The 44,234-nt window shown below is 57.6% G+C and carries 37 protein-coding genes and 1 tRNA gene (1 of these 38 only partly in view); 19 read left to right on the top strand and 19 right to left on the bottom strand.

The window, feature by feature from the left end; all coding sequences use genetic code 11:
- Nucleotides 1-75, top strand: a tRNA-Asn gene (locus AC2FJW_RS07600).
- A gap of 317 nt (nt 76-392) precedes the next feature.
- A complete protein-coding gene (locus tag AC2FJW_RS07595) occupies nt 393-1,856 on the top strand; it encodes a flavin-containing monooxygenase (RefSeq protein WP_496749687.1) in 1,464 nt (487 codons plus the stop codon).
- Between the two features lie 83 nt (nt 1,857-1,939).
- On the opposite strand, the gene AC2FJW_RS07590 is transcribed toward AC2FJW_RS07595, so the two are convergent.
- The 4 genes from AC2FJW_RS07590 to zwf form a co-directional block, all read right to left on the bottom strand.
- On the bottom strand, nt 1,940-3,559 hold the full coding sequence (locus tag AC2FJW_RS07590) for a long-chain-fatty-acid--CoA ligase (RefSeq protein ID WP_496749686.1): 1,620 nt from the start codon (nt 3,557-3,559) through the stop codon (nt 1,940-1,942).
- Between the two features lie 151 nt (nt 3,560-3,710).
- Nucleotides 3,711-5,324 (bottom strand): glucose-6-phosphate isomerase, encoded by a 1,614-nt coding sequence (gene pgi, locus AC2FJW_RS07585; RefSeq protein WP_496749685.1) that lies wholly within the window; start codon nt 5,322-5,324, stop codon nt 3,711-3,713.
- A 4-nt stretch (nt 5,325-5,328) separates the two neighbouring features.
- Nucleotides 5,329-6,000, bottom strand: coding sequence for a 6-phosphogluconolactonase (pgl, locus tag AC2FJW_RS07580; protein WP_496749683.1), 672 nt, complete (start codon nt 5,998-6,000; stop codon nt 5,329-5,331).
- Complete coding sequence (gene zwf, locus AC2FJW_RS07575) at nt 5,997-7,445, bottom strand: glucose-6-phosphate dehydrogenase (protein WP_496749682.1); 1,449 nt, start codon at nt 7,443-7,445, stop codon at nt 5,997-5,999. The genes pgl and zwf overlap by 4 nt, the downstream gene beginning before the upstream one ends.
- A 163-nt stretch (nt 7,446-7,608) precedes the next feature.
- On the opposite strand from zwf, the gene AC2FJW_RS07570 reads away from it, so the two are divergent.
- The gene (locus AC2FJW_RS07570) at nt 7,609-8,562 is read left to right on the top strand and encodes a radical SAM protein (protein WP_496749680.1); all 954 of its coding nucleotides are present in this window, start codon (nt 7,609-7,611) and stop codon (nt 8,560-8,562) included.
- On the opposite strand, the gene AC2FJW_RS07565 is transcribed toward AC2FJW_RS07570, so the two are convergent.
- Nucleotides 8,563-9,258 (bottom strand): lipid-binding SYLF domain-containing protein, encoded by a 696-nt coding sequence (locus AC2FJW_RS07565; RefSeq protein ID WP_496749679.1) that lies wholly within the window; start codon nt 9,256-9,258, stop codon nt 8,563-8,565.
- 103 nt (nt 9,259-9,361) lie between these two features.
- Nucleotides 9,362-9,631, bottom strand: coding sequence for an usg protein (locus AC2FJW_RS07560; protein WP_142633572.1), 270 nt, complete (start codon nt 9,629-9,631; stop codon nt 9,362-9,364).
- Nucleotides 9,632-9,855: 224 nt separating this feature from the next.
- Between AC2FJW_RS07560 and gyrA the strand changes: the two genes are divergently transcribed.
- Nucleotides 9,856-12,552 (top strand): DNA gyrase subunit A, encoded by a 2,697-nt coding sequence (gyrA, locus tag AC2FJW_RS07555; RefSeq protein WP_496749696.1) that lies wholly within the window; start codon nt 9,856-9,858, stop codon nt 12,550-12,552.
- A gap of 51 nt (nt 12,553-12,603) precedes the next feature.
- Here gyrA and AC2FJW_RS07550 read toward each other — a convergent pair whose 3' ends face one another.
- From AC2FJW_RS07550 to AC2FJW_RS07535, 4 genes are all read right to left on the bottom strand, one after another.
- A complete protein-coding gene (locus AC2FJW_RS07550; protein WP_496695588.1) occupies nt 12,604-13,851 on the bottom strand; it encodes a DsbA family protein in 1,248 nt (415 codons plus the stop codon).
- An 89-nt stretch (nt 13,852-13,940) separates the two neighbouring features.
- Nucleotides 13,941-15,410 (bottom strand): carboxypeptidase M32, encoded by a 1,470-nt coding sequence (locus AC2FJW_RS07545; protein WP_496691171.1) that lies wholly within the window; start codon nt 15,408-15,410, stop codon nt 13,941-13,943.
- A gap of 5 nt (nt 15,411-15,415) precedes the next feature.
- The gene (gene ctaA / locus AC2FJW_RS07540; protein WP_496691170.1) at nt 15,416-16,561 is read right to left on the bottom strand and encodes a heme A synthase; all 1,146 of its coding nucleotides are present in this window, start codon (nt 16,559-16,561) and stop codon (nt 15,416-15,418) included.
- Between the two features lie 62 nt (nt 16,562-16,623).
- Nucleotides 16,624-17,367 carry an RNA methyltransferase gene (locus tag AC2FJW_RS07535; RefSeq protein ID WP_281972025.1) on the bottom strand — a complete coding sequence of 248 codons (744 nt, stop codon included), beginning with the start codon at nt 17,365-17,367 and terminating at the stop codon, nt 16,624-16,626.
- 153 nt (nt 17,368-17,520) lie between these two features.
- Between AC2FJW_RS07535 and AC2FJW_RS07530 the strand changes: the two genes are divergently transcribed.
- The 4 genes from AC2FJW_RS07530 to AC2FJW_RS07515 all read left to right on the top strand — a co-directional run bounded on the left by AC2FJW_RS07530 (nt 17,521) and on the right by AC2FJW_RS07515 (nt 20,744).
- Nucleotides 17,521-18,141 (top strand): thiamine phosphate synthase, encoded by a 621-nt coding sequence (locus AC2FJW_RS07530; protein WP_496749678.1) that lies wholly within the window; start codon nt 17,521-17,523, stop codon nt 18,139-18,141.
- 56 nt (nt 18,142-18,197) lie between these two features.
- The gene (locus tag AC2FJW_RS07525) at nt 18,198-19,091 is read left to right on the top strand and encodes a PfkB family carbohydrate kinase (protein WP_281972023.1); all 894 of its coding nucleotides are present in this window, start codon (nt 18,198-18,200) and stop codon (nt 19,089-19,091) included.
- On the top strand, nt 19,088-20,002 hold the full coding sequence (locus tag AC2FJW_RS07520) for a pseudouridine-5'-phosphate glycosidase (RefSeq protein WP_496749677.1): 915 nt from the start codon (nt 19,088-19,090) through the stop codon (nt 20,000-20,002). The genes AC2FJW_RS07525 and AC2FJW_RS07520 overlap by 4 nt, the downstream gene beginning before the upstream one ends.
- 64 nt (nt 20,003-20,066) lie before the next feature.
- On the top strand, nt 20,067-20,744 hold the full coding sequence (locus AC2FJW_RS07515; RefSeq protein ID WP_142633557.1) for a DUF502 domain-containing protein: 678 nt from the start codon (nt 20,067-20,069) through the stop codon (nt 20,742-20,744).
- Here AC2FJW_RS07515 and AC2FJW_RS07510 read toward each other — a convergent pair whose 3' ends face one another.
- On the bottom strand, nt 20,745-21,770 hold the full coding sequence (locus AC2FJW_RS07510) for a patatin-like phospholipase family protein (RefSeq protein ID WP_496749676.1): 1,026 nt from the start codon (nt 21,768-21,770) through the stop codon (nt 20,745-20,747).
- Between the two features lie 18 nt (nt 21,771-21,788).
- Nucleotides 21,789-22,562 (bottom strand): 3-hydroxybutyrate dehydrogenase, encoded by a 774-nt coding sequence (locus AC2FJW_RS07505; RefSeq protein WP_142633555.1) that lies wholly within the window; start codon nt 22,560-22,562, stop codon nt 21,789-21,791.
- 291 nt (nt 22,563-22,853) lie between these two features.
- On the opposite strand from AC2FJW_RS07505, the gene AC2FJW_RS07500 reads away from it, so the two are divergent.
- On the top strand, nt 22,854-24,680 hold the full coding sequence (locus AC2FJW_RS07500; RefSeq protein WP_496749675.1) for an extracellular solute-binding protein: 1,827 nt from the start codon (nt 22,854-22,856) through the stop codon (nt 24,678-24,680).
- A gap of 561 nt (nt 24,681-25,241) precedes the next feature.
- Nucleotides 25,242-25,478 carry a hypothetical protein gene (locus tag AC2FJW_RS07495; protein ID WP_142633552.1) on the top strand — a complete coding sequence of 79 codons (237 nt, stop codon included), beginning with the start codon at nt 25,242-25,244 and terminating at the stop codon, nt 25,476-25,478.
- On the opposite strand, the gene AC2FJW_RS07490 is transcribed toward AC2FJW_RS07495, so the two are convergent.
- Nucleotides 25,467-26,090: a helix-turn-helix domain-containing protein gene (locus AC2FJW_RS07490; RefSeq protein ID WP_496695598.1), complete on the bottom strand. Its 624-nt coding sequence runs from the start codon at nt 26,088-26,090 to the stop codon at nt 25,467-25,469. The genes AC2FJW_RS07495 and AC2FJW_RS07490 overlap by 12 nt on opposite strands.
- Before the next feature lie 65 nt (nt 26,091-26,155).
- Here AC2FJW_RS07490 and AC2FJW_RS07485 point away from each other — a divergent pair, with 65 nt between their 5' ends.
- From AC2FJW_RS07485 to AC2FJW_RS07465, 5 genes are all read left to right on the top strand, one after another.
- Nucleotides 26,156-27,673: a class I adenylate-forming enzyme family protein gene (locus tag AC2FJW_RS07485; protein ID WP_496749674.1), complete on the top strand. Its 1,518-nt coding sequence runs from the start codon at nt 26,156-26,158 to the stop codon at nt 27,671-27,673.
- Entirely contained in the window at nt 27,670-28,329 is a 660-nt protein-coding gene (locus AC2FJW_RS07480) for a DsbA family oxidoreductase (RefSeq protein ID WP_142633547.1), read from the top strand. The genes AC2FJW_RS07485 and AC2FJW_RS07480 overlap by 4 nt, the downstream gene beginning before the upstream one ends.
- Nucleotides 28,330-28,404: 75 nt before the next feature.
- On the top strand, nt 28,405-29,613 hold the full coding sequence (locus AC2FJW_RS07475; protein WP_496749673.1) for a multidrug effflux MFS transporter: 1,209 nt from the start codon (nt 28,405-28,407) through the stop codon (nt 29,611-29,613).
- Between the two features lie 57 nt (nt 29,614-29,670).
- Nucleotides 29,671-31,335, top strand: a complete 1,665-nt coding sequence (locus AC2FJW_RS07470; protein WP_496749672.1) for a tetratricopeptide repeat protein — start codon at nt 29,671-29,673, stop codon at nt 31,333-31,335.
- Nucleotides 31,332-32,000 carry an SH3 domain-containing protein gene (locus tag AC2FJW_RS07465; RefSeq protein ID WP_496749671.1) on the top strand — a complete coding sequence of 223 codons (669 nt, stop codon included), beginning with the start codon at nt 31,332-31,334 and terminating at the stop codon, nt 31,998-32,000. Before AC2FJW_RS07470 ends, AC2FJW_RS07465 begins: the two co-directional genes overlap by 4 nt.
- Here the strand turns inward: AC2FJW_RS07465 and mfd are convergent.
- Both mfd and AC2FJW_RS07455 read right to left on the bottom strand, forming a co-directional pair.
- Nucleotides 31,997-35,452, bottom strand: a complete 3,456-nt coding sequence (gene mfd / locus AC2FJW_RS07460; RefSeq protein WP_496749670.1) for a transcription-repair coupling factor — start codon at nt 35,450-35,452, stop codon at nt 31,997-31,999. The genes AC2FJW_RS07465 and mfd overlap by 4 nt on opposite strands.
- Nucleotides 35,453-35,470: 18 nt before the next feature.
- Nucleotides 35,471-35,998, bottom strand: coding sequence for a component of SufBCD complex (locus tag AC2FJW_RS07455; protein WP_496695607.1), 528 nt, complete (start codon nt 35,996-35,998; stop codon nt 35,471-35,473).
- Nucleotides 35,999-36,117: 119 nt separating this feature from the next.
- On the opposite strand from AC2FJW_RS07455, the gene hemB reads away from it, so the two are divergent.
- The 4 genes from hemB (at nt 36,118) to AC2FJW_RS07435 (ending at nt 40,968) form a co-directional block, all read left to right on the top strand.
- The gene (hemB, locus tag AC2FJW_RS07450; protein WP_496749669.1) at nt 36,118-37,116 is read left to right on the top strand and encodes a porphobilinogen synthase; all 999 of its coding nucleotides are present in this window, start codon (nt 36,118-36,120) and stop codon (nt 37,114-37,116) included.
- A gap of 141 nt (nt 37,117-37,257) precedes the next feature.
- Nucleotides 37,258-37,833 (top strand): lipid-binding SYLF domain-containing protein, encoded by a 576-nt coding sequence (locus AC2FJW_RS07445; protein WP_142633534.1) that lies wholly within the window; start codon nt 37,258-37,260, stop codon nt 37,831-37,833.
- Nucleotides 37,834-38,006: 173 nt separating this feature from the next.
- Nucleotides 38,007-40,469 carry a penicillin acylase family protein gene (locus AC2FJW_RS07440; RefSeq protein ID WP_496749668.1) on the top strand — a complete coding sequence of 821 codons (2,463 nt, stop codon included), beginning with the start codon at nt 38,007-38,009 and terminating at the stop codon, nt 40,467-40,469.
- A gap of 106 nt (nt 40,470-40,575) precedes the next feature.
- Entirely contained in the window at nt 40,576-40,968 is a 393-nt protein-coding gene (locus tag AC2FJW_RS07435; protein ID WP_496695612.1) for a nuclear transport factor 2 family protein, read from the top strand.
- A 52-nt stretch (nt 40,969-41,020) separates the two neighbouring features.
- On the opposite strand, the gene hflX is transcribed toward AC2FJW_RS07435, so the two are convergent.
- The 4 genes from hflX to trkA form a co-directional block, all read right to left on the bottom strand.
- Complete coding sequence (gene hflX / locus AC2FJW_RS07430; protein WP_142633528.1) at nt 41,021-42,292, bottom strand: GTPase HflX; 1,272 nt, start codon at nt 42,290-42,292, stop codon at nt 41,021-41,023.
- Nucleotides 42,292-42,531 (bottom strand): RNA chaperone Hfq, encoded by a 240-nt coding sequence (gene hfq, locus AC2FJW_RS07425; RefSeq protein WP_010440340.1) that lies wholly within the window; start codon nt 42,529-42,531, stop codon nt 42,292-42,294. The genes hflX and hfq overlap by 1 nt, the downstream gene beginning before the upstream one ends.
- Nucleotides 42,532-42,657: 126 nt before the next feature.
- Complete coding sequence (locus AC2FJW_RS07420; RefSeq protein ID WP_142633526.1) at nt 42,658-44,196, bottom strand: TrkH family potassium uptake protein; 1,539 nt, start codon at nt 44,194-44,196, stop codon at nt 42,658-42,660.
- Nucleotides 44,196-44,234, bottom strand: the 3' end of a protein-coding gene (gene trkA / locus AC2FJW_RS07415) for a Trk system potassium transporter TrkA (protein WP_496695617.1). The gene runs 1,338 nt beyond the window's last position; the window shows 39 of its 1,377 coding nt (coding positions 1,339-1,377); the start codon falls outside the window, past its right edge; its stop codon occupies nt 44,196-44,198. Before trkA ends, AC2FJW_RS07420 begins: the two co-directional genes overlap by 1 nt.

Raw genomic sequence — 44,234 nt, 5'->3', positions numbered from 1 at the left:
TCCGGCGTAGCTCAGCGGTAGAGCAGTTGACTGTTAATCAATTGGTCGTAGGTTCGATCCCTACCGCCGGAGCCAATCTTCCAAAATCTTTACGACTATAGAAACACCCTGCCTCAGGCCGTGCGCCATAACTCAGGGCAGATGATAAACAGTTTCAAAGGTTCATCTTCTAATTTTCCCATTCCCTTCAACTCAAAGTTGAGGGATAAGTTCCCAATTACATTTGCATTGAAGGACTTAGTCTGGGCCCAAGTTATTAGCAGGCTCAGGTGAACTTGAGATAAATTGAAAGAAGATTTTATGCCGGTCACGCTTGTCCCAAAGCCAAACCAGGCAGATCAGAAACGCCACTGGCAAGTCGCGAAACGGACATACGAGCATAAGGAAGTATCATGAAGCAGGTGAACTGTTTGATCATAGGTGCTGGCTTTGGCGGCATTGGTATGGGCCACCAGCTCAGACAAGCGGAAATCGACAGCTTCGCAATACTCGACAAGGCCACTGAATTTGGGGGCACTTGGCAGCATAACACCTATCCCGGTGCGGAATGCGATGTGCCCTCGCATTTGTATTCTTACTCTTTCAGCAAAACGCCGAACTGGAGCCGAAAATGGTCGGGACAGAAAGAGATTCTGGATTACATCCGGGATTGTGCGGAAACATTCGGAGTGATAGCGCATTTACGCCTTGGCTGCGCCGTCACTTCAGCAAGCTTCGATCCGACAAGTGAAATGTGGACTGTAACGACCAAGGGCAATGGAGATGAAACCTATCTCTGCCGCCACGTGGTTTGCTCGGTTGGTCAGTTGCACTTTCCCAACCGTATTGGGATACCGGGGATGAAACTCTTCGGGGGAACCATATTCCATTCTGCCGAATGGCGCCATGATATCGACCTGAAGGACAAATCGGTTGCCGTGATTGGAAATGCAGCCAGCGCGCTGCAGTTCATCCCAGAGATCGCCAAACAGGCACGCAGTCTGACAGTTTATCAACGCACGGCAAATTGGGTCATGCCCAAAGGCAACAAGACCTATGGCGAGAGCTTCAAGTCGCTGATGCGTTCGATGCCTTTCCTTCAAAAACTTTATCGTTTCCGCCTTTGGGCCGAGAATGAATTCAAGATCTTTCCAGTCATGAAAGGATCGAAACTGCACGAGATGCTGATGCAGAACATACTGAACCGGCATCTGGAAAAGACGATATCGGACCCAAAACTCCGCGAGGCGCTTCGGCCCAAATACCCGCCCGGCGCGCGTCGTCTTTTGGTCTCGGACAGCTACTATCAGACTTTAAACCAGGACAAGGTTGAGTTGGTGACGGACGGAATCGACTGTTTCACCAAAGACGGGATCAAGACCACAGACGGTACCGAACGCAACCATGATGTGGTCATTCTTGGCACTGGGTTCCAATCCAACCCCTTCCTGCAAGCTATTGATATCAAGGGACGTGATGGTATATTGTTGCGCGATGTTTGGGATGAAGGTGGTGCGCGGGCCTATCTTGGCATCTCGGTTCCCAAATTCCCTAATCTGCACATTATTTACGGACCAAACACAAACCTTGGCCACACGACGGTACTGGCCATGATCGAAGCGCAAATCGGTTTTGTCATCCAACTTATCAAGGCTGCCGATCACGGCACGATCGAAGTAAAACCTGAGGCGGCATTGCGTTTCGATGACGAGATGCAACAGCGTCTTGCCAAAAGTCAGTGGGCGCGGATCAAGCGCAGCTATTACAAAGATGGCGAGCGGATAACCACCAACTGGCCCGGCAGTTCATTCGAGTATTTCAGGCGCACGAGGAAACCCAAACTGGCAGATTTCAGGCGTGGAACTTCAGAAGGCTGAGGGGCTATAGATCTACGTTCGCCGCGAAGTCAGAAAACCCGGCAAACCATCGCGCTTGTGTCTGCCAGACCAGTGATCTTGCGCTAGGTACTCAGCACATCTTTGAAGTCTTCCCGCAGGTTGCGTTTCAGGATCTTGCCAGTCGCGTTCAGTGGCAGCGCGTCCACAAAGACTACCCTGTCCGGGATCTGCCACTTGGCGATCTTACCACCAAAAAACGCCAGCAATTCTTCTTCGCTTGGGTTTGCCCCCTCGGCTTTCACCGCCACAAGAACGGGCCGTTCGTCCCATTTCGGATGCGGCACACCCACAACGGCTGCGCCTGCCAGCTTTGGATGTGCCACCGCGATATTTTCGAGCTCGACCGAACTGATCCATTCACCGCCGGATTTGATGATGTCCTTTGAGCGATCTCGGATCGTCATATACCCGTCCGGGTCGAGTGTCGCAACGTCGCCAGTGGCAAACCAACCGTCTTGCAGCAGACCCTGATCCTGCATCATGAAATAGCTGTCCAATACCCAGTATCCGCGCACCATCAGGTCTCCCTGTGTTTCACCGTCGCGCGGAAGCTCATTGCCGAGATCATCAACGATTTTCAATTCGACCCCATAACAAGGACGGCCCTGACTTTCCCGAAGCCCATACTGCTCTTCTTTGGGCAGTTTTCCATGTTTCGCCAAGGGCTGGTTCGCGGTTCCCAGCGGGCTCATCTCGCTCATCCCCCAGGCGTGGACTGTATCGACACCATAGGTTTCGCGGAACGTCTCGATCATCGACGGCGGACATGCGGCCCCACCAATAACCGTGCGCTCAAGGCTGGACAGTTGACTGCCCGACTTCTTGGCAGAGGCCAGCAGACCCTGCCAGATCGTCGGCACGCCCATGGCCAGTGTCACCCCATAGCTGTCAATCAAATTGACCAATGCCTCACCATGCAAATCTGGTCCCGGTAATACCATCCGAGACCCCGACATCGCGCAAGCGTACGGCGATCCCCAAGCGTTCACATGGAACATCGGCACAACTGGCAGTACCACATCCATCGCCGAAAACCCGATCACGTCACGCGTGTTGGATCCAAAACTGTGCAAAACTGTCGAGCGATGGGAATAGAGCACCCCCTTGGGGTTTCCGGTTGTGCCCGAGGTGTAACAAAGGCTTGAGGCTGTGTTTTCGTCCAGTCTGGGCCATTGAAAGCCGGAATCACCGGTTTCGATCAGCTCATCATAGAACTGCACCCCTGGAACCTGCGCGATTGCGTCATCATTCCGCGGACCCATTAACACGAAATGCTGCACCTCTGTCAGTTGGTCCTTCAAAGCGGCGACAAGCGGGATGAATGTGGCGTCGAAAAACAGAACCCGGTCCTGCGCATGATTGATGATATAGGTCAGCTGCTCTGGAAACAGCCTGGGGTTTACGGTGTGGCAGACGAATCCAGCACCCGAAGTGCCATAGTAGATTTCCAGATGGCGGCGGTTGTTCCATGCCAATGTCGCTAGCCGAGCGTGCGGTTCCAGCCCAAGACCTAACAGTGCAGAGCCCAATTTTCGCGCGTTCTCGGCGACTTGCGACCAGTTTGTTTCAGTCAAACTGCCGTCAGTTTCGACAGAATATATCTCGGTTTGGCCATGATAGCGATCGGCATGCTCGATCAGTGACGAGATCAGCAACGGTTGCGTCATCATTTGTCCCAGCATGGACATCCTCCCTGTGTCGGGGCCGCTTTTTGCAGCACCTTCTTGTTTGCCACGCATCTTTGGCTGTTGGCGCGGTCAAAAGAAATCCTGCCAAGCATTTAATTGTCTGACAATAGAAGAATGCGTCATGCAAGGGCTGCAAAGCTGGCTTTTATTCGGTTTCCCGGTGCAACATGGCATAGGCAACAAGGGCGGCGGTTGACCCGTCTTTGGTCTCGGTACCTTCTGCACCGTCCACGATTGGCCCCAGTGAAGTCGCCAGTTCCTTGCCCAGTTCAACGCCCCACTGGTCAAAAGAGTTGATCCCCAACAGGACCCCTTCGACGAATACGCGATGCTCGTACAGGGCGATGATCTGCCCCAGAACAAAAGGCGTTAACTTGGGGTACATCAGCGTGGTCGAGGGACGATTGCCAGCAAACACCCGATGTCGGGCCTGACGTTCGCATTCTTCACCCGTCAACCCTTTGTCGGCCATGCGCTGCCGCGCCTCGTCCAGCGATCGGCCGCGCATCAGCGCCTCGGACTGGGCCAGACAGTTGGCCAGCAGCAGACGGTGATGGTGGGTCAGCTCGGGCTCATGTCCCTCGGCAGCGACCATGAATTCGCAAGGGATAACGTCTGTGCCCTGATGGATCAGCTGATAAAACGCATGCTGACCATTGGTACCAGGCTCACCCCAGACCACCGGACCCGAAGGAATGGTCAGCGCGCAGCCGTCCATGGCAACGGATTTGCCATTCGACTCCATCTCGAGCTGCTGAAAATATGCGGGCAAGCGCAGGAGACGCTGATCGTATGGCAGTACGGCCCGGCTGGCATATCCCAGAACCTGCCGATGCCAGACACCGGTCAAAGCCAACATCACCGGCATATTCTCGGACCAATCGGCGGCGCGAAAATGCACGTCCATTGCCTGTCCACCGCGCAAAAACGCGTCAAAGGCCGTCGAGCCTACGGCAATCATCACCGGCAGGCCCACAGGCCCCCAAACCGAATAACGCCCGCCGACCCAATCGGCGAAACCAAACACGCGCTGTTCGGGAATGCCAAAGGCCTGAGTCTTGTCCAAAGCACTGGAAACCGCAGCAAACTGTCGGGCCGGCTCCCCGCCGCCATCGACCATCCAGGCGCGCGCGGTGCGGGCATTGGTCATGGTTTCAATGGTCGTGAACGTCTTGGACGCGACAATCACAAGTGTCCGCGTCGGATCCAGCTGCCGTAGAACATCGGCAATATGTGCCCCGTCTACATTCGAGACATAGTGCAGCCGCGGCCCGTCGTGATACGGAGCCAGCGCATGCGTAGCCATAACCGGTCCCAGATCAGACCCACCAATTCCGATATTCACCACATCGGTAAAGCTGCCCCCTGCCCCGGACACGGCCCCCCCACGGACCTCTTCGGCAAAGACACGCATCCGCTGCAGCGTATCCAGAACGCCAGGCATGACATCCAGACCATCCACGTCGACCGGACCGCCATCCAGATTCCGCAATGCCGAATGCAGAACCGAGCGTTCTTCGGTTTCATTGATCTTGGCACCCGCAAACATCGCGTCGCGCCTGTCGGCAAGCCCCGCCTCGTCGCATAGGCGGATCAGGGCTGCGCGAATATCTGCGTCAATCTGCGTCTTTGAATAGTCAAACAGCATATCGCCCGTTGAGGTCGAGAAAACCTGTGCCCGATCCACGTCTTGTTCAAACAAGTCCAAAATGGAATGACCGCCATCTGACGCAAATGCCTTGAGAGTATCCAGGTTCATAACTCTACTCCGCCCAATGGACCGTCATGCCGCCCAACACAGCAGCAATCGGCGCCTCTTTGGGATGCAGGGACATGGCCCGGTCCAGCGCCTTGCGTTTGGTTTCCCCAAAAATCACCAGATGCTTAGACAATGCGCCGTCCAAGACCGGAGCCGTTAATGTAATCCGCGCCTCGGGCTGAACTTCGGGTCGGGCCACGGCCAAAGGTGGCGCATGCCCGTCCAATGCGGCCGCCAACCCGTCCATCCCCGGAAACAGCGAGGCGGTGTGCATATCTTCGCCCATACCCAGCATGAGAACCGAAAGAGGCAGCACAGGCGCAATCAAGCTTTCAATTTCGGGCAGCACCGATTCCGGATCTTTGCCATCCAGATACAGCGGCACATATTGCGCGACCGAGGCGCGATTGGTCAGCAAACGCTCTTGGATCAGCCGCGCATTTGCGCGATCGCTGTCGCTGGGCACGCACCGTTCATCCGTTGGCAGAATTCGGACCCGGTCCCAATCCAAATCAGCGGCACACAATCCGTCAAAGACCGGCCCGGGTGTGGTACCGCCCGGCACAGCAAAAGAGACCAGATCGTGATGCAGCAGCGCCGCCTTAAGATCTCCGGCGATAGCATTGGCCACGTCGATGGCTAGCATATCCCGGTCGGCGTATTCCTGAATTTTCATGGGTTTATCCCTTGCCAACGGCGACCGTCCCGTTTCATCAGCAGCTCGGCGTCGCCCGGCCCAGTGCTGCCGCTCTCATAAGGTTTCGGCACATCGCCACGCGCCTGCCATCCTGCGATGATCGGGTCTGTCCAGGCCCAGGCGGCCTCGACCTCATCACCGCGCATGAACAGCGTCTGATTGCCTCGGATCACATCCATCACCAGACGTTCATAGGCGTCTGGCGGGTCCTGGTTCTCGGCGCCCAATGCCTCGGCAAAGCTCATGTCCAAGGGCACGTCGACCAAACGCATGCCGCCTTGCCCGGGCTCTTTGATCGTCACTTTCAGCGTGATGCCCTCATTTGGCTGCAGGCGGATCGACAGCGCATTCGCATGACGCCCGGCATCCGCTCCAAAGATCGAGTGCGGCGCGTCTTTGAACATCACATTGATCACCGAAGACCGGGCCACAAGGCGCTTGCCCGTGCGCAAGTAGAACGGTGTTCCTGCCCATCGCCAGTTGCTGATATGCGCCCGCAGCGCCACATAGCTTTCCGTGGTCGAGCGCGGATTTCCAACCGCTTTGCGGTAACTTGAACTTTCGCTCTCAAACTGCCCCCGCACGATATGATGTGGCTTTACCGGGTCCAGAGCGCGAATGACCTTGAGCTTTTCATCACGCACCGCGTCCGGGTCAAACTTGGCCGGAGGCTCCATCGCGATCAGACACAAAAGCTGCATCAGGTGGTTCTGCATCATGTCGCGCATCGCACCGGCGCGCTCGTAATACTCTTCACGGCCGTTAATTCCGACGGATTCGGCTACGGTGATCTGGATATGGTCGACATACTGGCTGTTCCAAAGTGGTTCGAACAACATGTTGCCGAACCGTACAGCCATCAGGTTTTGGACGGTTTCCTTGCCCAGATAGTGGTCGATTCGATAGATTTGACTTTCCCTGAAATGCGCGGCCAGCGTGGCATTCAAAGCCCGCGCACTTTCCAGATCATGGCCAAAGGGTTTTTCAACCACGATCCTCGTCTGCGGCGTTGTCAGATCATACGCCTCGATCCGTTCCGCGAGAGGACCAAACAACCGCGGCCCCACCGAAAAATAGAACGCCCGAACCCGATCCGGCTGAAGTTTCTGCGCAAGCTCGGCCCAGCCATGATCCGCAACAGCATCCAATGTCACATAATCAACCCGCTGCAAAAACGCGTTCAGTGCAGCGGTGTCCTGACTGTGTCGTCCGGCATGTGCCTCAAGCGAGTTGCGGACCAAATTGCGGAACTTGTCACGGTCGTAATCCGTTCTGGCCGCCCCGATTACTTGCGCGCCTTCAGCCCACTGGCCAGCACAAAACCGGCGAAACAGAGCGGGCAGGATTTTACCCTGCGCCAGATCGCCGGTTCCGCCAAAAATGACCAGATCAAAGGGGTCTACAGGTATGACGCGAGAAACCATGTGTTTTCCTTACCTTGCCCTATGCTCAATGTCCAATGTTAGCGCAACCATTTTTGCGGATTTCCGCGACATCAATTCTCTGTCAGTTCACCCATGTCTCACTTTGCGAAACGGTCTGAAACCTCTAATTCAAGGTGACAACAGAAAAGAACCGGAAACCGGAATGAAAGACAACGCCCCTCAGATCGTCAATATCGGCAAGTTTCAAAACAAATTGGTGACAGCGGATGGCCAGACTCGTGCCTCGGTGGCGTTGACCAACCCCGAGACGCTCTGGTTCAATACCGGGACTCTGTGCAACATCGAATGTGAGAACTGCTATATCGAAAGCAGCCCGACCAATGATGCGTTGGTCTATATCTCGGCGGGTGAAGTGCGGGACTATCTGGACCAGATCGAAGACAGAAACTGGCCCGTGCGTGAGATTGGCTTTACCGGTGGTGAGCCGTTCATGAACCCCGACATGATCGAGATGGCGCGCGCGGCTCTGGAACGCGGCTATGAGGTGTTGATCCTGACCAACGCCATGCGGCCAATGATGCGCCAAAAGATGCGCGAGGGATTGACTGAACTTCAGCGCGACTACGCTGGGAAACTGACGCTGCGGGTATCGCTCGACCATTATCGTGCCGACCTGCACGATAAGGAACGTGGCAAAGGCAGTTTTGACAAAACCGTGGAAGGTATGAAGTGGCTACGCGATGGCGGATTCCGGATGGCTGTTGCCGGCAGAACCGTATGGGGCGAGGACGATGAAAAAAGCCGTCAGGGATATGCTACGTTATTCAACCACCACGGGTTTGGCATCGACGCGCATGACCCTGCGCGAACGGTCCTTTTCCCTGAAATGGACGAAACCGTCGAAGTGCCGGAAATTACAACCGCCTGCTGGGGTATCCTGGACAAATCACCCGCGACTGTGATGTGCGCAAGTGCCCGGATGGTGGTCAAACGCAAGGGCGCTGAAAAACCGGCCGTTCTGGCCTGCACGTTGCTGCCTTATGAGCCGGAGTTCGAGATGGGGCATACGCTGGCTGAGGCGGAAGCGGACGTGCACCTTAACCATCCACATTGTGCCAAATTCTGCGTCCTGGGCGGGGCCAGCTGCTCGGGTTGATCAGTTCAGTTCCGGCGATTTCCAGAATTTTGTACCCGACGCGCCCGCTGCCACGCGCCACCCTGTCTTGGACAGTTCAAAAAAGGATCGACCGTCGGTGAATCGCACGGATTCCGTCGTGTTTTCGTCGCCGTACATGGCACCGGTTTCGGCGGTCGCGTCATAGCCTTGAGTGATGAACTTATCCAGATCAGCAGCTGTTTCGAACATGATCACAAACTTGGATTCAAAGCCGCCGATGCCGATCGCGCCACCCACGCCGCCTGTTCCCATGTTCATATATGTGTGCTGGCCGGTATCCTTTGAAACCGCCACACCCCGCCCATACCCAGCCGAGACTGGAAACACCGTAACCTTGCGCGAGTCGAACACGGCATAGCCGGCACAGACCTCGTACAGTGATTGCGCTTCGGGATTTTCGGCCAGCAACTGATCCAGAATCTGCGTGGCCAATGTGTCCAGCTTGGCGCGCGTCTCTTCCGGAGTGGCCTCATTGCTTAGCAATTCGGTGGTCGAGTCGACCGTACCCTCAACAGCTTTCGCGCCTTTATCGATTGTCTCGCCAACGGTTTCGGCCCCTTGCCCTACAACGTCAGCCGCGTTTGACGCGCCTTTTTTGATCTTGTCCAAAACTCCCTCAGCGGCGACTGACCCACCAAGCAAAACGGCGGCGACAAACAGCAACATTCTGGGCATGGGACATTTCCTTAGCTGATCAATGGTTTGGACACGACCCTAGCCTAAGAAAATCAAATGGAACACGCCCTTTCGTTACACAGCCAATAATCTGTCAGGGCGGCTAATTCACCCGAAACTCGCCAACTTGATTGCGCCACTCTCCGGGCGCGATCATCTTACGGTGGGTGAATTTTACGGAATGTAAGGGGCCTTCGATCTCTCGCTGCCAGAAATCAATGAACTCGAACAGTTTCGGATGATCCGGCGCCAGATCGTATTCCTGCCAGATGAAGGTGTTCAGAACATGGATATAGTCGGGCATGTGGTAGAATAATTCCGCCGTTGTCAGCCCATATCCTTTAAGCATCAATTCCGTTTCGCTGCGCTCCATTTCGACCTCAATATTAATTGCAAGGTCCCCCTATTGTATCACGAAAACACCCTAATCCTTAGTTAACAATATGTTACCGTGATGTTACCGGAGTTTCTCACTTGCAAAATGGTTGCTTGCTTGCACCTTATGTGCCGGGTCTGATAAGGTGTATCCACAAGATATAGAGTCTGCATACAGAACGGGCAGTTTACGTGAGCGATACGCCAGAAGTTCCTGAAAATATGGATGAAAACCCACCAGAACGCCCCGTTTACGGTGGCCCGACGGTCTCCATCGAATCCGAAATGCGCACGTCCTATCTGGACTATGCGATGTCGGTCATTGTTAGCCGTGCGATTCCTGATCTGCGCGATGGGTTGAAACCGGTACATCGGCGCATCCTTTACGCGATGCACGAGACCGGAAACACCCATGACAAATCCTATCGCAAATCGGCCCGTCCGGTCGGCGACGTAATGGGTAAATACCACCCACACGGCGACAGCGCGATCTATGACGCGTTGGTGCGGATGGCTCAGGATTTCTCGATGTCGCTGCCGCTGCTGGACGGTCAGGGCAACTTTGGCTCGATGGACGGCGATAACCCGGCGGCCATGCGCTATACCGAAGTGCGGATGGACAAGCCCGCCGCCTCTCTGCTGGCGGATATCGAGAAAGACACCGTCGATTTTCAGGACAACTATGACGGTAAAGACAGAGAGCCGACAGTTCTGCCCGCACGGTTCCCGAACATGCTGGTCAACGGCGCTGGCGGCATTGCCGTGGGCATGGCGACCAATATCCCGCCGCACAATCTTGGTGAGGTGGTCGACGCCACCCTCGCCCTGATCGACGATCCCGATCTGACGTCCGAGCAGCTGATCGAATATGTTCCAGGCCCCGACTTCCCGACCGGCGGCGTAATGCTGGGCCGGTCTGGCGCGCGCAAAGCCTATCTGGAAGGTCGCGGCAGCGTCATAATCCGCTCGAAGACCCGCGTCGAAGAGATCCGTAAAGACCGCTATGCCATCGTGGTTGATGAGATTCCCTATCAGGTGAACAAGGCTTCGATGATCGAAAAGATCGCCGAGGCCGTGCGTGAGAAGAGGATTGAAGGCGTCAGCCACGTTCAGGACGAATCCGACCGTAACGGCGTACGCGTGGTGGTCGAACTCAAACGTGATGCCACGCCCGAAGTTGTTTTGAACCAGCTTTTCCGTTTCTCGCCGATGCAGACCTCGTTTGGCTGCAACATGCTGGCGCTGAATGGTGGCCGGCCCGAGCAGTTGACCCTGCGCCGGTTCCTGACCTCCTTCATTGACTTCCGCGAGGACGTCGTCGCCCGTCGCACCGCCTACGACCTGCGCAAGGCCCGCGAACGCAGTCACATCCTGTGCGGTCTGGCCGTGGCTGTGTCGAACGTGGATGAGGTTGTCGCCACAATCCGGTCATCCGCTGACGCGGCGCAAGCGCGAGAAAAGCTGATGACCCGTCGCTGGCCCGCGGCTGAGATCGAAAGCTATCTGCGCCTGATCGACGACCCTCTGTCCAAGATGAACGACGACGGCACCTATAACCTGACCGAAGTTCAGGCCCGCGCGATCCTCGACCTGCGTCTGCAGAGATTGACCCAGATCGGTGTCAAAGAGGTTACAGACGAACTGGAAGAACTGGCGGGTAAGATCCAGGAATACCTGGATATTCTGTCCTCGCGAGAGCGCATCATGTCGATTATCGGGGATGAGCTGCGCAGCGTGCGTGAACAGTTTGCCGTGCCCCGTCGCACCGAGATCGTCGATTGGTCCGGCGACATGGAAGACGAGGACTTGATCGAGCGTGAGGATATGGTCGTGACCGTCACGTCGGGCGGCTACATCAAGCGTACTCCGCTGGCCGATTTCCGGGCGCAAAAACGTGGTGGCAAGGGCCTGTCGGGAATGCAGACCAAGGAAGAGGACGTCGTTACCAACCTCTTCGTGGCGAACACGCATACACAGTTGTTGTTCTTCACCACTGACGGGATGGTCTACAAGCTCAAAACCTGGCGTCTGCCGCAATCCGGGCGCACTGGCAAGGGCAAGGCCATTGTCAACATCCTGCCGATTCCGACCGGGGTTTCGATCGCGGCGATCATGCCCGTGGATGTGCCGGACGAAGAATGGGAAAACCTGCAGATCATCTTTGCCACTAGCGCAGGCGATGTGCGCCGGAACCGACTGTCGGATTTCACCAATGTCCGCCGCAACGGCAAGATTGCGATGAAATTGCCCGAAGGCATCGAACTGGTGAATGCACGCATCTGCTCTGAAGACGAAGATGTGATGCTGGTCACCAATTCGGGCCGCGCAATCCGGTTCCGCACCACTGATGTGCGCGTGTTCAACTCACGCGAATCCACCGGTGTTCGGGGTATAAGGCTGAGCGGTGGCGACCGTGTCGTCTCGATGTCGGTGATCCGCCACTTTGAAGCTGATCCGGATGAACGCGCCGCCTATCTCAAGATGCGCCGCGCAGTGGCAGGCATCGCCGATGACGGTGAGACGGATGAGGATGAAGCAACCCCCGACACCATCACGCAGGAACGCTATGCCGAAATGTCCGCTGCCGAAAACATGATCCTGACGATCACCACGGGCGGTGCAGGCAAGCTGAGCTCCAGCCACGACTACCCGGTCCGCGGACGCGGCGGCATGGGTGTTGCGGCGATGGACAAGGCAATGCGCGGCGGAGCACTTGTGGCCTCGTTCCCGGTCGATATCGAAGATCAGATCATGCTGGCCACGTCCAAAGGTCAGTCGATCCGGGTCCCGATCGAAGGCATCTCGTTCCGCTCGCGGTCAGCAGGTGGCGTGAAGGTGTTCAACACCGGCAAAGGCGAAGAGGTTGTCAGCGTCGCCTGGATCGCCGATCAGGGTGACGAGGAAACCGAAGAAGAGTAAACACCATACTGGTGGGAACAGGGCGCCGCTCCATCGGGGTGGCGCCCTTTTTTATGCGCGCACCAGATCATCCACGAGCCAAAGACGGTCCTGCCCCCAAATGCTTTGTCCTGCAATGTGGAAACTGGGAACACCCCACAGGCCGGTCTCTTGCAGTCTTGCCTGATTGGCTTCAACCCGGTCGCTCCAGCCATGTGTGCCCAGGCAAGCGCGTGCCTCGTCCCAGTTCAACCCGGCTGCTGCAACGATACGCGCCAGGCCGTGATCCGTCTCTGGATCAACTCCTTCCGACCACACAGATCGCATGAAGACCGAGCAGAATGCAGCCATCTTCCCCTGGGATTCGGCATGATCCAGCAGGGAATATCCACGCTCCACACCCGCGCCCAACGGATCACAGATACGCCCGAACGGAATGCCCAACCTACGCGCCTCACGCGCGCAATCGCGTAGGATATAGCCCGATTTGACCGTGGGAACTGGCAGTCCACGCATCAGCATCGGCAGGACTGGCCGCAGGATCAGACGGGCGCTGTGACGGTTGGCAAGGGACTGAACACGGTCAAAGGCCAAGTAGGAATACGGGCTGCGGAACGAGAAAAAGAACTCCAGCTCTTTGCCGGCTGCGTTGCTGATTTCCGGTGAGGGATTTGGCGGAGCTATGATCGGTGGCGCGCTTTTGCCAAGCCCGGCCCCCTGCAATCTTTCTTCTAGGTAATGCAGCCGATCCAGACCCCAATACCATTCCCCGCCATAGTAGAACGTTCCGCCAAGATAGTGCCCCAAGGCTGCCAACGCACTGTCACCGGCATGCAGAGCCTTTGATGGGTCGATGGCCGTGCCCAATGGCAGATCACTGCCAGACAACAGAGCCCTGTTGACCCTATCCAGTTGGGCGGCAAAGTCCGACGCATCAAGGCAGGCCGCCAACAGACCATTGGCTTGCGCCTGCGCTTCAGCGCTGCACTTCAGTGGCACCTCCAACCCAAGTTTTGTCGCCAGCCGCGACGCGTCAGCAATCGCATTCTGCCGATGGGCGTCTGCGTCGGGAATTGCTTCCGATGGCGGCCCCGAGATCAGATGCGGGCGCAGCTTGACCCGGTAGCGGTCCTGAAACAGCGAAAGTATCTGCGCGGTCAGATGAGAAAAAGGATCAGCAACATCGTGGAAATAGTGCACCTCATGACCGGTGCCACGCACCCTGCGGCGAACCTCATGCGCCTGCCGTCGTGCAGTCAGAACCGCTTGGCTTGTGATGATCTGAGCAAGCCGGGATTTTACTTTGCGGTCAAGGGACAAAGGGCTCTCCGAGTGAGTGCTTTGCCTGCCACTTTAGCCGTGACCGCGTAAAAGACCACGCGCTTACACGGCAATGTGAGCAGGCATATCTAGACCCCGTAAAGCGCCCCGAATTTTGCCTCGAGATAGGCCAGCAGAGGTTCCGGCCCCGGCTCCATACCGCTGGCGCGTTGGATGATGTCGCGGGGGGCGAACAGGCCACCATGGCGCTGCACGTTGTCGCGCAACCAACCAGTGGCACCCGACGTATCGCCTATGGCCAGCTGGGCGTCCAGATCAGGCAGTGCGGACCTCAGGGCCTGGTTCAGGCATCCGGCATAGACATTGCCCAGCGAGTAGGTCGGGAAATACCCGAACAGACCGACGGACCAATGGACATCCTGCAGACACCCGTTCGAGGGCTTATCAACCGCATAGCCGAAATCCGCCTTGAACCGGTCATTCCATGCGCCCTCAAGGTCGCTGACCTGCAGATCACCGCTCATCAACTCGCGCTCAAGGTCAAAGCGCAGCATGATGTGCAGGTTGTACTGCACCTCATCCGCCTCGGTGCGGATATATCCATTATGGACCCGGTTGACCGTGGCATAGAACGCATCGGCATCGGCGACGCCGAAATTGCCAAAAGCCTCGACCATCTGGCCAAACAGCCAGCCAGTATAGGCGCGTGATCGACCCAGTTGGTTTTCGTAAATCCGGCTCTGGCTTTCATGCACGCCCATCGACACGCCCTGCCCCAGCGGGGTCAAAAGGTAGGCTGGGTCGATGCCCTGTTCATAGGCGGCGTGGCCGACCTCGTGAATGGTTGAATAGAAACAGTTGAACGGATCGGTCTCGCTGGTGCGCGTGGTGATCCGCACGTCCAATCCGCTGCCCGAGCTGAACGGGTGAACGGCCTTGTCGACCCGGCCAGTGTTCAGGTCGTAACCGAATCCGGTGGCCAGCTTCTGTGACAGGCGCATCTGGGTCGCTGAGTCAAACGTCCCAGTCAGGGCGGCCGGTCCGGGCTGATCCAGTACGGCTGCTCGCAATGCCACCAGACGCGGACGCATCTGGTCAAAGATCGCAGCGATCTGAGTGCCGGTCGTATAGGGCTCGTAATCTTCGACCATGGCGTCATAGACATCGCCGCCCTGTGCCAGGGCCTGACCTTCCTGACGTTTGAGCGCCACAACCTCTTCCAGTACGGGCAAAAAGGCCGCCACATCCTCATCGGCGCGCGCCTGTGCCCATGTGCCCTGCGCGGCTGAGGTAACGCGTGCGATGGTCTTGGCCAAATCGGCGGGCACTTTCACGGTCCGCTCATAGGACCGGCGTATCTCGCGCAGTTGCGCGCGGGCGACATCGTCCTGCGGGTCGGCCTGCTCCAGCCACTCTGCCACACGCGGATCAGACCGTCGGGCATGCAAAACAGCTTCGATCGCGGCCATTTCTTCTGCGCGCTGCGGTGCTGCGCCGCGGGGCATCACTGTTTCCTGATCCCATCCCAGACGCCCGGCAATCTGACCAAGTGCCGAGGTTTCACGTTGGAAGGCCATCAGTTCATCATAGGCAGTCATCTGGGTCAGGCTCCGCGGATCGAAGTTGCGATGGGATAGGCTGTCAGGAAGCGCGCACGCAGGGTCAGAGTCCACACGATCACGGCCATGAACTGGTGGAAAATGGCGATCTGCCAGGGGGCCGCGTAGATCACGGTCATGATCCCAACAACCACCTGCAGCGACAAGGCTGCGAACATCGTGTTGAAGGCAAAGCGCGTTTGCGGATGCGCACTGGAATTGCCACGACGCCAGACAACGATGGCAAAGATGAACAGCAGATAACCCGCGCAACGATGGATGAACTGCACAAGCCCGGGGCTTTCGAAAAAGTTCCGCCACATCGGTTCCAGTATCGCCGCGTCCGGCGGGAAAATCTGCCCGCCGATCAATGGCCAGTCGGTATAAGACCGCCCAGCGTCGATACCTGCGACAAGTGCACCGATGAGGATCTGCAGGAATGCGAAATGCATCAGGCCGGTAGACAGGGAAAACAGTTTGGCCTCTTTCGCGCGGCGGGCTTGCATCAGGTCACGCTCATCCCGGCCAAGTTCGAACATATACCAGGCGAGGAAACCCAAGATCACAAAGGCCAGACCCAGATGGATCGCCAGGCGATAGCTGGCAACGGCGATCATCCCCTCGCCCTGCGTCACGCCTGACGCAACCATCCACCAGCCAACCGCTCCCTGAATCCCACCCAAAGCACCGGGGATCATCAGCTTGCCGGTCCAGCCCGTTGGTATCTTGCGGGCAATAAGGAACCCGAAAAATCCAAGTGCCCATACCAGCCCGATCACACGGCCCAACTGCCGGTGGCCCCATTCCCACCAATAGATGGACTTGAAATCCGCAAGCTCCATCCACTGGTTCTGGATGCGCCACTGGTCGATTTGCTTGTACTTGTCGAACTCGGCCTGCCAGTCGGTTTCGGTCATCGGCGGGACAGCCCCGGTGAGCGGGCGCCATTCGGTGATCGACAGCCCGCTATCGGTCAGGCGGGTCAGCCCACCCACCGCAATCATCACAACCACAAGCGCAAACAGGATCATCAGCCAGGCCCGGATAGCCTTACGCGCACCACCGCGGCCCCGGTCAATCATACCAGGTTGAACCGCTTGTTGTTTTTCAGAGTCTGAGACCTCTTCGAAGATGCTGCGCTTGCCGCTCATGCGTTCCTCATGTGTCTTGAATTTCGTTGCAAGCTAGGACCACCATGGGACGAGGTCCAGCCTTACCCTTTGTCTTTCCAACGGACCATCTGACGCATGACCCCGTGCAACATCTGCACATCCGCCCGCGTCATCCGCATCCGTGACCACAGATTGCGCAGATTGGTCTTCATGCTTTCGGCTTTTTCAGGCGGGTAAAAGAACCCCGCCTCTTCCAGCCGGTCTTCATAATGTTCGACCAGCTTTTCGACCTCGATGCCTGTGGCCCAGTCGCCTTTGCCCAGATCGGTTGCCTCATGCACGACGTCGCCTGTCTGGCGCATCCACTCATAGGCGGTCAGCAACACGCATTGTCCAAGGTTCAATGAGGCATATTCCGGATTCACCGGGACCGAGATGATGGCATTGGCCTTGGCGATATCCTCATTCTCAAGCCCTGCCCGTTCCGGGCCGAACAGCACGGCGACTTTTTCGCCCGCAGCGACCTTTTCGGCCGCGATCTGCATAGCGCGTTCGGGGCTGAAGACCGGCTTGGTCAACCCGCGCTGGCGGGCCGTAGTAGCAAAGACATAGGTACTGTCAGACAGCGCGCCAGCCAGATCGTCAAACAGCTGCGCCTCATCCAGCAGACGGCCCGCCCCACTGGACATGGCCACCGCCTTGGGGTTTGGCCAGCCATCACGTGGGGCCACGATCCGCATCCGGTCCAGCCCGAAATTCCACATCGCCCGCGCGGCGGCACCGATGTTTTCACCCATCTGCGGGCGTACGAGCACAAAAGAGGGCTGGGATTTGTCGCTGGGCATGGTTGTCTCCGAAAACTGCGCCTGCTGTAATCGCCGCGCCAACGCAGGGCAAGCCATTGGCGGCGCCAATTCTGCCTGAAACAGGCATAAAAGTTTGCTTCCGACCCGCAATCCGCTAAACCGCGCAAAAGACTTAAAGCTAAGGACGCGCCGATGGACACCCCCGAGCAGCCGCAGATTTACCTGATCACCCCGCCGACCATCACGTTGAGCACGTTCCCCGACCAACTGGCCCGCGTTCTGGACAGCACCGAAATCGCCTGTATCCGACTGGCCCTTGCGGGAAATGACGAGGATACGATTGCCCGTGCCGCTGATGCCTGTCGCGAGGTGGCACATACGCGGGACGTGGCGCTGGTGATTTCCAACCACGTCCTGTTGGCGCAGCGTCTGGGTCTGGATGGGGTGCATCTGGATGATGGCGCGCGCTCGGTCCGGTATGTGCGTAAGGAATTGGGTGCCGATGCCATTGTCGGCTGCTTCTGCGGCACCTCCAGCCATGATGGCATGTCGGCTGGTGAGGCCGGGGCCGATTATGTGACCTTTGGCCCGGTTGGCACGTCCTCCTTGGGTGACGGAACCGTGGCCGAGCACGATCTGTTCCAGTGGTGGTCCGAGATGATCGAAGTGCCGGTTGTGGCAGAAGGTGGCCTGACCCCCGAATTGATCCGCGACCTCAGCCCCTTCACCGATTTCTTTGGCATCGGGGATGAGATCTGGTCACAGGATGACCCGGCCGCTGGACTGAACGACCTGATCACCGCCATGGGCTGAGCAGGATGTGAGCGTTAACCCTTGCACCCACGCCGGGGCTGCGGCATGACGTCGACATGACTCAGAACAGCGAAATTCTTTGTATCGGTTCTGTCCTGTGGGACGTGATCGGACGTTCTGCTAGCGCCATGCGGCAGGGGTCGGATGTTCCCGGCAGGATCACCCGCCTGCCCGGAGGCGTGGCAATGAACATTGCCATGACGCTGGTGCGGTTTGGCATGACGCCCACCCTGTTGACCGCCATTGGCCGCGATCCCGAAGGGGATGAGCTGGTCAATGCCTGCGCCCGGCTGGGGATGGTAACGGATCACATCTATCGCTCGCAGGACCTGCCGACCGACCGATATATGGCTGTCGAGGGCGCCAATGGATTGATTGCCGCGATTGCGGACGCCCATTCACTTGAGGCTGCAGGGGCAAAAATTCTGAAACCCCTGATGCAAGGCCCATTAGGCACAGAGACCATGCCATTTGATGGTCCTGTTGCTTTGGATGGCAACCTGACGCTGTCGCTTTTGGAAGAAATCGCGCAAAGCCCAGCCTTCGCCGGAGCCGACCTGCGCGTGGCACCGGCCTCACCCGGCAAGGCCGATCGCCTGCTGCCTTTCCTCAAACATGCCCGCGCGACGCTTTATGTGAACCTCGAAGAGGCTGGCATCCTGTGCCAGCGCGAATTCGCGGATTCGGCAAGCGCCGCCAAGGGGCTACTGGATCGCGGCGCGCTGCGCGTGCTTGTGACCGATGGCGGCAGTTCAGCAACTGTTGCCAGCGCTGAGGAAATCTTGACCCAAAAACCCCCATCCGTTCTGGTCACCCGTGTGACCGGCGCAGGTGATACATTCATGGCGGCGCATATCGCATCCGAGGCCACCGGTGCCCCAAGCGATGAGGCCCTTTCACGTGCCCTGCATGCCGCCGCAACTTACGTTTCCGGAGAAACCCCACTGTGATCAACATTCAATATTCTGCCGAGGTTCGCGCCGCCAAAGACGCAGGCCAACCCATCGTTGCGCTGGAAAGCACGATCATCACCCACGGTATGCCCTACCCGCAGAACATCGAGGTTGCGGCACAGGTTGAACAAGACATCCGAGAGGCGGGCGCTGTGCCAGCCACCATGGCGGTGATCAATGGTACGCTTCACGTCGGTCTGGAAGCCGAAGAGTTGAGAGCGCTGGGCCAAGCGCATGGGGTCGCCAAACTGTCCCGTGCCGATATGGCCGCCTGCATGGCAACCGGTGGGACCGGTGCAACAACGGTCGCCGCAACCATGATCGCCGCCCATCACGCCGGGATCGACGTTTTCGCCACCGGCGGTATTGGAGGCGTCCACCAAGGGGCTGAGACCTCGTTCGATATCTCTGCTGACCTGCACGAATTGGCCCATACCCCGGTCACGGTTGTTGCCGCAGGCGCCAAAGCCATCCTCGATCTGGCCAAGACGCTTGAGGTTCTGGAAACACTGGGCGTTCCGGTCATTGCCTATGGCCAGGACGAATTTCCGGCCTTCTGGTCGGCAAAATCCCCGCTGGCAGCCCCTCTGCGCATGGACAGTGCGGAAGACATCGCGCACGCACATGCGACCAGACGCGCGCTTGGCCTGCCCGGCGGCCAACTTGTCGCCAATCCGATCCCGGAGGCCGATCAGATCCCATCCGAGGAACTGGCCCCGATCATCGCCTCGGCACAGGCGGATGCAGATGTGCATCGGATCAGCGGTAAAGGGGTTACGCCCTACCTGTTGCAACGGATTTATGAGCAGACCGAAGGTCGTTCTCTGACCGCTAATATCGCATTGGTCCGCAACAATGCCCGTCTGGCAGCCGGGATCGCCCGCGCCCTGTCCGCCAAGGCGGATTAACATATAGCTATTGTACCAAGGCCAAGGACTGCTTAACTAAATTCGCAAGCCACTCAGGACCGTAATGAACACTCCTTTTGACGAAGAACCCAACCGACAGCCCGGCCTGTTCTCAAGGCTGCGCGCGTCCTTTCTGACGGGCATCGTCGTTATTGCTCCGGTGTGGTTGACGATCTGGCTGATCTGGTCTGTTGTCGGCTGGATCGACAGTGCGGTTCTGCCGCTGGTTCCCCACCAATTCCAGCCTGAACAATATGTTGGCATCAACCTGCGCGGTGTAGGTGTCATCTTTTTTCTGGTGTTCACCGTCGTGGTTGGCTGGGTTGCCAAGGGCATCCTGGGCCGATCCTTTATCTCGTTCACCGAAAGCCTGGTGAACAGGATGCCAGTCATCCGGTCCATCTATTCAGGCATCAAGCAGATTTCCGAGACCGTCTTTGCCCAGACTGAACGGTCATTTGAAAAAGCCTGTCTGGTTCAATATCCGCGCCGTGGCATCTGGGCCATCGGGTTCGTCTCGACCACCGCTAAGGGAGAAGTCAACGAACGCGCAGAAGCGGGTGGCGATCTGTACAGCGTGTTCATTCCGACGACACCCAACCCGACATCGGGGTTCCTGCTGTTCTTTCCGATAGAGGACGTCATCCTTTTGGACATGTCGATCGAAGATGCCGCCAAACTGGTGATTTCGGCCGGTCTTGTTTACCCGAACGACAAAGACCCGACCCAGCCACCAGAATGACTATCCAAACATTTCCGGCAGATTGACCGTGCTGCGTGCACCCAAATCGGCCTTGTGATCTGTCAAAAACTGATCAGCTGCATTGCGGCCAGCTTCTTTGAGCTTATGCAGGACCACAGGGTTGGGCACTGTCTTGGTCGCGACCGAGAGGTCATTCATCAACGCGTCATCGGCAATCATGTGAACCAGAACGCGGCTCATTTCGCCCGCTTTCAGCTTGCCATCCTCCAGCAAGCGCTGAACGAAGCTTATGGCCCTCAGTTCCCGAAACAGCGATGAGTTAAAGCCGATCTCATTGATCCGGTTCTGGATTTGCTGCGGCGTCTTGGGGATTTCTTCCCGTTCCAGGGGGTTGATGTTCACGATCACCACGTCCTCGGGCAGATCGGAATTGAACAAGGGATACAGAGCTGGATTACCGGTATATCCGCCATCCCAGTAAGCCTCGGTCCGGCCCGATTTTGGATCGAATATCTCGACCGCCTGAAACAAGGTTGGCAAACAGGCGGACGCAAGGATGGCCTCAGTCGACAGCTCATCCCCTGTGAACACCCGAATCTTTCCGCTGCGCACGCATGTCGCGCAGACATACAGACGCGGACCTTCGGCAGCGCATATTTCATCGAAATCAAAGCGCTTAACCACGGGCTCCAAGGGGTTACGGTAGAACGGCCCATAGGCATAAGGCGATACCAACCGCGACCAGGCGTCGCCTACAGCAAACGGCAGCGAATTTTCGATGGACTGTGCGATATGTGAGGGCTCAAACGCACGCATCCAGTTGGTCAGGTTCGTATCATCGACGGCCCCCATACGGGCCCAGAGCGCATCCAGATTGGTGCGCGCGCCCTCCCGGCCGCCCCGTACCATGCCAGACTTATAGGCCGCACCGTTCAGTGCGCCTGCCGATGTTCCCGTGATCGCCGCGACTTCGATATCATCTTCGTCCAGCAGACGATCCAGCACACCCCAAGTGAACGCTCCGTGCGCGCCGCCGCCCTGCAAAGCCAGATTGATACGTATCACTGCCCTACTCCCCAAGGCTCAGAGCGCGGTCCACCCGCCATCAACTGAAATCGTAGTGCCGGTGATCTGCGCCGCCGCATCCGAGCACAGAAAGATCGTCGTACCGCCCAGTTGTTCGACCGTAGCGAATTCTTTCGAAGGTTGCCGCTTTAGCAGGACATTCTTCACGACATCCTCACGGCTCATATCGTATTCTTTCATCGTATTGGGTATCTGCTCTTCGACCAGCGGCGTCAGCACATATCCCGGGCAAATCGCATTACAGGTAATCGGCTCTTGTGCGGTCTCGAGGGCTACGGTTTTGGTCATCCCGACAACACCGTGCTTGGCCGCGATATAGGCGGCTTTGAAAGGCGATGCCGTCAACCCATGGGCCGATGCAATATTCACCACCCGTCCCCAGCCCGCCTTGCGCATCATCGGCAACGCGGCGGCAGTGGTGTGAAAGGCCGAGTTCATGTTGATCGCAATGATCGCGTCCCATTTGTCGGTTGGAAACTGATCAATCGGCGCCACATGCTGAATGCCGGCATTGTTGACCAGGATATCGCAGGCTCCAGCCTTTTCGATCAGCGCCCGACACTCGTCACCCTTGGACATGTCCGCTTTGATATAGCGCGCGTTGGTTCCGGTTTCCTGCCCGATCTCTGCGGCCAGAGCATGATCTTCGTCGCGGTCAGTAAACGAATTCAGCACCACATCCGCCCCGGCCTTGGCCAGCTCGCGGGCGATGCCCAGCCCAATGCCCGAATTCGATCCTGTGATGATTGCTGTTTTGCCTGAAAGACTCATGGGTGCTCTCCGTCAGATTCCGTGTTGACGGCACAGTGCCATGCTGCACCTGCAAAGAAAACGGGGAAAGATTGGCCGCGCTGTATCAGTGAAAATCGCACAAAAAAAACGCCCGCACGAAGCGGGCGTTAAGTTATTGAGGCAGGTTTCATACAGGCAAGAAACCTATCGAGCAGTACGCCCTTTATAAGCAATTCCACGCCTTCGTCCAAGCTAAAAGTTTGATAATATGAAAAATCATGGCTACGGTGAATCCCAACAAAATAAGGCCAGAGCAGGATTGTTTCCAAAATGAGCCCCGATTTTCTTCGCCCCGTTCGCCCTATGATCGCGGGAATCGTTAGTGTTTTTGCCGTTGCAGCAGCCCATGCAGAATCGACCCATGGCATAGCTATGTATGGCGACCCTGCCCTACCACCGGATTTTGTGTCGCTACCCTATGTCAACGCTGATGCACCCAGAGGCGGCAAAGTCGTATTTGGAAATACCGGCGGCTATAACAGTCTTAACCCGTTTGTGCAAAAAGGCACGTCACCCTGGCAGTTGCGATTTTGGACCCATGAAAGCCTGATGGGGCGTTCCTGGGACGAACCTTTCACTCTTTACGGGTTGTTAGCCGAATCAGTTGAGACGGCTCCAGACCGATCCTGGGTCGAATTTACCCTGCGAGAGAATGCCCGATTCTCGGATGGATCACCGGTCACTGTCGAGGATGTCATCTGGTCATATGAGACTTTGGGAACCGAAGGGCACCTGAGATATCGCGGCCTTTGGGGAAAGATCGACAGTATCGAACAAACCGGACCGCGTTCCGTCCGCATCACGTTTAACGACCCCGACCGCGAGCTTGCGCTGATCGCCGGGATGCGCCCAATCCTTCAGAAGGCACAGTGGGAGGGTAAAGACTTTGCCGACGCGCCGCTGCAAGACATCCCCCTGGGGTCTGGACCGTATGTCATCGACGGGTACGAAGCCGGACGGTATGTGAACCTGCGTCGCAATCCGGATTACTGGGGCGCTGACATTCCGTTTCGGCGCGGCACCATGAATCTGGATGAGATGCGGATCGAGTTCTACGGGGATGGCACAGTCGCATTCGAGGCCTTCAAAGCAGGCGAGCTCTCAGCCGTGCGCGAGTTTAACGCCGATAAGTGGAACAACCAGTATAACTTCCCCGCGGTACAGCGCGGCGATGTGGTGAAAACCGAAATCCCGCATCGCAAGCCTTCGGGCATGACCGGATTTGTCATGAATACGCGCAAGCCACCCTTCGATGATTGGCGCGTGCGCGAGGCTCTGACTCTGGCTTTCAATTTCGAATTCATCAACGACACCGTCACCGGAAGCGCGCAACCGCGGATAACCTCGTATTTCTCGGGCTCGGATCTGGCGATGCAGCCCGGTACTGCCACCGGTCAGGTGGCTGAACTGCTGCAGCCGTACGCCGATACACTGTTGCCCGGTACGCTGGAAGGTTACGAGCTGCCGGTAGGTGACGGTTCGGAACGCAACAGGGCCAATTTGCGCAAGGCAACCAAGCTTCTGCAAAAGGCTGGCTGGACAGTTCAGGATGGCGTATTGCGAAACGCAGATGGCGAAGCGTTCATCGTTGACATGGTCATCAGCCAGGGCAGCCTCAACGTTGTCCAGAATGTTGGAACCATCGCAGAAATCTATGCGCGTACGCTCGAACGGCTTGGCATCGAGCTTACAGTCGAAAAAATCGACGACGCACAATACACCTCTCGGATGGATGCGCATGATTTTGACATGACCCCATTTCGCCGGGCTCTTTCCCTGTCGCCGGGCAACGAACAACGCCTGTATTGGGGCAGTGAAAATGCCGACACGGCAGGAACACGTAACCTGATGGGGGTTCAGTCGCCAGCAGTGGACGGTTTGATCGATACGATGCTGGCCTCTGAAAGCCACGAAGATTTCGTGTCTGCGACCCGCGCGCTGGATCGCGTTCTAACCGCTGGCCGGTATGTCATCCCGATCTGGAGCTTTGACGTCGGCCGGATTGCACATGCGCGTGAGCTGAAACAGCCGGAAACCCTGCCCATTTACGGCGACGGGCCGGAATACATGCCGCAGGTCTGGTGGTACGAGGAATAGCGCCTTAAAAGAGGCGGCCCTGTCCTTTCCTAATTGCTAACTGTCCGTGCCAATCTCGTTCCAGAGGATCGCAACCACTGCAGATGTGATGCAATAAGACCGGTTCGGCGTTTGCTGTGTGGGTCTCATACCCTTCGGCGGATTCTGGCACAGACCCGCAGTACCACGACATGCAGGTAAATGCCGTGGGCATTCCGCTATAAATTGATGCGATCCCTAGTTTCAGACAAATTTGAAAAATTTCAACAAGGGGCTTTACGTAACGGGTTCGAAAGATATAGCCTGCGACTAGTACAAATGTATCCAATTTGAATTACGCCAAACATTACCGACACATAGCTGTGTTACAATATCAGGAACAGTATTTTCGGACCAGCCTCCACTCACTCAAAACTATTTGGTCCGTAGGCCCGTCTCAGATTTCCTGTGGCGGGCCTAACTGATTTAAACTTCGCACGCTCAAGGTGCGACATTTTGCCATAGCCCTACCTGCAAACACCATTCGTACCCTGAATTCAGGGCCGAGCAGATCTGTAGCCAGACAAACAGAAAGCCCAATAGATGTTTAAGTGGAACGATCTGACGCAAGATTGGAATGAAATGTACGCCCGTGCAAAACGGCGGTTTCCCAATTTGCGCGACCGAGACATGGATGCGGTCGGGCGCGACCGTGCGCAATTCGAGGCTTATCTGGCCGAACGTCATCATCTGACGGTAAACGAAGCACATGAAGAGCTTGAGGATTTCCTATTCACCGAAGCGCTAACCCGTGAAGTCACCAAACATCTAGGTAAGTGACGTCACCCACAGGATCATCGCGTCTTCTTCACTGACCGAAACGACATTATGCCCCATGCTGCCGTCGTAATAGGCGCTGTCACCGCGGCGCATTTCGACGGGTTCGTAGAACTCGGTATACAGGCGAACAACACCCGTCAGCACGTACAGGAATTCTTCGCCATCGTGGCGGACCCACCCTTCAAACTCATCCATCGACCGGGCACGTACACGGGCGCGATAGGGCAGCATCTGCTTTTTCGTAAGCGTCTCAGCCAGCAGTTCGTGCTCGTATGTTGTGGTTGCGTGGCTGGTACCTTGCCCCATCCGGGTCACAGCCATACGCCCGATCACCTGCTCGCGCTGTGGCGGCGTGAACAGCTGCGGAACAGAGATTTCCAGCCCGATCGCCAGTTTCTTCAGCGCATCGTATGTAGGCGACATCTGCCCATTTTCGATTTTGCTGAGTGTTGAACGCGCCAATCCCGCCTGATTGGCCGCTTGTTCCAAAGTCCAGTTGCGCGCCTTGCGCAATTCACGCACACGGACGCCAAGGTCCAGCGGTTCGACCTCTGTGTGCTCGCCCGAGTTTCGGGCAATTCGGATCAGAGATGTCTGCTCTTTGGTTCTCATGCGCCACTCTATAGGGCCAGCCTGTCCCGCTTGCAACGCAGCAGTTGCCGCGTTAGCCAGACGCCATGCTTTCCCTTTTCGATCAAGGCCCGCCCAAGGCCTGCCCCACCCCTTTCAATCTGGCCGCGCATGTGTTGCGTCAAGCAGATCGCAATGGCGACAAGATTGCCTTGTCGGTACTTGGCGCAACGTCGGCACAGAACTGGAGCTTTTCTGCGTTGAAACGCGCGATCCTTGCAACCGGTACAGGTCTGCTGCGGGCCGGTCTGAAACCGGGCGATCTGGTCTTGATGCGTTTGGGGAACACGGTTGATTTCCCAATAACCTATCTGGGTGCAATCGCGGTCGGCATTGTACCCGTGCCGACATCGTCACAGCTGACACAGCCGGAAACGGCAAAGATCATCCAAGATCTGAAGCCCGCCGCCATATTGCGCGATCCCGATATCGCCAGCGCGGATCACCCGAACCAGATATCTTTGAGCCAACTGCGCGAGATGCGCGATCTACCTCTGGTCGAGTTTCGGATGGGCGACCCCGAAGACATGGCTTATGTGGTCTATACGTCTGGCACCTCGGGCAAGCCACGGGCCGTTGCACATGCCCATCGTGCAATTTGGGCGCGGCAGATGATGGTGGATGGGTGGTACGGCCTGCAGGAAACGGATCGATTGTGCCATGCAGGTGCGTTCAACTGGACCTATACGTTGGGGACAGGACTGATGGATCCCTGGACCATTGGCGCGACAGCGTTGATACCGGAACCCGGCACCGATCTGTCGACCCTACCCGAAATGCTGCGCAATCACCGTGCCACGATGTTTGCTGCAGCTCCGGGCGTGTTTCGGAAAATTTTGAACGAAGCAAACGATCTGCACCTTCCCGATCTGAGGCACGGTCTTTGCGCTGGTGAAAAACTCTCACGGCATCTGCACCAGAAATGGACACGGATCACCGGGCGCGAGTTGTATGAAGCTTTTGGAATGTCCGAATGCTCGACCTTCATCTCTTCAAGCCCAGCCTATCCGGCACGTGGCGATGCACTGGGGCAACCACAACCCGGGCGACGTGTGGCAATTCTGGGTCCAGACGGGCCGGTTCCACAGGGGAAAGAAGGGACCATCGCCATCCACCGATCAGACCCCGGCCTAATGCTGACCTATCTCAACGCGCCGGACGAAGCGCAGGCCAGGATGCAGGGCGAGTGGTTTCTGACCGGCGATCAAGGTGCAATGGCAGTTGATGGTCAGATCACCTATCTTGGCCGAGACGATGATATGATGAATGCAGGCGGCTACCGGGTCTCACCGATCGAGGTCGAGGCCACATTGTCCCGATATCCCGGCATCACGCAGGTCGGCGCGGCCACCGTTGAGGTCAAGCAGGACAGTTTTGTCATAGTGGCATTCTATACCGGGCCGGAAAAGCTGGACGAGGACGCCCTGCGCGCCTATGTCGAGACAAATCTGGCGCGCTATAAGCAACCGCGCGCCTTTATCCATCTGCCTCAGCTGCCAACAGGCGGCAATGGCAAACTTTTGCGCCGGGCGCTGCCGGCCTATTTCAAGGCGACCAATACATGACCCAGACCGTCAAGCTCGACATCATGTCTGACCCGATCTGCCCCTGGTGCTATATTGGCAAGACTCATCTGGACAAGGCGTTGGCTGCAACTCCGGACCATCCATTCATCATTGAATGGCACCCCTTTCAGCTGAACCCCGATATGCCGGTCGAAGGCATGGATCGGCGCGAATACTTGGAGCGCAAATTCGGCGGCAAAGACGGAGCCATCCGTGCGTATGCCCCGGTGGTCGAGCATGCCGAAAACGCAGGGTTGGGCATCGACTTTGAGGGGATGAAGCGTACCCCGAACACGCTGGACGCTCATCGGCTGATCCACTGGGCCGGGATCGAAAACAAGCAGAACGCTATAGTTGATGCCCTGTTTCAGGCCTATTTTGTACAGGGTCGCGATATCGGCGACCACGAGGTTCTGGCGGATATTGCCGACAGTCAGGGGATGGACGCCGCCGTCGTCATGAAGCTGCTGAAATCCGACGCCGACCGCACAGACATCAGCAACCGTGACGCGCATTCCCGGCAGATGGGTGTGACGTCGGTACCGACTTTTATCGTTGCCAACCAACATGCTGTCCCCGGCGCGCAACCACCGGAAATGTGGGAACGCGTGATCGGTGAAATCATGTCTCAAATCGAGGCTTCCCCTGCAAAATAGCACAGCCTCCTGTGCATTCTGACCACTGGCCGTGCCCAATCCTCTGTGATAGCGCGAACGGGTCAGGAGAGCCCCATGAGTAATCGCATGCCGCGCGGAGAATTTGTCGCTTTGATCGCAATGATGTTTGCGACAATCGCGTTTTCTATCGACTCGATGCTGCCCGCCCTGCCGCAGATCAGCGCGCAACTCAGCCCAGGTGATGCAAACAAGGCGCAGTTGATCCTGACCTCATTTGTGCTGGGCATGGGAATCGGCACATTTTTCACCGGCCCTCTGTCGGATGCATTCGGGCGCAAGCCGGTAATTTACGTCGGCTCTGCGCTGTATATCCTGTCTGCCGCAGTCGCCTGGGCCACCTCCTCGCTTGAGATGCTGTTGATTGCGCGCATCTTTCAAGGCATCGGCAGCGCGGCCCCACGCGTGGTGGCCATGGCCATTATCCGTGACCTCTATTCCGGCCGTGAGATGGCCCGCATCGTCTCGATTGCCATGATGATCTTTACGCTGGTTCCCGCCATCGCGCCCATGATGGGTGCCGGGGTGATCGCTCTGGCCGGGTGGCGCGGCATCTTCGCTTCGTTCATGTTGTTCTCTTTGATCACCATCACGTGGATGGGCCTGCGTCTGAGCGAACCTCTGGCACCCGAAAATCGCCGTCCCCTGTGCCTGCCGCTTATGATTGATGCCGCGCGGCAGATGTTTGCACACCCGACTGTGCGGGTTTCGATCATGGTGCAAACGCTTTGCCTTGGGATGCTGTTCACCATGCTGACGATGGTACAACCTGTTTATGACATCATCTACGACAGAGCAGACAGTTTCCCATTCTGGTTTGGTTTCGTTGCTCTGATGGCTGGCTCGGCCAGTTTGTTGAACGCGACTTTGGTCATCCGATTGGGGATGCGCCGGATTGTAACCTGGACTTTGGGCGCACAGATCATCTTTACGTGTTTTGTCATGGTAATGAATGGTCTGGACCTTTCTGATGGCGCCTCATTTGCGCTTTTTGTCAGTTGGCAGACTGCCGTGTTCTTCATGGCCGGTATGACGATGGGCAACCTGAATGCCATCGCGATGGAGCCGATGGGCCATATTGCGGGCATGGCAGCGTCAGTCATAGGCGCGGTATCAACCGTTCTGGCCGCTGCAGTAGCAGCCCCCTTGGGACAGTTGTTTGACGGATCGATCCTGCCCTTGGCAGTAGGTGTCCTGACTATGTGCACGATGGGGTTCGGCCTGATGCTGTATATGGGCCGGATAGAAGACAGATTGCCCGCCTGATCTGTGCAGAGCGCGTGAAACACGTTATCCTCCCCTTGTTTCGAGGGGAGATTTTCAATGAGCGACTACTACGATCTGGGCACGCATACCTGTCCAGTCACTACCACATCGCCCGAGGCACAGGTCTGGTTTGATCGTGGACTGAACTGGACATACGGCTTTAACCACGACGAAGCTGTCGCGTGTTTTCAGCGATCGGCCGAGGCTGACCCGGATTGCGCCATGGCTTATTGGGGCATCACCTATGCAGGCGGGCCGAATTACAACCTGCCATGGGATCGGCTGGACGACCAGGGACGGGTAAAGGCTCTGGCGCAGGCTTATGATGCAACTCAACAGGCGCTGGCCTTAGCCGACCGATGCACCCCGTTCGAGCGTGCCCTGATCCACACGATGCCTGCACGATACCCACAGCGCGATCCGATTGAGGATATGAACGGGTGGGATCGGGATTTTGCCGATGCCATGCGCGCGGCCTTCAAAAATCATCCCGATCAGCTGGACCTGCGCTCGATCTATGTAGAGTCGCTGATGAACCTGACCCCCTGGCAGATGTGGGACCTGCAGTCAGGCCAACCCGCAAAGGGGGCCGCCACTGTCGAAGCGCAACAAGCGCTGGAAGCGGCGATGGCGAATGATCCGGCAGCGATGACCCACCCCGGCCTGCTGCACTTGTATGTTCACCTGATGGAAATGTCGCCCACCCCGGAAAAGGCGCTGAAGGCCGGGGACATCCTGCGTACGCTGGTGCCCGATGCGGGCCATTTGGTGCATATGCCCACCCATATCGATGTGCTGTGCGGCCATTACCAGAACGTCGTCCACTGGAACCAAAAAGCCGTTGAGGCCGACCTGAAATATTACGAACGCGAAGGCGCGTTCAACATCTACACCGGCTACCGCCAGCACAATTATCATTTTGTCATATATGGCGCCCTATTTCTGGGACAGATGGAACCTGCTCTGCGGGCCAATCAGGGATTGTGGGACACCACACCCGAAGACATGCTGCGCATAGAAAGCCCGCCTATGGCGGATTTCTTCGAAAGTTACATGTCAATGGGCCCGCATATCCTGATCCGGTTTGGCCGTTGGGAAGAGGCAATGGCGCTTGAGCTGCCCTCGGACCCCGAACTGTACTGCACTCTCACGGCAACCACGCATTATGCCCGGGCCATTGCTTTTGCCGCCACTGGGCAGGTCAGCGAAGCCGAAGCCGAAGAGCAGTTGTTCCTCGCTGCCAAGGCCCGCGTGCCAGAAACGCGATTGCTGCACAATAACCGCGTGATCGACCTGCTGGACATTGCCCGCGAAATGCTGCGTGGCGAAATCGAGTATCGCATGGAAAACTACGATGCGGCCTACGCCCATCTGCGCCGCTCGGTCGAACTGGACGACACCTTGCCCTATGACGAGCCATGGGGATGGATGCAGCCCACTCGACACGCGTTGGGTGCATTGCTGTTCGAACAAGGGCATACCGCCGAAGCCGAGGCCATATACCGCGAGGATTTGGGGTTGGGCGGTACGCTCAGCCGTGCCTCTGTCCATCCTGACAATGTCTGGAGCCTCAAGGGCCTGCATGACTGCCTGAAGGCGCGCGGTGAGACGGTTGAGATCGTGCAGATCAGGCAACGGCTGGATTTGGCTTTGGCTCGTGCGGACCGGGCTGTTGGGGCGTCCTGTTTCTGTGCCCAAGCCGCCATGAGGGCCGCCGAATGAGATACGCCTTTCTGCTCGCTTTGCTCTGCAGCCCGGCGCTGGCGGATCGACAATCCTTTCCGCCCGTCGACGAGGCCGAGCGGGATGTCACCCTCGTCTCGTTCCGGGCAAACCTGCTGAACATGGTAGCCGAGCGCGACATCGAAGGCGTGCTGTCTGTTGCCTGCCCGGATATTTACCTTAGCCACGGCGGCAATGGCGGCCCGGACGAGCTGCGCGAGTATCTTACTCCCGGACCGGCAACGTCAGAGCAAGATGATGATGACAGCGAAAAGGTTGTTGAAACCTTTTGGTCCGATCTGGAAAACACCCTGACACAGCCTGGCTATTTCAACGAAGACGGCGAGTTCTGGATGCCCCACCAATGGCAGCTCACCCTACCCGCTTCGCTGGATCCGGCGTTGGCCTATTTTGTGACCGCTCAGGATGTAACTCTGCGCAACGCACCAAATCGAGGCGCGGCCATACTCGACCTCATCAGCTATGAGGTCGTCATCATCCGCGACGTCTCTCCCATCGCGCAATACCAGAGGGTTCTGCTGACTGATGGGGGTCAGGGCTATATGCACAGCGATTTCCTGTGGCCTATGACTGGTTATCGGGCGGCATTGGCAAAATCTGAAACTGGCGAATGGCAGTTGTGCACCTTTGTCAGCGGTGACTAGGCTTTGGCTCTTTTCTTTTCGGCCACCAGCTTTTCCGCCAGATCGCGGGCGATGGCAAAGGCCCCCTTGATCTTGTCGCTGTCCTTCTTCCAATCGCGGCGCACGACGATCTTGTTATCCTTGACCTTGGCCAACCCGCGCTGGTTCTGGATGAACTCGACCAGCCCCTGAGGCGAGGCGAATTTGTCGTTGTGAAACTGGATCGTCGCGCCTTTGGGCCCGCCATCTAGCTTGGCAATCCCTGCCCGTTTGCACATCGCCTTGATGCGCACGACCAGCATCAGGGTGTTGACCTCTTTCGGCAGCGTGCCAAAGCGGTCGATCAATTCAGCGGCGAAGCCTTCCAATTCCACCTTGGTCGACAGCGACGACAAACGGCGATACAGGCCCAGGCGGACATCCAGATCGGGCACATAATCCTCGGGGATCAGGACCGGGACGCCAAGATTGATCTGCGGCGCCCATTGGTCATCTGCATCCGACAGGCCTTCCATCTCACCGGCCTTGATCTTGGCAATCGCCTCTTCCAGCATCGACTGGTAGAGTTCATAGCCCACATCGCGCATTTGGCCCGACTGTTCCTCGCCCAACAGGTTACCCGCCCCTCGAATATCAAGGTCCTGAGACGCCAACGTGAACCCCGCCCCCAACGTGTCGAGCGAGCCCAGAACGCGCAGCCGTTTTTCGGCCGTGGCGGTCAGGCGGGCACGCGGCTTTGTGGTCAGATAGGCATAGGCGCGGGTTTTCGACCGCCCGACCCTGCCGCGGATCTGATAGAGCTGCGCCAGGCCGAACATATCCGCCCGGTGCACAACCATCGTATTTGCTGTCGGGATATCCAGCCCGCTTTCCACAATCGTGGTGGCCAGCAAAACATCGTATTTGCCGTCGTAGAACGCATTCATCCGATCGTCGAGTTCCCCCGCCGCCATCTGCCCATGCGCCACCATATAAGTCAGCTCGGGCAGTTGCTCTTTCAGGAATTCCTCAATCTCGGGTAGGTCCGAGATGCGCGGCACGACATAGAAACTCTGCCCACCACGGTAATGTTCACGCAGCAGGGCTTCGCGGATCGTGACCGCGTCGAACTCACTGACATAGGTGCGGATCGCCAGCCGGTCGATGGGAGGTGTGCCGATGATCGACAGGTCACGCACGCCGGTCAGGGACAGTTGCAGCGTTCGTGGAATCGGCGTCGCGGTCAGGGTCAGGACGTGGATATCGCTACGCAGCTGTTTCAGACGCTCCTTGTGGCCAACACCGAAATGCTGTTCCTCGTCGATGATCAGCAGACCCAGATTGTTGAACCGTATCGCTTTTGCCAGCAAGGCATGGGTGCCGATTACAATATCCACCGTGCCGCGCGCCAACCCATCACGGGTCTGTTGCGCCTCTTTGGCCGAGATGAAGCGGGACAGCTGCCGCACCTCAAGCGGGAAGCCCCGGAAGCGATCCTTGAAGCTGGCCGCGTGCTGGCGTGCCAACAGCGTTGTCGGTGCGATCACCGCCACTTGCACGCCCGACATTGCGGCAACGAAAGCGGCACGCATTGCGACCTCGGTCTTGCCAAAGCCCACGTCGCCACAAATCAGACGATCCATCGGCGCGCCGGAATGCATGTCTTCCATGACCTCACCGATTGCGCGCAGCTGATCGTCAGTTTCCTGATAGGGAAAGCGCGCACTGAACTCCTCCCACGCGTGCGGAGGCGGGTCCATAATCGGGGCCTTGCGCAAAGCCCGTTCGGCAGCGATGCGGATCAGTTTATCCGCCATCTCGCGGATGCGCTCTTTCAGCTTGGCCTTCTTGGCCTGCCACGCGCCGCCCCCCAATCGGTCCAGCAGACCCTCATCATGACCGTATCGCGACAGCAGTTCGATGTTTTCGACCGGCAGGTACAGTTTGGATTGTTCTGCGTATTCCAGCAGCAGACATTCATGGGCGGCACCGGCCGCCGTCACGACCTCCATCCCCAGATAACGCCCGATGCCATGATCCACATGGACCACCAAATCACCCGGGCTGAGGGATTGGGTTTCGGTCAGGAAATTTTCGGCCTTGCGGCGCTTTTTGGGCTGCCGGATCAGCCGATCGCCCAGCACATCCTGTTCGGCGATCACGGTCAGGTCGGGCGTTTCGAACCCGTGCTCCAGCGCCCAGACGGCCAGATGCAGCCCGCGTTTGCCGATACGCGTACCGTCGGGCACGGGGATCGCCTCGGCAAGGCCTTCATCCTCGATCAGCCCAGTCAGACGTTCGCGGGCCCCTTCGGAATAAGAGGCAATCAGAACCGGCCCCTTGGCCATTTTGTCGGTGATATGGCTGGCCAGTGCTCCGAACAAGCTGATGCTTTCCTGCTGCCGCTCGGGCGCGAAATTCCGTCCAATCCGTCCACCTGCGTCAATCACCCCGGGCCCAAGGGCCTGAGGCAATGCATTGAATTGCAGAACGCGCCTATCGCCGACAGCTTGTTCCCAAGCAGTGTCATCGAGATACAGTAGGCCCGGTGGTGTCGGTTTATACACCGTGTCCATGCGCGACCGGTTCTCAAGCGCGAGCCGCCGCGTTTCGTATTGATCCGCAATCGTGTCCCACCGCGCCAAACGCGCGGGCGTGACCTGATCATCCAGCGAGATGGTGGCACCGGGCAGATAATCAAACAGCGTTTCCAGCTTTTCGTGAAAGAACGGCAGCCAGTGTTCGATCCCCTGATGCTTGCGCCCTGCGCTAACGGCCTCGTACAGGGGATCATCTGTGCCCGCCGCCCCGAACTCGATGCGATAATTTTGCCGAAACCGGGTGATGGCCGCGTCATCTAGAATGACCTCGGACACTGGTGCCAGCTCCACAACAGCCAGCTTTTCGGTCGTACGTTGCGACACCGGATCAAACCGACGTGCTCCATCCAGAACATCCCCGAACAGGTCCAGCCGCACCGGCCCGGATTCGCCGGGCGGGAAAATGTCGATGATACCCCCTCGAACGGCATAATCGCCAGGCTCCATCACGGTCGGGCTTTGCGTGAACCCCATGCGCACAAGGAAATTCCGCAGCGCGGTTTCATCAATGCGGTGATCGACACGGGCGGTAAACGCCGCCTCTCTCAGCACCGCACGGGCAGGCACGCGTTGGGTTGCGGCGTTCAGAGTTGTCAGCAGCACATATTGCTGCGGCATCTGGTGCACAAGTGCGGCAAGGGTGGCCACACGCGCTGCCGAGATATCGGCATTGGGCGATACCCGATCATATGGCAGACAATCCCAGCCTGGGAACACAAATACCGGCATGTCAGGCGCAAAAAAGGCAAGCGCCGCGCGCATCGCCTCAAGCCGTTTGTCATCACGCGCTACATGGCACACCGGCCCGCCCGAGCGCGCCAGCTCATTCAGGACAAGCTGCGCGTCAAACCCTTCGGGGGCGCCGCCAACGATTACTTGGTTCGGACCCGTCATCGCCAAGCCTTTCTGATTTTACCAACCCGGGACGCCGATGGAAAAATTCTGGTACATGCCCCAAAGCGAAGTGATCAAGATCGAAATCATACCAACTATCTGGGTATAGATCCGGCAGCGCGTAAGAATCTTGGAAATATACTCCAGACTGGGTGTTTCCCGGCGCAGTTTCCGTGCGGCTGATACATTGATCAGCACGACAAGACAAACCGGAAACAGCAATAAAAACACGGCCTGCGCAAATTCAAGCCCGTAGTAGAACCCCAAAGTGGCGAGACCCGTGAACAGAAAACAACTAAACGCTAATATCGCGAGGCCGGATACCTCCAATATATAGAGCAATCGGTTTCCGTTAATGCGGACGATATCCATCAAATCCTGTTCCGATTGCCCGCCTACCCGTCTTGCGCGCACAACAAGGTCAAACGGCACGCCCATGGCCCAGTGGCTGGCCGATGACCACAACACCGCAAGCCCGATCCAATACCAGAGATTCGAAAAGCTGCGCATGTCGATGAGTTCAAAAATCGAAGAGTATAAGTCCACGCGTCAGCCCTTAATTTCCGTCTTCAGGGACCTTCTTCGCAAAGACGCGTCCATCGTTACCCTTGAGACTACACGGAATTCATGCCACCCAATGCTGGAATTTACAAGGAGAGCGCGTCATGAAACCGACCATTGCCCCCTATCCTCTGGCCCGTTTTCGTCGAACACGCCAATCACAGGCGGTGCGGGCGCTGGTTCGCGAGAATACACTGACCACCGATGATCTGATCTGGCCGGTTTTCGTCCGAGACGGCGAAGGTATTGAAGAGCCTGTCCCCTCGATGCCTGGTGTCATGCGCCGTTCGGTCGATCTGATCGCACAGGCTGCGGTCGAGGCGCAGGCCCTGGGTATCCCAGCAATCTGCATCTTTCCCTACACCGACGCATCCCTAAAGACCGAAGATTGCGCCGAAGCGTGGAACCCCGATAACCTGTCCAACCGAGCCATTCGCGCCATCAAGAAAGCCGCACCCAATATCGCAGTGATGACGGACGTGGCGCTGGACCCATACAATATCAACGGCCACGACGGTTATGTGGTCGATGGTGAGATCATAAACGATCTGACGATCGAGGCGCTTGTAAAGATGACGCTGGCGCAAGCAGATGCGGGCGCCGACATCATCGGCCCGTCAGATATGATGGATGGCCGAATTGGTGAAATGCGGCGCGCCTTGGAAGGCGCAGACCATCACAGCGTGATGATCCTCAGCTATGCGGCCAAATATGCGAGTGCGTTCTACGGACCGTTCCGAGATGCAGTGGGCGCCTCGGGCGCGCTGACCGGGGACAAGAAGACCTATCAGATGGACCCCGGAAACTCGGACGAGGCGCTGCGCATGATCGAGCGTGACCTGACCGAAGGCGCGGACATGGTCATGATAAAACCCGGCATGCCCTATCTGGATATTTGCCGCCGGGTGAAGGACACGTTCGGTGCGCCAACCTATGCCTATCAGGTCTCGGGCGAATACGCGATGATGCAGGCTGCGGCGCAGAATGGCTGGATCGACGGAGAAAAGGTCATGCTCGAAAGTCTGCTGGCGTTCAAACGCGCGGGCTGCGACGGGATCCTGACCTATTTCGCGCCTCAGGCCGCCCGGATCCTGCAGGGCTAATCCCCCGCGTTTCCGCGATTTTTCGCCGACTATCTTTGGCCACCGGGCAGCTTTCCCGTGACACGAGGCGACAATCGGCGTATTCTTGCGGACAAGATCGGGAGCACCCGACAATCAGGCATTTATACAGAGATAAAAAACATGAGCAGTTCCAAACCTACTCGATTAAGCCGTCGTGGCTTTGCTTTTGGCATGGCCGGTCTGTCAGTGACCGCCGCTTGCGGCAATGGCGTCGGCAGTTCCAACGCAGCGACGATTGACGCCCGTGTGGATGCGACATTGAACCAGATGTACGCCACCTACCCCAACACGCTCGAAATCGCGAACAAGGCCAACGGCATGCTGGTCATGCCTCTGATAACCGATGCCGGACTAATCGTCTTTGGCGGTGCCTACGGCACAGGCGCGCTACGCATTCAGGGCGCAACAGTTGATTACTATTCCGCAATTTCGGGAACCGCCGGCCTGCAAATCGGTGCCCAGCAATATGCGCATGTCCTGTTCTTCATGACACAGGACGCGTTGAACGATTTCCGCCGTTCCAGCGGATGGACCGCCGGGGCCGAAGTCGGCTACGTGGTCGATGCGACGGGCGACTCTCTGTCGACCGACACCACCACCCTGCGTTCGCCGGTTTTGGCGGCGGTCTTCGGACAGGCAGGGCTAAAGTTCGGCGCGACGGTCGAAGGCACGAAATACACCCGCATCATTCCCTGATACCGGACTACCCTCCCCCTTCAAGGCACCCCGCTTTCGGCATCAGGCTCGAGGCGGGGTTTTTCATTCAAACCGCGGTAAACACGCATGTTCTCATGCGGTTCCTCTTTCGATCCGTGCGGCCATCCTCTAGTGTCTGCGCAATCATAGAGTGAACGGAAATGTGACCGCTGATGGGAATTGTCTTTCGCTGGCTAGTGCGTATCGCCTCGGGTCTTGTTCTGCTGATATTGGCGGCTGTGATGCTGGTGTATTTTCTGGCCAGTCAATCCCTGCCGGATTACGATCAGACCGTTAAAGTTGATGGCCTGACTGCGCCGGTTGAGGTTGTCAGGGATACTGCGAATGTTCCCCATATTCTGGGCGCATCAGACCCGGATGTCTTCTTTGGGCTTGGCTATGCCCATGCACAGGATCGCCTCTGGCAGATGACCGTTCTGCGCCGGACAGCGCAGGGACGATTGTCCGAAGTCTTTGGCGCTCGCACTGTTCATATCGACAAGCTGTTGCGACGGTTTGATCTGTACGGGCTTGCACACCGGTCGGTACAAGCCCAGGACGACTATACCAAAGAGGCCCTGCGCGCTTATGCTGCAGGGGTGAATGCACGACTGGCCGAGATTAACGAAAACGCATTGGGCCGTGGTGCGCCAGAGATGTTTCTGTTCAACGCGCCTGTATCGCCCTGGCAACCGGGCGACAGCCTGGCCGTCATCAAACTCATGAGCCTGCAACTTTCTGGCCATCTTGAGGATGAAGTGCTGCGCGCGCGCACATCGCTTATGCTGGATGACCAGACCCGACTGGCGGATATTCTGCCTGATGTTCCCGGGCCGGGAATCGCCGCTCTGCCCGAATACGCCGCCCTGTTTCCCAACCTGCCCAGATATGCGGCCGGATCGTCGATGCCGGACACGCCCATCTCGCCCTTTCCAAAGCGCGGATTGGCCGGAGCATCGAACGCATGGTCTGCCGCGCCCACAAGATCTGCCAGCGGAGGGACGCTTCTGGCCAATGACCCGCATTTGGGTTTCACAGCGCCGGGCATCTGGTATCTGGCCCGTCTGGAACTGGCCAAAGGCGGCGTGATCGGTGCCACGATCCCCGGCATCCCGGCGGTGATGACCGGACGCAGTGATCGGCTGGGCTGGGGTTTGACCTCATCCTATCTGGATGATCAGGACATCCATATCGAGCAGTTGAACCCGGAAAACCCCGAGGAATACCTGACCCCCGAAGGATACAAGACCTTTCTCAGCCGCCCTTCGATCATCGAGATCAAAGACGAAGCCCCAATCACTCTGACCCTGCGCTGGACCGAGAACGGACCCGTTCTGCCGGGCACCCATTACGATCTTGGGACGATCACGCCGCCGGGTCATGTCGCCTCGCTGTCCTGGACAGCCCTGAGCGCACAGGACACATCCATGTCAGCCTCGATGGCGCTGATGAATGCGGACACTGTCCGACAAGCCATCACCGCAGCCGAGCTGTTCATGGCGCCATCTCAGAACCTGTCATTGGTCGACAAGGACACGATCGGCATGAAGCTGATCGGTGCAATGCCGCACCGTGCCGCAAAGAACCAAAGTCGGGGGCGTATTCCGACGCCTGGCTGGCTGGCCGAAAACCGGTGGCAAGGCCGCCTGCCCTATGCTGACAACCCCGAATTCGTCGCACCTGCGGGCGGCATTCTGGGCAACACAAACAACAAGATCATCGACCGGCCATTTCCCGAACATGTCTCATATGAATGGGGGGATACGCAGCGCATCCATCGCTGGGAACGGCTGATGCAATCGCGCGAGGTACACACGCGCGACAGCTTTATCGAGGCACAGCTGGACACGGTCAGCTTTACCGCGCGCTCTCTACTTCCGCTGATCGGGGCTGATCTGTGGTACACCGGCGCCTCTGCCCCCGAAGGCACCCAGGAACGCCAGCGCCAGATCGCGCTGAACCTTTTGGCCGAGTGGAATGGCGAGATGAATGAACACCTGCCAGAACCCCTGATCTATGCTGCTTGGGTTCGGGCGCTGCAAATCCGGTTGATCGCAGATGAGCTTGGCCCCCTGGCGGCTGAATACAAACATGTCGAACCACTGTTCATCGAACGTGTCTATCGCGACATCGACGGAGCTTCGGCCTGGTGTAATGTGCGTCAGAGCGCGCCGACAGAGACCTGCACCGATATGGCACGCATGGCACTGGACGATGCGCTGATCTGGATTTCCGAAAAATACGGAGGATCGCTGGAATCCCTGCGCTGGGGTGACGCGCACCAGGCGACGCATGACCACCCGGTTCTGGGATCGGTTCCGGTGTTACGATTCTTTGTGAATATCCGACAGTCCACCAGTGGTGGTGACAACACCCTGCTGCGCGGCAGAACATCGGGGGAAGGCCCTGATCCGTTTCAGAACGTGCACGGTGCAGGCTATCGCGGCGTATATGATTTTGCGGATCCCGACAGCTCGGTGTTTATCACGGCTACGGGCCAGTCGGGTCACTTCCTTTCACGCTACTATGACGATCAGGCCCAGCTTTGGCGTCGGGGTGAATACATCCCGATGTCCCTGGACCTTGACCTGGCACATGCAGCCGCTGTCGGAGTGACCACCCTTATCCCCCGCTAAGTTCCGTGCTTCGGCAAGACCTCGCCCGTTTATTTTCCATCGCGTGGACGCTGAATGGCGTTTGGCATACGATCCAAAGGCCTAGGATTTGTGTGCGGGGGACCAAATGGCCAGTATCCGGGATAAGCTGAACAATCTCGCGCGGGATTATGCGATCGCCTGGAGCTCGGGCGACCCCGAGGCCGTTGCCAGTTTCTATGCTCCCGACGGACAGATCACGATCAACCGTGGAGAACCGATCATAGGCCGCGCTGCGGTGGCGGAAATGGCGCGCGGGTTTTACACTGATTTCCCCGATCTTGAGGTCCGCTGCGACATGTTTCGCTGGGCGGGAAGCCACGCAATATTTGTCTGGACCCTTGAAGGGCAGCATTCCAAAACCGGCAACGACGTCGTGACGCGGGGTTGGGAAGAATGGGAAATGACCGACACCAATCAGGTCCAGACCTCTCTGGTTTGGTTCGATGCCGAGGATTTTCAGCGCCAGATTGACGGCTGATCACGGACCACTTTGTTTGATGGGTATAGGGGAATTCGCCCCCAGTCAGAGTTCAAAGCGCGGAGTATTGCGAGGCCTGTTTTTCTGTCCACAGCACGTCGATCACAAAGCCATCTTCGGTCTGCTTTTCGGACTGCACGACCTCCTGGCGGAACAACCACGCGCGCTTGTTGCCTTCGGCAAATCCCAGTTCCAGCGTTGCCTCAGAACGTACGCCCTGCAGCGTGACGGCAATTTCCGCCAAAAGCGGGGCGATCCCTTCGCCGGTGACGGCTGAAATCGCGAAAATCCCCTGATCCCGCTCTGCCCGCGCCATCGCGGCTTCGCGCTCATCCGGGGACAGCAGGTCGATCTTGTTCCAGACCTCAATCCGGGGCCGCGTATCGTCAATACCCAGTGAAGTCAGGATAGTTTCGACATCCTTCGCCTGTGCCTCAGATTCATCGTGGCTGATATCGCGCACATGAACCACGATATCAGCGCCCAACACTTCCTCCAGCGTGGCCCGGAATGAGGCGACCAATTCGGTGGGCAGGTTCGAAATGAACCCCACCGTGTCCGACAGTATCACTTCGGGACCGTCAGGCAGTTCGACCCGACGCATGGTAGGGTCAAGCGTGGCGAACAACATGTCCTTGGCCATGACATCAGCCCCGGTCAGGCGGTTGAACAGGGTTGATTTGCCCGCGTTGGTATAGCCTACCAACGCCACAATCGGATATGGCACCTTGGCCCGCGCCGCGCGATGCAGCGTGCGGGTCTTGACCACCTTCTGCAACTGACGCCGCAGCCGCACCAGTTGTTCATCAATGGCCCGGCGGTCCGCTTCGATCTGGGTCTCACCCGGGCCACCCACAAAGCCCAATCCGCCCCGCTGCCGTTCCAGGTGGGTCCAGGCACGCACCAGCCGGGTCCGCTGGTAACTCAGCGCGGCCATTTCCACCTGCAAAACGCCCTCACGGGTGCGCGCACGGTCGCTGAAGATTTCGAGGATCAGCCCGGTCCGGTCGAGGATCTTGACCTTCCACGCCTTTTCAAGATTGCGTTGCTGAACGGGCGTAACCGATCCGTCGATCAAAACCAGCTCGACTTCGTTCTCGTGCAACCGTTCGGCCAGTTCCTCGATCTTGCCGCTACCGAACAGAAAACCGGCCTGCGCTCGAGGTAAGCGCACAACTTCGGATCCGATCACATCAAGGTCGGGCAATGCAGCGGCCAGCGCCACCGCTTCTGCCAGCGCCGGTCCTGGAACGCGGCGCTGTTCATCTGATTTGATTTCCGGATGCAGCACCCACGCTCGGGTGCGCACCCTTTCATGTTCCATCAAGAGGCGTCTTCGCCCTCATACAGGCTGATCGGCTGCGATGGCATGATGGTCGAAATCGCGTGTTTGTAGACCAGCTGCGACTGTCCGTCGCGGCGCAACAATACGCAGAAGTTGTCGAACCAGGTGATCACACCCTGCAATTTCACACCGTTGATCAGGAAAATTGTGACCGGGACTTTTGCTTTCCGTACATTATTCAGGAACGCGTCCTGCAGATTCTGTCTGTCCGAAGCCATATTCTTATAATCTCGCCATTGTTCTTGCTACGCGCTGCGGACCAACGCGCTCCCTCCGGCGGAGTATGGAGTGTCGTTAACCGATATTCCAGATGAAAAATCAGTCACTAGCATGGTTATTGTTTCTTAACCCCTCAATAGAGCGGGTGTGATCAAGGCAATAATCGCCAGCGTTTCCAATCTGCCGATCACCATAGCGGCACACATGGTCAGCTTGGCACCGCCCGAAAGGTCGATCAATCGGATAGGAACATCGGTTGCCAATTCGATCAACGGCCCTGTCGTGCTCAGCGCGGCAACGCTAAGCACCATAGCGTGTTCGAACCCCGTACCCATGGCAGCAAGCAACACATTGAACACAGCAGCTGTCAGGGCAAACATCATGAAAAATATCCAAGCGATAAAGGCCCCATCGCTTTGGATGCGGCGGTTTCCACCACCTACTCCGCTGACCGAAGACGGATAAATCAAACGGTCAATTTCACGCGCGCCGTTAAGGTACAGAGCAAAAACCCGCAACAGCTTTACCCCGCCCGCCGTTGTTGCAACTCCACCGCCGATCAGCGCAAGCCCCATCAGGATCAATCCCGGGGTGCCCAGACCGGAAATTTGCTGGGCATCATCCCAGTTTGCACTTTCGAACCCCGCGGTTGTCAGAAATGACAAGACCGTAAAAATCATGCCCCAAATTACGCTCAACGCCTGAAGAGGTTCCATCTGGCCGCCAATTTCGCTGACGCCGGCAAGAACCCTGAAGAAAAGCAGCGCCGCTACGCCTGCAACGATCATGAGCCCGATCCGGAACTCGGGGTCCTTATCCAGCCGCGAATATCCTGAGGTAGCTGTGTCCGAGGAAAAGGTAAGCCGCGACAAAGCGAAGAACAGGAACAGAAACAGAATGGCCTCACCGGTTACGCCGGCCTGCGCTCCCTCAAGCCCACCAACCGGTGAGATACCCGATGTGGCCATGGTCGACATCGCATGACAGATGGCGGTCAGGCCCTGCTCTCCTGCGATCACGAGCAACAGCCAAATGACAGCGGTCAGCCCGACATAAACCGGCGTCAAAGTCAGCGTGACGCGGATAAGACGCCCGCGCGGGTCTACCATCTCGCTTTGCGCCACGCCTGAAACCGGGCGACCGGGTTGACCACGGGCTGTCACCTCGAACCCGCCCAGCGACAACGGCGCGAGGATCGCGGCCGCTGAAATCCACATCAAAAGCCCGCCCATCCATCCGACCTGAGCCCGCCAAAGGTGTAACGGCGCCGACAACCGGTCTGGATCAGGAAACAAATCAGCCCCGGTAGTGGTCAATGCGCTGACCATGTCGAAATAGGCGTTCAGAAAGCTCGTATTACCCAACGCATCATGCAGAGGGATCGCAAGAAACAAGGGCAATACGGTGAAACAGCCTAACAAGACCGCCAACTGGCCCAATGTCCCTCGGCGCGGCATTCTGTTGGATGTTGCCAGCGAGATGATCCCGACCACGAACAACCCCAGCAACCCGGAATAGAAGAACGACCGGGACGTTTCGTGATCATCCAGCACCAGCGCAAATATGGCAGGCATCCACATAGCGGCAGCAAAAATACCCCAGAGCAGAAGAAACAGCGGCAATCGCCGTATAAGGCTAACCTGTTTTTTCCGTGCATGCGCCATCAGAAGAAATCGATCGAGACCTGCATCAGCCGTTCCAC

The organism is Ruegeria sp. CDSA020 (assembly GCF_059612345.1).
This window is presented reverse-complemented; position numbering and strand designations above follow the sequence as displayed.

Excerpts from the sequence above, each read along its gene's own strand:
- AC2FJW_RS07595 (WP_496749687.1), top strand. The coding sequence starts at position 393 with ATGAAGCAGGTGAACTGTTTGATCATAGGTGCTGGCTTTGGCGGCATT.
- AC2FJW_RS07590 (WP_496749686.1), bottom strand. The coding sequence starts at position 3,559 with ATGCTGGGACAAATGATGACGCAACCGTTGCTGATCTCGTCACTGATC.
- pgi (WP_496749685.1), bottom strand. The coding sequence starts at position 5,324 with ATGAACCTGGATACTCTCAAGGCATTTGCGTCAGATGGCGGTCATTCC.
- pgl (WP_496749683.1), bottom strand. The coding sequence starts at position 6,000 with ATGAAAATTCAGGAATACGCCGACCGGGATATGCTAGCCATCGACGTG.
- zwf (WP_496749682.1), bottom strand. The coding sequence starts at position 7,445 with ATGGTTTCTCGCGTCATACCTGTAGACCCCTTTGATCTGGTCATTTTT.
- AC2FJW_RS07570 (WP_496749680.1), top strand. The coding sequence starts at position 7,609 with ATGAAAGACAACGCCCCTCAGATCGTCAATATCGGCAAGTTTCAAAAC.
- AC2FJW_RS07565 (WP_496749679.1), bottom strand. The coding sequence starts at position 9,258 with ATGCCCAGAATGTTGCTGTTTGTCGCCGCCGTTTTGCTTGGTGGGTCA.
- AC2FJW_RS07560 (WP_142633572.1), bottom strand. The coding sequence starts at position 9,631 with ATGGAGCGCAGCGAAACGGAATTGATGCTTAAAGGATATGGGCTGACA.
- gyrA (WP_496749696.1), top strand. The coding sequence starts at position 9,856 with ATGGATGAAAACCCACCAGAACGCCCCGTTTACGGTGGCCCGACGGTC.
- AC2FJW_RS07545 (WP_496691171.1), bottom strand. The coding sequence starts at position 15,410 with ATGACTGCCTATGATGAACTGATGGCCTTCCAACGTGAAACCTCGGCA.
- ctaA (WP_496691170.1), bottom strand. The coding sequence starts at position 16,561 with ATGAGCGGCAAGCGCAGCATCTTCGAAGAGGTCTCAGACTCTGAAAAA.
- AC2FJW_RS07535 (WP_281972025.1), bottom strand. The coding sequence starts at position 17,367 with ATGCCCAGCGACAAATCCCAGCCCTCTTTTGTGCTCGTACGCCCGCAG.
- AC2FJW_RS07530 (WP_496749678.1), top strand. The coding sequence starts at position 17,521 with ATGGACACCCCCGAGCAGCCGCAGATTTACCTGATCACCCCGCCGACC.
- AC2FJW_RS07525 (WP_281972023.1), top strand. The coding sequence starts at position 18,198 with ATGACTCAGAACAGCGAAATTCTTTGTATCGGTTCTGTCCTGTGGGAC.
- AC2FJW_RS07515 (WP_142633557.1), top strand. The coding sequence starts at position 20,067 with ATGAACACTCCTTTTGACGAAGAACCCAACCGACAGCCCGGCCTGTTC.
- AC2FJW_RS07505 (WP_142633555.1), bottom strand. The coding sequence starts at position 22,562 with ATGAGTCTTTCAGGCAAAACAGCAATCATCACAGGATCGAATTCGGGC.
- AC2FJW_RS07500 (WP_496749675.1), top strand. The coding sequence starts at position 22,854 with ATGAGCCCCGATTTTCTTCGCCCCGTTCGCCCTATGATCGCGGGAATC.
- AC2FJW_RS07495 (WP_142633552.1), top strand. The coding sequence starts at position 25,242 with ATGTTTAAGTGGAACGATCTGACGCAAGATTGGAATGAAATGTACGCC.
- AC2FJW_RS07490 (WP_496695598.1), bottom strand. The coding sequence starts at position 26,090 with ATGAGAACCAAAGAGCAGACATCTCTGATCCGAATTGCCCGAAACTCG.
- AC2FJW_RS07485 (WP_496749674.1), top strand. The coding sequence starts at position 26,156 with ATGCTTTCCCTTTTCGATCAAGGCCCGCCCAAGGCCTGCCCCACCCCT.
- AC2FJW_RS07480 (WP_142633547.1), top strand. The coding sequence starts at position 27,670 with ATGACCCAGACCGTCAAGCTCGACATCATGTCTGACCCGATCTGCCCC.
- AC2FJW_RS07475 (WP_496749673.1), top strand. The coding sequence starts at position 28,405 with ATGAGTAATCGCATGCCGCGCGGAGAATTTGTCGCTTTGATCGCAATG.
- AC2FJW_RS07470 (WP_496749672.1), top strand. The coding sequence starts at position 29,671 with ATGAGCGACTACTACGATCTGGGCACGCATACCTGTCCAGTCACTACC.
- AC2FJW_RS07465 (WP_496749671.1), top strand. The coding sequence starts at position 31,332 with ATGAGATACGCCTTTCTGCTCGCTTTGCTCTGCAGCCCGGCGCTGGCG.
- mfd (WP_496749670.1), bottom strand. The coding sequence starts at position 35,452 with ATGACGGGTCCGAACCAAGTAATCGTTGGCGGCGCCCCCGAAGGGTTT.
- hemB (WP_496749669.1), top strand. The coding sequence starts at position 36,118 with ATGAAACCGACCATTGCCCCCTATCCTCTGGCCCGTTTTCGTCGAACA.
- AC2FJW_RS07445 (WP_142633534.1), top strand. The coding sequence starts at position 37,258 with ATGAGCAGTTCCAAACCTACTCGATTAAGCCGTCGTGGCTTTGCTTTT.
- AC2FJW_RS07440 (WP_496749668.1), top strand. The coding sequence starts at position 38,007 with ATGGGAATTGTCTTTCGCTGGCTAGTGCGTATCGCCTCGGGTCTTGTT.
- AC2FJW_RS07435 (WP_496695612.1), top strand. The coding sequence starts at position 40,576 with ATGGCCAGTATCCGGGATAAGCTGAACAATCTCGCGCGGGATTATGCG.
- hflX (WP_142633528.1), bottom strand. The coding sequence starts at position 42,292 with ATGGAACATGAAAGGGTGCGCACCCGAGCGTGGGTGCTGCATCCGGAA.
- hfq (WP_010440340.1), bottom strand. The coding sequence starts at position 42,531 with ATGGCTTCGGACAGACAGAATCTGCAGGACGCGTTCCTGAATAATGTA.
- AC2FJW_RS07420 (WP_142633526.1), bottom strand. The coding sequence starts at position 44,196 with ATGGCGCATGCACGGAAAAAACAGGTTAGCCTTATACGGCGATTGCCG.